General features: G+C 41.2%; 53 protein-coding genes (2 of these 53 cut by a window edge). 32 read left to right on the top strand and 21 right to left on the bottom strand.

Annotation, left to right across the window (positions count from 1 at the left end):
* The 14 genes from QM923_RS06730 to QM923_RS06795 form a co-directional block, all read left to right on the top strand.
* Positions 1-628, top strand: partial view of an ABC transporter ATP-binding protein gene (locus QM923_RS06730; protein ID WP_414291325.1) — the 3' end only. The gene continues 1,133 nt to the left of window position 1, outside the view; 628 of the gene's 1,761 nt are visible here — the last part of the coding sequence; its start codon lies beyond the left edge, outside the window; the stop codon is at positions 626-628.
* A gap of 112 nt (positions 629-740) precedes the next feature.
* The gene (locus tag QM923_RS06735) at positions 741-1,244 is read left to right on the top strand and encodes a phosphatase PAP2 family protein (RefSeq protein WP_414291326.1); all 504 of its coding nucleotides are present in this window, start codon (positions 741-743) and stop codon (positions 1,242-1,244) included.
* A gap of 118 nt (positions 1,245-1,362) precedes the next feature.
* Positions 1,363-1,809, top strand: coding sequence for a LytTR family DNA-binding domain-containing protein (locus QM923_RS06740; protein ID WP_006155797.1), 447 nt, complete (start codon positions 1,363-1,365; stop codon positions 1,807-1,809).
* A gap of 4 nt (positions 1,810-1,813) precedes the next feature.
* A complete protein-coding gene (locus QM923_RS06745; RefSeq protein WP_006149237.1) occupies positions 1,814-2,488 on the top strand; it encodes a LiaF transmembrane domain-containing protein in 675 nt (224 codons plus the stop codon).
* A gap of 107 nt (positions 2,489-2,595) precedes the next feature.
* Positions 2,596-2,784, top strand: a complete 189-nt coding sequence (rpmB, locus tag QM923_RS06750; RefSeq protein WP_001140948.1) for a 50S ribosomal protein L28 — start codon at positions 2,596-2,598, stop codon at positions 2,782-2,784.
* Between the two features lie 154 nt (positions 2,785-2,938).
* Positions 2,939-3,304: an Asp23/Gls24 family envelope stress response protein gene (locus QM923_RS06755; protein ID WP_414291327.1), complete on the top strand. Its 366-nt coding sequence runs from the start codon at positions 2,939-2,941 to the stop codon at positions 3,302-3,304.
* Positions 3,305-3,306: 2 nt separating this feature from the next.
* Complete coding sequence (locus tag QM923_RS06760) at positions 3,307-4,971, top strand: DAK2 domain-containing protein (protein ID WP_414268717.1); 1,665 nt, start codon at positions 3,307-3,309, stop codon at positions 4,969-4,971.
* 10 nt (positions 4,972-4,981) lie between these two features.
* Positions 4,982-5,527, top strand: a complete 546-nt coding sequence (locus tag QM923_RS06765; protein ID WP_247913146.1) for an SP0191 family lipoprotein — start codon at positions 4,982-4,984, stop codon at positions 5,525-5,527.
* Between the two features lie 166 nt (positions 5,528-5,693).
* Positions 5,694-5,885: a hypothetical protein gene (locus QM923_RS06770; RefSeq protein WP_000681201.1), complete on the top strand. Its 192-nt coding sequence runs from the start codon at positions 5,694-5,696 to the stop codon at positions 5,883-5,885.
* On the top strand, positions 5,882-6,076 hold the full coding sequence (locus tag QM923_RS06775; RefSeq protein ID WP_006146175.1) for a hypothetical protein: 195 nt from the start codon (positions 5,882-5,884) through the stop codon (positions 6,074-6,076). Before QM923_RS06770 ends, QM923_RS06775 begins: the two co-directional genes overlap by 4 nt.
* A complete protein-coding gene (locus tag QM923_RS06780; protein WP_414268718.1) occupies positions 6,063-6,947 on the top strand; it encodes an ABC transporter ATP-binding protein in 885 nt (294 codons plus the stop codon). The genes QM923_RS06775 and QM923_RS06780 overlap by 14 nt, the downstream gene beginning before the upstream one ends.
* Before the next feature lies 1 nt (position 6,948).
* Positions 6,949-7,686, top strand: coding sequence for an ABC transporter permease (locus tag QM923_RS06785; RefSeq protein ID WP_414268719.1), 738 nt, complete (start codon positions 6,949-6,951; stop codon positions 7,684-7,686).
* Complete coding sequence (locus tag QM923_RS06790; protein ID WP_414291328.1) at positions 7,686-8,783, top strand: sensor histidine kinase; 1,098 nt, start codon at positions 7,686-7,688, stop codon at positions 8,781-8,783. The genes QM923_RS06785 and QM923_RS06790 overlap by 1 nt, the downstream gene beginning before the upstream one ends.
* Positions 8,784-9,383: a response regulator transcription factor gene (locus tag QM923_RS06795; protein WP_036758105.1), complete on the top strand. Its 600-nt coding sequence runs from the start codon at positions 8,784-8,786 to the stop codon at positions 9,381-9,383.
* A gap of 60 nt (positions 9,384-9,443) precedes the next feature.
* On the opposite strand, the gene QM923_RS06800 is transcribed toward QM923_RS06795, so the two are convergent.
* The 7 genes from QM923_RS06800 to QM923_RS06830 form a co-directional block, all read right to left on the bottom strand.
* Positions 9,444-11,018 carry a hypothetical protein gene (locus QM923_RS06800; RefSeq protein ID WP_414291329.1) on the bottom strand — a complete coding sequence of 525 codons (1,575 nt, stop codon included), beginning with the start codon at positions 11,016-11,018 and terminating at the stop codon, positions 9,444-9,446.
* Positions 11,019-11,088: 70 nt separating this feature from the next.
* Positions 11,089-12,309: a DNA cytosine methyltransferase gene (gene dcm / locus QM923_RS06805; protein WP_414291330.1), complete on the bottom strand. Its 1,221-nt coding sequence runs from the start codon at positions 12,307-12,309 to the stop codon at positions 11,089-11,091.
* Positions 12,310-12,324: 15 nt separating this feature from the next.
* Complete coding sequence (locus QM923_RS06810; protein ID WP_414291331.1) at positions 12,325-13,725, bottom strand: hypothetical protein; 1,401 nt, start codon at positions 13,723-13,725, stop codon at positions 12,325-12,327.
* Entirely contained in the window at positions 13,725-16,376 is a 2,652-nt protein-coding gene (locus QM923_RS06815) for a valine--tRNA ligase (protein ID WP_414291332.1), read from the bottom strand. The genes QM923_RS06810 and QM923_RS06815 overlap by 1 nt, the downstream gene beginning before the upstream one ends.
* Positions 16,377-16,389: 13 nt before the next feature.
* Entirely contained in the window at positions 16,390-17,631 is a 1,242-nt protein-coding gene (locus QM923_RS06820) for a hypothetical protein (RefSeq protein WP_414291333.1), read from the bottom strand.
* Positions 17,628-18,191, bottom strand: a complete 564-nt coding sequence (locus QM923_RS06825; RefSeq protein ID WP_414291334.1) for a GNAT family N-acetyltransferase — start codon at positions 18,189-18,191, stop codon at positions 17,628-17,630. The genes QM923_RS06820 and QM923_RS06825 overlap by 4 nt, the downstream gene beginning before the upstream one ends.
* A 361-nt stretch (positions 18,192-18,552) precedes the next feature.
* Complete coding sequence (locus QM923_RS06830) at positions 18,553-18,948, bottom strand: helix-hairpin-helix domain-containing protein (protein ID WP_004250587.1); 396 nt, start codon at positions 18,946-18,948, stop codon at positions 18,553-18,555.
* A gap of 214 nt (positions 18,949-19,162) precedes the next feature.
* On the opposite strand from QM923_RS06830, the gene QM923_RS06835 reads away from it, so the two are divergent.
* The 5 genes from QM923_RS06835 to QM923_RS06855 all read left to right on the top strand — a co-directional run bounded on the left by QM923_RS06835 (position 19,163) and on the right by QM923_RS06855 (position 25,365).
* Entirely contained in the window at positions 19,163-19,915 is a 753-nt protein-coding gene (locus QM923_RS06835; RefSeq protein WP_223334059.1) for an isoprenyl transferase, read from the top strand.
* Positions 19,916-19,923: 8 nt separating this feature from the next.
* On the top strand, positions 19,924-20,727 hold the full coding sequence (locus tag QM923_RS06840) for a phosphatidate cytidylyltransferase (protein WP_414291335.1): 804 nt from the start codon (positions 19,924-19,926) through the stop codon (positions 20,725-20,727).
* A 21-nt stretch (positions 20,728-20,748) separates the two neighbouring features.
* Positions 20,749-22,005, top strand: coding sequence for an RIP metalloprotease RseP (rseP, locus tag QM923_RS06845; RefSeq protein ID WP_373075443.1), 1,257 nt, complete (start codon positions 20,749-20,751; stop codon positions 22,003-22,005).
* 16 nt (positions 22,006-22,021) lie between these two features.
* Positions 22,022-23,875: a proline--tRNA ligase gene (locus QM923_RS06850; protein ID WP_414291336.1), complete on the top strand. Its 1,854-nt coding sequence runs from the start codon at positions 22,022-22,024 to the stop codon at positions 23,873-23,875.
* Positions 23,876-23,985: 110 nt separating this feature from the next.
* Positions 23,986-25,365, top strand: coding sequence for a glycoside hydrolase family 1 protein (locus QM923_RS06855; protein ID WP_414291337.1), 1,380 nt, complete (start codon positions 23,986-23,988; stop codon positions 25,363-25,365).
* A gap of 77 nt (positions 25,366-25,442) precedes the next feature.
* Here the strand turns inward: QM923_RS06855 and QM923_RS06860 are convergent, their stop codons facing one another.
* From QM923_RS06860 to QM923_RS06910, 11 genes are all read right to left on the bottom strand, one after another.
* Positions 25,443-26,117: a rhomboid family intramembrane serine protease gene (locus QM923_RS06860; protein ID WP_414291338.1), complete on the bottom strand. Its 675-nt coding sequence runs from the start codon at positions 26,115-26,117 to the stop codon at positions 25,443-25,445.
* Positions 26,101-26,640, bottom strand: a complete 540-nt coding sequence (locus QM923_RS06865) for a 5-formyltetrahydrofolate cyclo-ligase (protein ID WP_414291339.1) — start codon at positions 26,638-26,640, stop codon at positions 26,101-26,103. The genes QM923_RS06860 and QM923_RS06865 overlap by 17 nt, the downstream gene beginning before the upstream one ends.
* Positions 26,641-26,643: 3 nt before the next feature.
* Positions 26,644-27,774: an N-acetyldiaminopimelate deacetylase gene (locus tag QM923_RS06870; protein WP_414291340.1), complete on the bottom strand. Its 1,131-nt coding sequence runs from the start codon at positions 27,772-27,774 to the stop codon at positions 26,644-26,646.
* Between the two features lie 61 nt (positions 27,775-27,835).
* Positions 27,836-28,534, bottom strand: coding sequence for a 2,3,4,5-tetrahydropyridine-2,6-dicarboxylate N-acetyltransferase (gene dapD, locus QM923_RS06875; protein ID WP_414291341.1), 699 nt, complete (start codon positions 28,532-28,534; stop codon positions 27,836-27,838).
* A gap of 63 nt (positions 28,535-28,597) precedes the next feature.
* A complete protein-coding gene (locus QM923_RS06880) occupies positions 28,598-29,530 on the bottom strand; it encodes a DMT family transporter (protein WP_414291342.1) in 933 nt (310 codons plus the stop codon).
* Positions 29,531-29,538: 8 nt separating this feature from the next.
* A complete protein-coding gene (pbp1b, locus tag QM923_RS06885; RefSeq protein ID WP_414291343.1) occupies positions 29,539-32,067 on the bottom strand; it encodes a penicillin-binding protein PBP1B in 2,529 nt (842 codons plus the stop codon).
* Between the two features lie 122 nt (positions 32,068-32,189).
* Positions 32,190-33,089: a UTP--glucose-1-phosphate uridylyltransferase GalU gene (galU, locus tag QM923_RS06890; RefSeq protein WP_414291344.1), complete on the bottom strand. Its 900-nt coding sequence runs from the start codon at positions 33,087-33,089 to the stop codon at positions 32,190-32,192.
* 21 nt (positions 33,090-33,110) lie between these two features.
* Positions 33,111-34,127, bottom strand: a complete 1,017-nt coding sequence (locus QM923_RS06895) for an NAD(P)H-dependent glycerol-3-phosphate dehydrogenase (RefSeq protein ID WP_414291345.1) — start codon at positions 34,125-34,127, stop codon at positions 33,111-33,113.
* Between the two features lie 144 nt (positions 34,128-34,271).
* Positions 34,272-35,930, bottom strand: a complete 1,659-nt coding sequence (locus QM923_RS06900; protein ID WP_414291346.1) for an ABC transporter permease — start codon at positions 35,928-35,930, stop codon at positions 34,272-34,274.
* The gene (locus QM923_RS06905; RefSeq protein ID WP_414291347.1) at positions 35,920-37,011 is read right to left on the bottom strand and encodes an ABC transporter ATP-binding protein; all 1,092 of its coding nucleotides are present in this window, start codon (positions 37,009-37,011) and stop codon (positions 35,920-35,922) included. The genes QM923_RS06900 and QM923_RS06905 overlap by 11 nt, the downstream gene beginning before the upstream one ends.
* 12 nt (positions 37,012-37,023) lie before the next feature.
* A complete protein-coding gene (locus tag QM923_RS06910; protein ID WP_254730035.1) occupies positions 37,024-38,064 on the bottom strand; it encodes an ABC transporter substrate-binding protein in 1,041 nt (346 codons plus the stop codon).
* Positions 38,065-38,384: 320 nt separating this feature from the next.
* Between QM923_RS06910 and leuS the strand changes: the two genes are divergently transcribed.
* From leuS to QM923_RS06965, 11 genes are all read left to right on the top strand, one after another.
* Positions 38,385-40,886: a leucine--tRNA ligase gene (gene leuS / locus QM923_RS06915; RefSeq protein WP_414291348.1), complete on the top strand. Its 2,502-nt coding sequence runs from the start codon at positions 38,385-38,387 to the stop codon at positions 40,884-40,886.
* A 49-nt stretch (positions 40,887-40,935) separates the two neighbouring features.
* Positions 40,936-41,997: a GTP pyrophosphokinase gene (locus QM923_RS06920; RefSeq protein ID WP_414291349.1), complete on the top strand. Its 1,062-nt coding sequence runs from the start codon at positions 40,936-40,938 to the stop codon at positions 41,995-41,997.
* A 238-nt stretch (positions 41,998-42,235) separates the two neighbouring features.
* Positions 42,236-42,928, top strand: coding sequence for a GNAT family N-acetyltransferase (locus QM923_RS06925; RefSeq protein ID WP_414291350.1), 693 nt, complete (start codon positions 42,236-42,238; stop codon positions 42,926-42,928).
* A 12-nt stretch (positions 42,929-42,940) separates the two neighbouring features.
* Entirely contained in the window at positions 42,941-43,363 is a 423-nt protein-coding gene (locus QM923_RS06930; protein ID WP_414291351.1) for a GNAT family N-acetyltransferase, read from the top strand.
* A gap of 276 nt (positions 43,364-43,639) precedes the next feature.
* Positions 43,640-44,503, top strand: a complete 864-nt coding sequence (locus QM923_RS06935) for an ABC transporter ATP-binding protein (protein WP_414291352.1) — start codon at positions 43,640-43,642, stop codon at positions 44,501-44,503.
* Positions 44,503-45,357, top strand: a complete 855-nt coding sequence (locus tag QM923_RS06940) for an ABC transporter permease (protein WP_060955162.1) — start codon at positions 44,503-44,505, stop codon at positions 45,355-45,357. The genes QM923_RS06935 and QM923_RS06940 overlap by 1 nt, the downstream gene beginning before the upstream one ends.
* Positions 45,358-45,522: 165 nt before the next feature.
* Complete coding sequence (ruvB, locus tag QM923_RS06945) at positions 45,523-46,521, top strand: Holliday junction branch migration DNA helicase RuvB (protein WP_414291353.1); 999 nt, start codon at positions 45,523-45,525, stop codon at positions 46,519-46,521.
* Positions 46,502-47,074, top strand: a complete 573-nt coding sequence (locus QM923_RS06950) for a nucleotidyltransferase family protein (protein ID WP_414262563.1) — start codon at positions 46,502-46,504, stop codon at positions 47,072-47,074. The genes ruvB and QM923_RS06950 overlap by 20 nt, the downstream gene beginning before the upstream one ends.
* A gap of 165 nt (positions 47,075-47,239) precedes the next feature.
* A complete protein-coding gene (locus tag QM923_RS06955; protein WP_414291354.1) occupies positions 47,240-47,962 on the top strand; it encodes a pseudouridine synthase in 723 nt (240 codons plus the stop codon).
* A gap of 107 nt (positions 47,963-48,069) precedes the next feature.
* Positions 48,070-49,404: an aminopeptidase C gene (gene pepC, locus QM923_RS06960; RefSeq protein ID WP_070800481.1), complete on the top strand. Its 1,335-nt coding sequence runs from the start codon at positions 48,070-48,072 to the stop codon at positions 49,402-49,404.
* A gap of 164 nt (positions 49,405-49,568) precedes the next feature.
* Positions 49,569-51,797 (top strand): HAD-IC family P-type ATPase, encoded by a 2,229-nt coding sequence (locus QM923_RS06965; protein WP_414291355.1) that lies wholly within the window; start codon positions 49,569-49,571, stop codon positions 51,795-51,797.
* 62 nt (positions 51,798-51,859) lie between these two features.
* On the opposite strand, the gene QM923_RS06970 is transcribed toward QM923_RS06965, so the two are convergent.
* The 3 genes from QM923_RS06970 to QM923_RS06980 are packed head-to-tail and all read right to left on the bottom strand — an operon-like array spanning position 51,860 to position 54,617.
* Positions 51,860-52,771, bottom strand: coding sequence for a PTS system mannose/fructose/sorbose family transporter subunit IID (locus QM923_RS06970; protein ID WP_006149277.1), 912 nt, complete (start codon positions 52,769-52,771; stop codon positions 51,860-51,862).
* Positions 52,772-52,785: 14 nt separating this feature from the next.
* Entirely contained in the window at positions 52,786-53,598 is an 813-nt protein-coding gene (locus tag QM923_RS06975; protein ID WP_004250648.1) for a PTS mannose/fructose/sorbose transporter subunit IIC, read from the bottom strand.
* 29 nt (positions 53,599-53,627) lie between these two features.
* Positions 53,628-54,617, bottom strand: a complete 990-nt coding sequence (locus tag QM923_RS06980; protein WP_414291356.1) for a PTS sugar transporter subunit IIB — start codon at positions 54,615-54,617, stop codon at positions 53,628-53,630.
* Between the two features lie 321 nt (positions 54,618-54,938).
* Here QM923_RS06980 and QM923_RS06985 point away from each other — a divergent pair, with 321 nt between their 5' ends.
* Together QM923_RS06985 and thrC are read left to right on the top strand one after the other, a co-directional pair.
* Positions 54,939-56,216 (top strand): gamma-glutamylcysteine synthetase, encoded by a 1,278-nt coding sequence (locus tag QM923_RS06985; protein ID WP_414291357.1) that lies wholly within the window; start codon positions 54,939-54,941, stop codon positions 56,214-56,216.
* A 74-nt stretch (positions 56,217-56,290) separates the two neighbouring features.
* Positions 56,291-57,671, top strand: the 5' portion of a protein-coding gene (gene thrC / locus QM923_RS06990) for a threonine synthase (protein ID WP_414291358.1). It continues 104 nt past the right edge of the window; 1,381 of the gene's 1,485 nt are visible here — the first part of the coding sequence; it begins with the start codon at positions 56,291-56,293; the stop codon falls past the right edge of the window.

Below are 57,671 nucleotides of genomic sequence, written 5' to 3' on the forward strand. Positions count from 1 at the left end.
AACTGGTGCTGGGAAGACGACTATTGTTAATCTCTTGATGAAGTTCTATGAGATTGATAAAGGAAGTATTCGCATTGATGGTGTGGATACCAAGGCTATGAAGCGCTCAGAAGTACACGATGCCTTTTCAATGGTCTTGCAGGATACCTGGCTCTTTGAAGGAACCATTCGTGACAATCTCATCTATAATCAAACAGGTATCAGTGATGAACGTGTGATTGAAGCTGCCAAAGCAGTAGGAATCCACCACTTTATCACAACCTTACCTGATGGATACGATACTGTTTTGGATGATACAGTGACCTTGTCAGTCGGGCAGAAACAACTCTTGACCATTGCTCGTGCTCTGCTCAAGGATGCTCCGCTCTTGATTCTGGACGAAGCAACATCCTCAGTCGATACTCGTACGGAGGAGTTGATTCAAAAGGCTATGGACCGTTTGATGGAGGGACGCACATCCTTTGTCATCGCCCACCGTTTGTCAACGATTCGCAATGCTGACTTGATTCTGGTCATGAAAGAAGGAAACATCATCGAGCAAGGCAATCATGAAGAGCTTATGGCTCAGGGTGGTTTCTATGCAGACCTCTACAATAGTCAATTTACAGAAGACCAAGCAGAAGAATAAATCTCAGAAGGCTTGACGGCCTTCTTTTTCTACTCTATACTAGAGTAGGAGATGCTAGCAGACTCGTTCTGTCAGACTTCTTGTGTAAAATCTAGAAACAACGAGAAAACAGATGAAAAACTATCAAGAGTGGTACGAGAAGAGGAAATCAAGTCTTCTTCGACATCCACAACTATTGCAATTGATGCGAGTCTTTAATCGCATGATGACAGTTCTGATGCCCTTAGCTTACTTGACCTTGTTGGGAACAAACTTTGTAAGTAAAGGGGTTGGTAAAGACCTTGCTGCTTATATTTTGGTGCCGGCTTTAGGCTTTGTCCTATTGACGCTAGTTCGTAAGTGGATCAATCAACCGCGTCCTTATGAGAATTGGGAAATTATTCCGCTACTAGACAAGGACAGTTCTGGGAATTCAATGCCTAGTCGCCATGTATTTTCAGCAACCATCATTTCCATGGCTTGCTTGCATGCAAATCTGCCTGTTGGGATGATTTTATTGGTTTTATCAGCTTTTCTCGGCCTTGTGCGAGTCTTGGGTGGCGTTCATTATCCCAAGGATGTTTTAGTTGGTTACGTCTGTGGTCTCCTCTTGGGAATTCTTTTCTTTATTTTGTAAGAAGCAAAGCAAGTGGGCTTGGCCTCGTAACCACTTACGGGTCAAAAGTGACCACTTGCTTTTTTGCCCTTGTAAAGTCTTCCAGCCTTTGGTATAGTAGATGCAGAAAGGAGATAGGATGAAGTTACGAATCGAGATTGATAGTGAATTAACTGAAACAGAGATTGTCATCAAGGCTGCAGCCCTAACAGATGAAATAGCCGATTTGCAACGACTCTTGCAAGAAACCAAGGCTCCTAGGTTGATCTTTTATAAGGGGACGGGTGAGTACTACTTAGACTTGGCAGAAATCCTCTTCTTTGAGACGGAAGGTAGCAAGATTTATGCCCACACCCAGAAAGAAGCCTACGAGGTTCGACTCAAGCTTTATGAGTTGGAGTCCATCCTGCCCCGCTATTTCAGTCGGGTATCCAAGTCGACCATAGCCAACCTTCGGCAGGTCTACTCGGTGGACAAGTCCTTCTCAGGGACAGGCACTATTTCCTTTTATCAAACCCACAAGGAGGTTCACGTGTCACGGCACTACCAATCCCTCCTAAAAGAAAATCTAAGAAACATGAGGTAAGAAGATGAAAAAGAAAGCATTTGGTATTGTGTTGCTAGTGTTGGCAGCTTTAGTATTGTTACAGGGGAATTTTGGTATTCCTTCACTTGAAGGGGAAATTTGGCCCTTGATCGGTATTGGATTTTTTGCCTATCAATCAGTTGAGGCAATCCTTCGTCGTCATTTCACTTCAGCCTCCGTTACAGCCCTAGTGGCCCTCATGATTGCGAATCATTTTTATGACATTTTACCGATTCCCAATCAATCACTGTTCTGGGCAAGTGTTCTCATCGTGCTTGGAGTAAGTATGCTAACTCATACTAACAGAACTTGGAATGGGAAAAAATGGTGGTATGACGGTGAAAAGACCATTCTGACAGATAAGGAAGTCGCTTTTGGGGCGGGTACATTTTACAAGCAAGACCAAGAATTGGTAGAAGACGAGTTTGAAGTCGGATTTGGGAATGCCAAAATCTATTATGACAATGCAGAGATGTTAGGAGATAGCGCAACCTTGAAGATAGAAGTCGGATTTGGGAATGCAGTTATCTATGTGCCCCAACACTGGAGAGTGGACCTGAAGGTGGAAACTTTTTGTGGTGCAGCCAAGGCAGATGCTCCTGTAGCCCCAACCAGCAAAACCTTGATTATCCGTGGGGACGTAGCTTTCGGGAAACTTGGTGTCGTCTACGTCAAATAAAAAAAAGTCTTCCAATTCCCTTGCCAAAAATAAGAAAGTGTGATAACATAGTACGGTATGTGGTGCTAGCACATCCGCTATATTAGATCTAATAGGAGGAAAACACAATGGCTAAAGTATGTTACTTTACAGGTCGTAAGACTGTATCAGGAAACAACCGTTCACACGCGATGAACCAAACTAAACGTGCCGTAAAACCAAACCTTCAAAAAGTTACTGTTCTTATCGATGGTAAACCTAAAAAAGTTTGGGCTTCAGCTCGTGCTTTGAAATCAGGAAAAGTAGAACGCGTTTAATAAACATGAAAAGACCTACAGGGTCTTTTTTGTTTTGCTCGACAGCTGGAATTATTTGAAAAATCAAGCAAATATCCGATGATACATCATTCTGCTTTTACAGTTGGGCTGAAATATGATAAAATAGAGTATCAACTAGTTGAGGTAAAAAAAGATGACTGTAAAAATTAATACAAAAGATGGTCAAATCGAACTAACAGATGATGTGATTGCTACTGTTGTAGGCGGAGCAGCAACTGAGATTTTTGGTGTGGTCGGTATGGCTAGTAAAAATGCCCTCAAAGATAATTTCCAAGCCCTTCTTGGTAAGGAAAACTATTCTAAAGGTGTAGTTGTTAAAGCGGCTGAAGATGGTAGCGTTGCAGTTGATGTATACACTGTCTTGAGCTACGGAACAAAAATCAGCGAAGTATCAAAAAACATCCAAGAGCGTGTACGTTTTAGTTTGGAAAATCAACTTGGAATTACTACTCAGACTGTGAATGTCTTCATTCAAAATATCAAAGTTGTAGGAGAATAATCGTGTCAAATATTACTACAAGCTTATTTCAAGAAATGGTACAGGCTGCTTCAACTCGTTTGAACAAGCAAGCCGAATATGTCAATTCATTGAACGTCTTCCCAGTTCCAGACGGAGATACAGGAACAAACATGGGAATGACGATCGAAAATGGTGCTAAAGAAGTAGCAGATAAACCAGCTTCAACAGTTGGTGAGGCTGCAAGTATCTTGGCTAAAGGTCTTTTGATGGGAGCGCGTGGAAACTCAGGAGTTATCACTTCTCAGCTTTTCCGCGGATTTTCACAAGCCATTAAGACAAAAGAAGAGCTAACAGGAAAAGACCTAGCTCTTGCTTTCCAATCAGGTGTTGAGGTTGCCTACAAGGCTGTTATGAAGCCTGTTGAAGGGACAATCTTGACAGTATCACGTGGTGCTGCCATCGGTGCTAAGAAAAAAGCAGAACAGACAGATGATGCCGTTGAAGTTATGCGTGCAGCCTTGGAAGGAGCTAAAGCAGCCCTCGCTAAAACTCCAGAAATGCTTCCAGTATTGAAAGAAGTTGGCGTTGTGGACTCAGGTGGTCAAGGGTTGGTCTTCATCTATGAAGGATTCCTTTCAGCTCTTACTGGTGAATACAGTGCGTCTGAAGACTTTGTAGCGACTCCAGCCAATATGGGTGAGATGATCAATGCAGAACACCACAAATCTGTAGCCGGACATGTAGCAACTGAAGACATTACCTTTGGTTACTGTACTGAAATCATGGTTGCCCTTAAACAAGGTCCAACTTATGCTAAAGAGTTTGACTACGAAGAATTCCGTAACTACTTGAACGAACTTGGGGATTCTCTACTTGTTGTCAATGATGACGAAATCGTTAAAGTTCACGTCCATACAGAAGATCCAGGACTTGTTATGCAAGAAGGTCTCAAGTATGGTAGCTTGGTCAAGGTTAAAGTCGATAACATGCGTAACCAACACGAAGCGCAAGTAGAAAAAGAAGCGCAAGTCAGCAAGCCAGCTGAAGAAAAAGAATATGCTCTTATCGCAGTAGTAGCTGGACAAGGCTTGGCAGACATCTTCCGTGCACAAGGTGTGGACTATGTCATCGAAGGTGGACAAACCATGAACCCTTCGACAGAAGACTTTGTCAAGGCTGTTGAGAAAGTCAATGCTCGCAACATCATCTTCTTGCCAAACAACAAAAATATCTTCATGGCAGCTCAATCTGCAGCTGAAGTATTGGAACAACCAGCTGTTGTAGTAGAAGCTCGTACAATTCCTCAAGGATTGACTAGCCTTCTAGCATTTGACCCAAGCAAGTCTATCGAAGAAAACCAAGAACGCATGACTGCGGCTCTTGGGGACGTTGTCAGCGGTAGTGTAACAACAGCCGTTCGTGACACGACTATCGATGGTCTAGAAATTCATGAAAATGACAATCTTGGTATGGTGGATGGTAAAATCCTCGTATCAAACCCTGACATGCACCAAACCTTGACTGAAACCTTGAAACACATGTTGGATGAAGACAGTGAAATCGTAACCTTCTATGTTGGAGAAGACGGAAGCGAAGAATTGGCAAATGAAATTGCTCAAGAAATCGCAGAAGAATTCGAAGATGTCGAAGTAGAAATCCACCACGGTCAACAACCAGTTTACCCATATCTTTTCAGTGTGGAATAGGAGATTCATATTGAAGAAGATTCTAGGATTAACACTTATTTCGGTAACTCTACTTGCAGGTTGCAGTAAGTTGCTACCTCACCGCTCAAGTGACAAGAGTAAAGCGAGTGATCCGTCTACAAGTCAAACGACAACCAATCAAGCAAAAGAAGAAAAAACAAAAGTTCTTAAAGGGAAAATGGATGAATTTGATGTCACCATGACCTTTGTTTATACGGATGTTGTTAAAAACTTCAAGATGGATATGCTTGGGAAAATAAATGAGGAGATTCCTGCTGGAGTTACTCCGGAAGAATTCCAAACAATCTTCCGTGAAGCTATGGAAGATAGTCCAGAGTATCTTGAAATAAAGGACGAGCCTGGTGTTAATGTAGAATATTTTATCACCGAGGACAAAAAGATGAGAGTCGTTATGGAACTCGATCTTGAAAAAGCAGACTTGAATAAAGTAAAAAATACATATTTCTTTAAACCACTTGCGGATAGTATAGAAGACTTTAAAAAGCCTAATACACTAATCGCTGCATTAAAATTACACGGATTTAAAGAAGAATAAAAAAAGAGGTCGGGAGTTTCCCGACCTCTTTTTGATTTTCAGAGAATTCGATTTTCATAGCGATTAGACTTTTTGTGACATTTGTCATATTTCCTCATGACAGAAGCTTCTAGTGATTCTACCTTCAAAGAATTATACTAGATGTATCAAATGGAGGAAGAAAAAAATGAAACATAAAGTAATTGTCGCAATGAGTTTAGTAGCAGCAGGAGTCATGACTTATCTCATGTTTTCAGGATTGGATGAAGGCTTCTATCATTTTCCTTGGGAACTATTTGCAGGATTTGGCATGATGTCTTGGTTGATCCGAGAAGGTTTGAAATTGGTCTCAGATGTGAAAAAGGAGTTTGAAAAATGAAAAAAGCGATTCTCTATCTTTTTATTGGACTATCACTAGTGGTATGGTTGGTAGAAATGTTTACAGGTTGGTTTGATCAAGCCTTCCTTCACCAATTCATCCGTGGTGCCTGGGGATTAGGATTTATGATTTTTATCGCCTTTCCGATGGGAAAGGAGTGGCTGAAAGGAGAATATCATGAACATGATTAAGGTAGAAAGCCTAAATAAAAACATCAAGGGCAAGGCTATTTTGAAGGATATTTCCTTTGAGGTAGCTGAAGGTGAATGCGTCGCCTTGATTGGTCCCAATGGTGCTGGGAAGACCACACTCTTGGACTGTTTGCTAGGAGATAAACTGGTCACCAGCGGTCAAGTATCCATCCAAGGCTTGCCAGTGACGAGTTCTAAGTTAGACTACACAAGATCCTACCTACCTCAAGAAAATGTCATCGTTCAGAAATTAAAGGTCAAAGAGTTGATTGCTTTCTTTCAAAGCATTTACCCAAATCCCTTGAGCAATCGGGAAATCGATCAACTATTGCAGTTTGACCAGCAACAAAAAGAACAATTTGCAGAAAAATTATCAGGTGGACAAAAGCGTCTCTTCTCTTTTGTCTTGACCTTGATTGGCCGACCAAAGCTAGTCTTTTTAGATGAGCCGACTGCTGCCATGGATACTTCAACCCGCCAACGCTTTTGGGAAATTGTTCAGGAGCTAAAAGCTAAGGGAGTTACCATTCTCTATTCGTCCCATTATATCGAAGAGGTGGAGCATACAGCGGACCGAATCTTGGTCTTGAATAAGGGAGAGTTGATTCGCGATACAACACCTCTAGCCATGCGCAGTGAGGAGATTGAAAAGCACTTTATCCTTCCTCTAGCATACATGGAAGTCATTGAGCAGTCTAACTTGGTTGAAAACTGGTCACAAAAACAAGATGCCCTGCAAGTAGTCACACGCGAAGCAGATGCTTTCTGGGAACTTTTAGTGCAAGCAGGATGTAGGATTCAAGAAATTGAAGTCAATAACCGTAGCTTGCTGGATACAATCTTTGAAGAAACACAAAAGGGAGATGACTAAGATGAAACGATGGATTTCACTAAATAAGATAGAATTTCTATTGACCAAACGTCAATTAGTCTATTATCTATTATCCGTAGGGATGCCGACGGCCTTCTATTTATTCTTTTCAGGTATGTACCAAGACACACCCGGTGGATCAGATAATTTTATGCGTGATTACCTCATCTCCATGACAGCCTTTTCCATGATGTCGACAGCTATGTTTTCATTTCCAGCTGTTTTACATACCGATAAAATCAACAACTGGCAGAAAACATTACGCCATACTCCAGTAAATATGGTAGAATATTATCTATCAAAGATAACAAGTATGATGGTTGATTATTTGGTCTCAATTCTGGTTGTTTTCTCAGTTGGGCACTTGATCAGAGGTGTGGATATGCCTCTAGGAAGCTGGATTGGGGCTGCGCTCTTGCTGATAGTAGGAAGTGTTGCCTTTGTAGCGCTTGGCTTGACCTTGACACTCTTGCCATCTAGTCAGCTGATGTCTGTCGTGGGCAATCTTCTCTATCTAGGCTTGGCTGTGTTAGGCGGACTCTGGATGCCCATCTCTTTATTTCCAGACTGGATGCAAGCAATCGGGAAGTGCCTACCAACTTATCAGTTGATGGAGTTGCTCAAGACCTTCTTAAACGAGGGTGGCATCAATCTATCAGCCACAGTTTATCTACTTGTTTTTTCAGCAGTTTTGTTTGGTTTGACCATTTACCTTCAAGGTCATAAGGAGAATGCTTAATGCTTGAAAGACTAAAAAGCATACACTATATGTTTTGGGCCAGTTTGATTTTTATGGTTTTCCCTATCCTCTCTGCAGTGATTGGGGAGATTCCTAGCTGGCATTTACTAGTTGATATTCTATTTGTGGTGGCTTACTTAGGCGTTTTAACCACCAAGAGTCAGCGATTATCCTGGCTCTTTTGGATTATCATGCTAGCCTATGTAGCTGGGAATACCGTCTTTATTTATGGGAACTATGTGTGGTTCTTCTTTTTCCTTGCCAATCTTTTGATTTATCATTTTAGAGTTCGTAGCCTACGTTCTCTTCATGTCTGGACTTTTCTCCTTGCTCAAGTTCTTGTTGTTGGACAACTTATGATGTTTCAGTCAGTCGAAACTGAGGTTGTAGCCTTTGAGCTTGGGATTCTTACTTTTGTGGATTTGATGACATTGGGCTTGGTTCGGATTCGCATTGTGGAGGATTTGAAAGAAGCGCAGGCTAAGCAAAATGCCCAGATAAATCTATTGCTTGCTGAAAATGAACGCAGTCGTATCGGTCAGGATTTGCATGATAGTCTGGGGCATACCTTTGCTATGCTAAGTGTCAAGACAGATTTAGCTTTGCAGTTATTTCAGATGCAGGCCTATCCACAGGTGGAAAAGGAATTAAAAGAAATTCACCAGATAAGTAAGGATTCCATGAATGAAGTGAGAACCATTGTGGAAAATCTCAAATCACGGACCCTAGCTTCAGAGCTCGAGACTGTCAAAAAGATGCTAGAGATTGCTGGGATTGAAGTTCAGGTTGACAATCAGTTGGACAAGGCTAGTTTGACCCAAGATGTGGAGTCGACAGCTGCTATGATTTTGTTAGAACTTGCGACCAATATCATCAAGCATGCCAGCGCTGAAAAAGCCTATCTAAAACTGGAACGTACAGATCAGGAATTGGTCCTGACAGTTAGAGATGACGGGAAAGGATTTGCAAATGTAAAAGGGAATGAACTTCATACAGTCCGTGACCGTGCAGCAGCCTTCTCAGGTCAAGTAGAGTTGGTCAGTTTGAAAGATCCCACAGAGGTGCGCGTGCATCTGCCTTATAAGGAGAGAAAGTAGATGAAAGTATTAGTCGCAGAAGATCAAAGTATGCTTAGAGATGCCATGTGTCAACTCTTGAGCTTTCAACCAGATGTGGAGGCTGTCTTGCAGGCGAAAAATGGAGCTGAAGCTATTGAGGTTTTGGGGAAAGAAGCAGTAGATATTGCCATCCTTGACGTCGAAATGCCAGTCAAGACAGGACTCGAAGCGCTCGAGTGGATCAAACAAGAAGTGCCTGAAACCAAGGTGGTTATCGTTACAACCTTTAAACGTCCAGGCTATTTTGAACGAGCGGTCAAAGCAGGAGTCGACGCCTATGTCTTGAAAGAGCGAAGCATCGCCGAACTCATGCAAACCCTGCATACGGTGTTAGAGGGACGCAAGGAATATTCTCCAGAGCTGATGGAAGTCATGATGACACATCCCAATCCCTTGACCGAGCAGGAAGTCGCTGTTTTGCATGGAGTAGCACAGGGGCTGTCCAACCAAGAAATTGCGGATAAGCTCTACCTCTCAAACGGCACCGTCCGTAATTACATGACCAATATCCTCTCCAAACTAAACGCAAGCAACCGAACCGAAGCAGCCAAAACTGCCGAAGAAGAAGGCTGGTTGTGAGGGGGAGAAAGAAAAAATCTCTTAGAAATAGATCTAAGAGATTTTTTGCACTATTCAAGTCTATTTTGCTACCCAGCCGATGGCATCACTAGGCGGATTTTCGGGATCAATCCAGACAAATTCAATTCCAATTTCGCCATTTTTAAACTTGGTCAAACGAATTCCGTTGATTTCCAGTTCATTTAGACGTTGACCTGTCAAGATTTCTCGTTCCTTCAACTGGAAAACACCACGCAAGATCCAATTTCCAAGAATTTCTTGCTTATCAGTTGACTGAATCGCCTTACCAGCTTCTTGGTTGATATAGGCATTGATGACATCACCAGAAGGTAAAAATCTTAGTTTAAAGGTTCTTTCCTCTTTGGATAGAGCTAGTTTTTTAGTACCAGATTCAAAGGTCCCAAATCCTGGTCCGAAGAAGTCAGGCCTTTCATCGTGGAAATTTTTGGAGTCAGGCAGAGGAATGTAAACCTCACTAACTGGACGATAGACGAGTTGTTCGATTTCTTTAATGAGCTTTTCATTGCCAGTCTCGTGGACAAAGTGAATCAAATCCTCACGAATCACCTTCATCTGAGCTTTTTCTTCCTTGCTAGTCCATTTTTTCAAGAGGATTTCTTCTAGGGAGAAGGTCACAAAAGCTAGTTCTTCTGAAGCCAGACTGTCCTTAAATTTATCCTGAATCTTTAAAATTCGTGGGAGACGATCTTTTTTGGCTAGTTTTGAACCACCGTTAAAGGCATTAAAACCAGAGTTTTCTTCTACATTTCCATGTTTGTCTGTGATTACCCAAGACACCGTTTCTAAGATATGGGATTGTTCCTTTTCAGCTGTTAGCAAATGAAGATTTTCAAAGAGAGAAAAAGGATCTTCGATGTAATGAACGTCCCAAGTATCTACCACAATATCTTTATTATTAAAAGTTATGTGGAGCTGGCTGTCAGCTGCTGTGTACTTGTAGTGGTGTTGCCCATCTGTAAATCGGAAATTAGTTGGATTGTTTTTGGTAGTTGATCCTTCAATGACCAGATTATCGATATCAACTGGTAAATAAGATGTTTCACCGACAAAAATCTTTGGATTTTCTCCCTTTGGTGTTGGCATTAGAACGTGATAAACAGCTTCAACATTGACTGAGTCAGAATTGAATCCCTTGATTTGCGCCTTAGAAGATTCGATTCTCTGATTCCTCAAAGTCGCAATCTTTCGAGCTAACTCTTCATAGCGTTGATAATTTTCCTTGTCTGCAGCCTCTTTATCAGCTGAAATATCCGCATGAAATTTGATGTCACCTAATAAGTCCGTCCAAGATTGAGAATCTTTCTTGAACTGAGCGATTTTTTGGTCTCCTGAATTAATCCCAAAAGACTTGATACCCACTAGGTATTTATGATTTTCATCCACAACGACGGAAGCATCATAGGAAGTATTGGCGATATCTTCCCCAACAGCATTAAAAGCCTTCTGGAAAACAGTCTCCTGGAATTTGGAGTTGACGATAGGAGCGACAGAATGTTCTGTTTGTTCCTCGTCTTCGGATTCTGCCTTTTGAGAGAAAGCTTGGCTCAAACTAGCGAAGTTAGTAATTAAGGTTTTGTATTTGTCTTTTTGTTCAGACTTTAGATGTTCCCACATAAGCACCCTCTTTTCTATTTTCAGTATATCAAAAGAAGATTAGTTTTTCACTAATCCTCTTATATATTCGTTAATTAATACTGTAAAATTCGAGTTTGCCTTGTTTTTTGACAAATCTCAAATACTCTTCATCTGACAGAACCGCTAAACCATCGTCATAAGCCTTGATTTTTTCAAGAGCCTGATCATAGCTATCTACAAAGTCTTTAACATAGGATTGTCCCTCAAATTGCCCATTCATCTTGGTGTAGATAATGGCAAATTTTCCAGAGCGGTCAAGCTGAGATTGTCCTCGGCTCTCATTTAAAGCCTTAGCAACTTTCTCTGCAATGCGTTTAATTACGGGAACAACGACACTGTTTCCAGCTTGCTTGTAGAGCTGACCGTTAGAAACCCCCTCTGGGATTTTAAAGGATTTAGGGTAGCCTTGTACATTGAAGGTTTCCTTCGGTGTCAGCTTACGAATCTCACCACTGTCCGTCAAAATCAATGGAACGTTATGTCCACCTGTTCCCATATTTGCTGTTAGGGTAGGTACGACGCCGTTTTTATTTTCACGGACATATTGACGGCGCCACTGATAGACCGTATCTTGACTAGTCACTTCAAACTTCAACTGGTCGTAGAAATTTTGCTTGCCTTTACGATAGTAGTAGACTTCGTCTAGCTTATCGCCAAAGCTAATCACATCCTGAAGGGTAGTAGTCAGTTTGATTTCCTCTGGGAATTCAAACAAGTCATAAGCTTCCTTGGTATCAAAACCAACAATGTAAATCCGCTCACGGTTTTGTGGGATATTTCCATAATCTTTTCCGTTGAGAACCTTCCACTTGATAAAGTAGTTGTTCTCGGTCAAGGCTTCACGAATGACCTTGAAGGTATTGCCATGGTCATGACCGACCATGTTTTTGACATTTTCGATGAAAATAGCTCGAGGTTTGCATCCCTCAATCATGCGAAGCAATTCGAAGAAAAGATCCCCACGATCATCATCAAAGCCCTTGCGATAACCTGCAATACTAAAGGCCTGACAAGGGAAACCTCCCATAATCACATCCACGCGCTCAGCTGGAATATCCTCTGGCTGAACATCGTGAATATCACGACCATCCAAATAGGTATCTGGATGGTTTAACTGATAAGTCTGACGCGCATACTTATCAAATTCATTGGCATACACCACTCTGAACTCGTTGGTCTGTTCAAATCCCAACTCAATTCCCCCAACACCTGAGAAGAAAGCTGCAATGTTGTATTTCTCAGGTCGGTTCGAACTTACAGAATTTGTCATGTAGTTACCTGCTTTCTAAAACAATTTTGATTCTTTTAATCCTATCCAATAATTGCCATGCATCATTGCATTTCTTATTCTTTCCATAATATAATTGGATCTCAAGTCATAGTGTGAGTGTAATTGAAGACGAATCTTATTGTTGTTATAGTAATCATATAAAGCCAAAGGATTTTGTATGTATATTCCTTTTATACTGATTTCAGGTATCTGAATTTTAGGTAAATCATCATCTTCTAATCGAGACGAGATATTAAACATTCTTAATAAATCGAAAGAATACCTAAAACACAAGAACTTATTTTCATCCTCAGTTAATTCGTCAATACTTTTAAAAATTTCATTGATTCTATTAATCCCTAACTTTCTATCCCTTAAATAGTCGATTAGTCTATCGTTTAATTGAATTAGATGGACTAAAAAATTAGAAAACTCCGTTTCAAAGTCAAATAAAAACTTTATTGATTCAAAAAAATGAATCGGATCATTAAGTTTATGATTTTTTTCTTGCAAGTAAAACAAACATTTTTGCTCAATCTCGTCATGCGAAATAGGAATTATTTTACGATTAAAAGAATTGTTATTCAAAAAATTATCTATAGTTGTCTTATCTCCAGATTGTAAAATACTAGTAAATCGATTCATGAAATGATCTTTTTGAAACCCTGAAAATTTAGTATTAACTTTATCTGAAAGAGTTACCTGATTAAAATTAATCAGCCCATTCTCTTGATTCAATTCAAACCAAGTATGTTTGTATGGAACTCCTGAAAAACTATAATTTGAAAAAAATTGCTGAATAAAAAGATGCAAAATTGGTTCAAAAACAAATCCAATTTCTTTAGTTTGTCCATTATCGTGATTATAAATAGAAAAATTACTTAGAAACCCCGTAGAGTCATTTGCATAAAAACCATATTGCATATGTGAAAAAGCATTTCTTACTATCTTGAATTGATCCCAAACTCGCCTGGTTTCCCCGTCTAGTGAGTAAAAAAATGAATTAAATTTATTAATGCGTATATTGAAAAGATTATTCAAATACTTCTTATAATTTTCTAAAAACTGACGTTCTCGTATGAAGAGTGTTGAGTCATTCAATCTGTCAAAAAATGGTTGAAAGGCAAATTTATCTTTCAAATAAACATTATAAACCTTCTCATTATTGAAAGTTAACAATACTGCATCTAGGAATATTCTAAATCTATTTAAATCAATAATACTTAAACTATCAAATTGACCTTGTTTTAATTTGTTAATCAATTTATCTATTACAATCCCATCATGATATATTTCCTGATAATAATCAATCATTTTGAAATTATTATTCAAATAATCATCGTTTGAGTCTTTTGATTCTAATATATTCAATGGTTGATTAAACCACGATTTATATTTCCCGTAATCTTCAGCCACTATTTCACCAACTTCTTCATATCATCAATACGTGCTACTGTCGCGTCGTATTTAGCTTGGTAGTCGGCTTGTTTGTCGCGTTCTTTTTGGACGACTTCTGGTTTGGCATTGGCTACGAAGCGTTCGTTAGAGAGTTTCTTACCAACCATATCCAGTTCTTTTTGCCATTTAGCGAGTTCCTTGTCGAGTCGAGCCAGTTCTTCTTCGACATTGAGGAGGTCAGCCAGTGGCAAGTAGATTTCTGCTCCTGTGATGACGCTTGACATGGCGAGTTCAGGTGCAGGGATGGTTGACGCGATTTCCAAGTGTTCTGGATTTGTGAAGCGCTTGATGTAGTTGACATTGCTGTTAAAGAAGGCTTCCAAGTCGCTATCGCTTGTCTTAACAAGAATGGTGATTGGCTTGCTTGGTGCTACGTTTACTTCCGCACGCGCATTACGAACGGCACGGATCAAGTCTTTGAGGCTTTCCACACCAGTGTGGGCCGCAAGGTCTTCAAAGGCTGGGTTGACAGTAGGGTATTCTGCTGTAACGATAGAGCCTTCTGAGATTTGTCCGAAAATTTCCTCTGTCACGAATGGCATGATTGGGTGAAGGAGACGAAGGATCTTGTCCAAAGTGTAAAGGAGAACAGAACGTGTGATGACTTTCTCTTCTTCGTTATCGCTATAAAGGACTTCCTTGGTCAACTCAACGTACCAGTCCGCAAACTCATCCCAGATGAAGTTGTAGAGGATGTGTCCAGCTACACCAAACTCAAACTTGTCAAAGTTGGCAGTTGCTTTTCCGATGGTTTCGTTGAGGTTGTGGAGGATCCAGCGGTCAGTGACATTTCCAGCTTCCTTGTTAACAACTTTTTCGACATTAGCAGTTGCTTGTTCGAGAGTCAATCCTTCATTGTTCATGAGGATGTAGCGAGAGATGTTCCAGATCTTGTTAATGAAGTTCCATGAAGCATCCATTTTCTCGTAAGAGAAGCGCACGTCTTGCCCTGGTGCAGAACCGTTTGAAAGGAACCAACGAAGGGCATCGGCACCGTATTTCTCGATGACATCCATTGGGTCGATACCGTTACCGAGTGATTTAGACATCTTGCGTCCTTGCTCGTCACGAATGAGACCGTGGATAAGGACGTTTTGGAATGGCTGACGGCCAGTGAATTCCAAGGATTGGAAGATCATACGAGACACCCAGAAGAAGATGATGTCATAACCAGTCACCAAGGTTGAAGTTGGGAAGTAACGTTTGAAGTCTTCTGAGTCGACATCAGGCCAGCCCATGGTTGAGAATGGCCAAAGGGCAGAACTGAACCACGTATCCAAGACGTCTTCGTCCTGAGTCCATCCGTCACCTTCTGGAGCTTCTTCACCGACGTACATTTCTCCCTCGGCATTGTACCAAGCAGGGATTTGGTGTCCCCACCAGAGCTGACGTGAAATTACCCAGTCGTGGACATTTTCCATCCATTGGAGGAAGGTATCGTTGAAACGAGGTGGGTAGAATTCTACCTTATCATCTGTGTCTTGGTTGGCAATGGCATTCTTAGCCAATTGGTCCATCTTGACGAACCATTGCGTTGACAAGCGTGGTTCAACCACAACGCCTGTACGTTCTGAGTGACCAACACTGTGGACACGTTTTTCGATTTTAACAAGGGCACCGATTTCTTCTAACTTGGCAACGACTGCCTTACGAGCTTCAAAACGGTCCATGCTTGCAAATTCAAAGGCCAAGTCATTCATAGTTCCGTCGTCGTTCATAACGTTGACTTGTGGCAAGTTGTGGCGTTGACCAACCAAGAAGTCGTTTGGATCGTGGGCAGGCGTGATTTTCACGACACCAGTACCAAACTCAGGATCCGCGTGTTCGTCCGCAACGATTGGGATCAATTTATTCGCGATAGGAAGAACGACGTTTTTACCGATCAAGTCCTTGTAGCGTGGGTCTTCTGGATTGACCGCAACCGCAACGTCCCCAAACATAGTCTCTGGACGAGTGGTCGCAACTTCAAGGGCGCGAGATCCGTCTTCAAGCATGTAATTCATGTGGTAGAAGGCACCTTCAACGTCCTTGTGGATTACCTCGATATCAGAAAGGGCTGTGCGAGCTGCTGGGTCCCAGTTGATGATAAATTCACCACGGTAGATCCAACCTTTCTTGTAAAGGTCCACAAAGACCTTGCGAACCGCTTTTGATAAACCTTCGTCAAGAGTGAAACGCTCACGAGAGTAGTCTACAGAGAGCCCCATCTTGCCCCATTGTTCCTTGATGGTAGTGGCATATTCGTCTTTCCATTCCCAGACTTTCTCGAGGAATTTTTCACGACCGAGGTCATAACGGCTAATGCCCTCACCACGCAAGCGCTCCTCAACCTTAGCCTGAGTTGCAATCCCTGCGTGGTCCATCCCTGGAAGCCAAAGGGTGTCAAAACCTTGCATGCGTTTTTGACGGATGATGATATCTTGCAAAGTTGTATCCCAAGCGTGACCAAGGTGGAGTTTTCCAGTTACGTTTGGTGGTGGAATGACGATAGAGTATGGCTTAGCCTTTTTATCGCCTGAAGGCTTGAAAACATCCTCGTCAAGCCATTTTTGGTAACGACCAGCCTCAACCTCGGCTGGATTGTATTTAGGTGAAAGTTCTTTAGACATGTGTGTTCTCCTTTTATTCTGTTAAATAATAATATTTACCGTCTTTTGATATTATTTTAGTTTCTTTTTCGAGTAAATTCTCAGTTGTATTTTTTATCTCAAGTGAATTGTCTAATTGTTTATAAATTTGTGTAATTACAGAATCAGGTATTTCATTATATTTCCAATCATTGAAAATCATTCCAGGAATTTCGAATACTAATGCTTCAATACCTTGTTTAGCATATCTCTTATTATCCAAATCAAGTGCAAATGTTTTAATGCTCTCATCATGCCATTGATTTATTAAATTTCTAGCATCAGTAGATTGTTCAATATAAATGTTATATAAAGAATAACAATGATCAGAAGATACGGTACCCTTGTTTAATAGATAAACCAATCGTCCAATTTCTTCTAAAATTGAGAGCAAGTATTGTTGAAAGCTAATCAGTCTATCAAGATCATCAATACTTTCTTGATATTTATTGAATTCAGAGTTGTGACCTTTAGATACGATATTTTCTATTGTTAAATTGACTTGTTGTAGCAATTCAACTGCATCATCCCTATATCGATTCAAGTCATCTAAAGAACGTTTTCTCAATTCGTCATTCTCAATGATTTCGATATTAAATTTGGAAATGTTACCAACTTTTCCTATTAAAGCCATTATTCTAGATTTAAATTCAGTCTGTTGAAAATCATATATTTTATCTATTCCTTCCTGCATTTCGGCCATTTTAGTATCAATTTGAGCCATATAATATTGACCTACAACCATAGAAGAAATATTCATTACTTCAGCTACTGTATTTGAGATAGTGTTAACATCCACTGGGATAAGATTAGCTTGGCCAGCAAGTTTATTATTTATTTTGTAACCGCCGCGAAAAGCTCCCTGTAATTCTTTCGAATCGTAAAGTTTTGCTCCATTTGGGATAATAACTTGATAGATATTACCTTCTTTAACTAGATTTTTGAGAGGATTATTGAAATTTTGAACGATTTGAGGTACAAGAGAATCTAATTTCGCTACAACATTTTGATCTAAAATCTCATGAATAGGTTTTTCATCAAGATTAATATCTGTAGGTAAGGACTCTATTTTAGGCATTAGAGCTAAAAATTCCTCGTTTATTGTTGATACTTCATAATTAGTCTGTGTAATAATTTCGTTAGAATAACAAATATCCGACTTTTTCTTTTTATTTTTTTCTTTTTTATAAACGAAAAAAATTAGAAGTATAAGTAATAAGATAACAATCCATTTCATTTCTTCACCTCCCACTCACTCTTCAGCAAGCCATATATCAAACTGTCACAACGATTGCCTTGGGCATCTTTGCGGTCTCTTATGCGTGCTTCAAGGGTGAAACCAAGCTTCTCAGCAACACGTTGACTTTGGACATTGTAGCCAAAGCAGACCAGTTCAATCTTGTGAAGCTCCAGTTCTTTAAAAGCCAGGTCAATCAAGGTACGTGCTGCTTCTGGCACATAACCTCGCCCCCAATAGTCTGGATGCAAGGTATAGCCAATCTCCAGTACATCGTCTTCGTGGCGATGGTTGAAATCAACAGATCCTATAACTTTATCAGTCCCTTTGACCACAATGCCGTAGCCAGCTGGGAGATTGTCCTTTTGATTGCGTTCAGGAAGGATATGCTCCAGATAGTAAATTTCATCTGCCAAGGTCTTGACGGGCGGAAAGCCCGCTGGATAAGAGACTTCTGGCAGACTAGCGTAGGCATGAATATCCTCAGCATCAGCTACTGTACGAACTCGTAAGACAAGTCGGTCAGTCTCTATTCGTTCTGGCAACTCTGTTCTTGTCATCTTCCTCCCTCGCTTTCTACAAAAATCGCCCCTGTCATTAATCTGACAGGGACGAATGTGTTTATCCGCGGTACCACCCAATTTCGGGCATATGCCCGCATCTTTAATCTTCTTGTTTCACTTTTATGACGTCGTTAGCTCGTCTTGGCGTACTTGAGTAAAGCCTGCAAATCACTGCCTAGTCCTAAAAGGAAACAAAAAGATTTATATTTCAATTTTTAATTTCAACTCACTAGCAACCAGTTTTGACACATTTGTGGACTTCTCAGCTCCGCCACTTTCTGTAAAATGTGGGACTCAAAACACCTCTAATGGCTTTATTTTAACAAGTTTTTGACGGAAATGCAAGGGACAAGAAAGATTACTTGAACTTGATGCCGTTTTCTTTTAATTTCTTGATCGTAGCTGGACCGATTCCTTTTAAGGCAAGGAGTTCTTTTTCTGTCCAGTTTTTGAAGTCAGCAGCAGACTTAATCCCTTCATCGTAGAAAGTTTTAGCACGGTCAAGTGGAAGTCCGCCTAGGTCAGCTGCGAAATCTTCAACAGAAGTTGTAAGCTTGTGGGCTTGCTCTTTAGTTGCTTCTACAGCTTTTTCTACTTGCTTAGAGACAGCTTTTCCTGCCTCACTTGCTGCTTTTTCAGCATGCTTCACAACTTTTTTTGTTTCTTCGACAACCTTGTTTACAGCATTTGAAAGTGCACCTGAGCGACGAAGACTGTTTCTTAATTGTTTTTTACGTTGTAGTTTTTTTGACATGATAAGATCCTTTCAATAAAAAACCCCTGTGATTGAACAAGGACTAATCTTTATGTTTTTATTGTATCAACTTTCTTTGGGAAATGCAAGGCTTCTTAGTTTAGAAAGATAGGAGTCCTATAGGGAATTCCGCCTTAGAATAAGAGAATATGATAGAAGAAAAGCGAAAAATATGGTATAATGAAACGATAGATTTTTGAATAGGAATACAATCATGTTTGGATTTTTAAAAAAAGATAAAGTAACAGAAACACCAGCAGTGGTGCCAGCCCATATCGGAGTTATCATGGATGGCAATGGTCGCTGGGCTAAAAAACGGATGCAACCGCGTGTCTTTGGGCATAAGGCTGGGATGGATGCTCTGAGAACGGTAGCCATTGCTGCTAGTGATATGGGTGTCAAGGCTATGACTGTTTATGCCTTCTCTACTGAAAATTGGACACGTCCAGACCAGGAAGTCAAGTTTATCATGAACTTGCCTGTTGAATTTTATGATAAGTATGTCCCCGAATTGCACCAAAAGAACATGAAGATCCAAATGATTGGGGAAACCGATCGCTTGCCAAAACAAACTTTTGAAGCTTTGAAAAAGGCGGAAGAGTTGACCAAGTTAAACACAGGTTTGATTCTTAACTTTGCCCTTAACTACGGTGGACGAGCTGAGATTACACAAGCGGTCAAATTGATTGCACAGGATGTTTTGGATGCTAAGGTGAATCCAGGCGATATTACAGAAGAGTTGATTGGGGAATACCTCTTTACAGGGCATTTGCCTAAGGTCTTGCGTGATCCGGACTTAATCATTCGAACGAGTGGGGAGCTTCGCTTGAGCAATTTCTTGCCTTGGCAAGCAGCTTATAGTGAACTTTATTTCACAGATGTTTTGTGGCCTGACTTTGATGAGGAAGCTTTGAAAGAAGCTATTGCAGAGTATAATCGCCGCAATCGTCGATTTGGAGGAGTTTAGGAAAAGTTATGAAAAAGGATTTATTAAAGAGAACTATATTTGCCGCTCTTGCCTTAGCAATCTTTATCCCGCTCTTGGTGATTGGTGGGCTTTGGTTACAGATTGCTATGGGACTTCTAGCTATGCTAGGGGTTCATGAGTTGCTTCAGATGAAAGGGTTAAACACCATGACCCCTGAGGGATTGCTTATCTTATTAGCGACTTTTGCACTGATAATCCCCCTAGAAAACTACTTGACATTTTTACCTGTAGATGGGAATGTTGTCGCATACGGTGTTGTGATTTTTATCATGTTGGGTTGCACTGTTTTTAGCAAGAATTACACCATTGAAGATGCTGTATACCCAATCGCTATGAGTTTCTATATTGGTTTTGGATTCAATGCTTTAGTGGATGCTCGAATCGCAGGTTTGGATAAAGCCCTCTTGGCCCTCTGTATCGTATGGGCAACTGATAGTGGTGCTTACCTAGTGGGTATGAATTTTGGTAAGAGAAGATTGGCTCCAAGAGTCTCTCCGAACAAATCCATCGAGGGAGCCTTTGGTGGAATTTTAGCTGCCATGCTTGTCACTCTTATCTTTATGTTAGTGGATAGTACGGTTGCCCTTCCTTACGGCATTTACAAAATGATGCTCTTTGCTATTTTCTTTAGTATTGCAGGGCAATTGGGTGACTTGATTGAGAGTGCCATGAAACGCCATTTTGGTGTCAAGGATTCGGGGAAATTTATCCCAGGACATGGTGGGGTGCTGGATCGCTTTGACTCTATGTTGGCTGTTTTCCCTATTATGCACCTCTTTGGCTTATTTTAAGGAAAGGTGAACAGATATTAAATGTTAGGATTATTAACCTTTATCCTTGTTTTTGGAATTATCGTGGTGGTTCACGAGTTCGGCCATTTCTACTTTGCTAAGAAGTCTGGAATTCTGGTTCGTGAATTTGCCATTGGTATGGGGCCGAAGATTTTTGCCCATATCGGGAAAGACGGGACTGCTTACACGATTCGTCTCCTACCGCTTGGTGGTTATGTCCGCATGGCAGGTTGGGGTGAGGATACCACAGAAATTAAGACAGGAACTCCTGTTAGTTTGACTTTGGCTGAAGATGGTAAGGTGAAGCGCATCAATCTTTCTGGTAAGAAGGTCGACCAAACGGCTCTTCCGATGCAGGTCACTCAGTTTGACTTTGAGGATAAACTCTTTATCACAGGTCTGGTTTTGGAAGAGGAAAAAACTTTCTCTGTAGACCATGATGCAACGATTGTAGAAGCTGATGGGACGGAAGTTCGTATCGCTCCGCTAGATGTTCAATATCAGAATGCGACTGTCTGGGGCAAGTTGATTACCAACTTTGCAGGTCCTATGAATAACTTTATTCTAGGAGTTATCGTCTTTTGGATTTTAATTTTCATGCAGGGTGGCGTTCGTGATACGCAAAGCAATAACTTTAGTATCATCCCTGATAGCGCGATTGCTAAGGCCGGTGTTGAAAATACAGCACAAATCACTAAAGTCGGTTCACACGAAATTAGTAACTGGCAAGATTTGATTCAGGCTGTTGAAGCAGAGACCAAAGACAAAACAGCACCGGTATTGGATGTAACAGTCTCTGAAAATGGAACTGAAAAACAAGTCAGTGTGACCCCTGAGGAAAACCAAGGTCGCTATATTCTAGGTGTTCAACCGAGACTCAAATCAGATATCTGGTCTATGTTTGTAGGTGGATTTACTAGTGCGGCTGACTCGGCCTTGCGCATTCTCAATGCCTTGAAGAGCTTGATTTTTCAGCCTGACTTGAATAAATTGGGTGGACCTGTTGCTATCTTTAAGGCAAGTAGTGATGCTGCTAAAAATGGTCTTGAGAATGTCTTGTTCTTCTTGGCTATGATTTCCATCAATATCGGGATTTTTAACTTGATTCCTATCCCGGCACTAGACGGTGGAAAAATCGTGCTCAACATCATCGAAGCCATTCGCCGTAAACCGCTGAAACAAGAAATTGAAACCTATGTTACTCTAGTTGGAGTTGTGATTATGGTTGTCTTGATGATCGCCGTGACTTGGAACGACATCATGCGTACCTTCTTTTAAGAATTAGAGGAAAAATATGAAACAAAGTAAAATGCTAATCCCAACGCTTCGCGAAATGCCAAGCGATGCTCAAGTTATCAGCCACGCCCTTATGTTGCGTGCTGGTTATGTTCGTCAAGTATCTGCAGGAGTCTATTCTTACCTGCCACTTGCTAACCGTGTTATTGAAAAAGCTAAGAAGATCATGCGTCAGGAATTTGACAAGATTGGTGCGGTTGAGATGTTGGCTCCAGCCCTTCTCAGTGCTGACCTTTGGCGTGAATCTGGCCGTTATGAAACCTACGGTGAGGACTTGTACAAATTGAAAAATCGTGAGAAGTCAGACTTTATCTTGGGTCCAACTCACGAAGAAACGTTCACAGCGATTGTCCGTGATTCTGTCAAGTCTTACAAGCAATTGCCTTTGAACTTGTACCAAATTCAGCCTAAGTATCGTGATGAAAAACGTCCACGTAATGGACTTCTTCGGACCCGTGAGTTCATCATGAAAGATGGCTATAGCTTCCACGCTAACTACGATAGCTTGGATGTAACCTATGATGAGTACAAGGCGGCTTACGAGCGTATCTTTACTCGTAGTGGCTTGGACTTCAAAGCTATCATCGGTGACGGTGGAGCCATGGGTGGTAAGGATAGCCAAGAATTTATGGCCATCACACCTGCTCGTACAGACCTTGACCGTTGGGTTGTTTTAGACAAGTCTGTCGCATCATTTGATGAGATTCCTGTAGATGTACAGAAAAAAATCAAGGCAGAATTGCTCAAATGGATGGTTTCTGGTGAAGATACCATTGCCTACTCAAGTGAGTCAAGCTATGCAGCTAACTTGGAAATGGCAACTAACGCCTACAAACCAAGCAACCGTGTTGTGACTGAAGATCAAGTAGCTCGTGTGGAAACACCAGGTGTCAAATCGATTGATGAAGTAGCTGCTTTCTTGAATGTCTCAGAAGAGCAAACAATCAAGACCTTGGTTTATATCGCAGACGAGGAGCCAGTTGTTGCCCTACTCGTTGGCAATGACCAACTCAATGAAGTCAAATTGAAAAACTACCTTGGCGCAGACTTCTTAGAACCTGCAACCGAGGCGGAAGTGAAAGAATTATTGGGAGCGGACTTTGGTTCACTTGGGCCAGTCAATCTTCCAGAAAATGTTAAAATCATCGCTGATCGCAAGATCCAAGATAGCCGCAATGCTGTTGCTGGTGCCAACGAAGATGGTTACCACTTGACTGGTGTCAACCCAGGTCGTGACTTCACTGCTGAGTATGTCGATATCCGTGAAGTTCGTGAGGGTGAAATCTCTCCAGATGGACAAGGTGTTCTCAATTTTGCCCGTGGTATCGAAATTGGTCATATTTTCAAACTGGGAACTCGCTACTCAGCAAGTATGGGAGCAGATGTCTTGGACGAAAACGGTCGTGCAGTTCCAATCATCATGGGCTGCTACGGTATCGGTGTCAGCCGTCTCCTTTCAGCAGTCATGGAACAACACGCTCGCCTCTTTGTAAATAAAACTCCAAAAGGTGAATACCGTTACGCTTGGGGAATCAACTTCCCTAAAGAATTGGCACCATTTGATGTACATTTGATTCCAGTTAATGTCAAGGATGAAGACTCTCTTGCATTGACAAATCGTATCGAAGAAGCTTTGGTAAATAAAGGCTACGAAGTCTTGACGGATGACCGTAACGAACGTGTCGGTGTTAAATTTAGCGATAGCGACTTGATTGGTCTTCCAATCCGTATCACTGTCGGTAAAAAAGCAGCTGACGGGATTGTAGAAGTCAAGATCAAGGCGACAGGAGATACTATCGAAGTTCACGCAGATAGCTTGCTTGAAACCCTTGAAATCCTAACAAATAAATAAAATCTATAATCAGAAGAAAAACAAGACAAAAATGTAACTAGTTTTTGCCTTGTTTTTTCTTTATAATGAGATAAAATAAAGATAAAAAGAGTAAATAAAGAGGTAGAGCTATGCTAATATTTCCAAAGGATTTTGTCTGGGGTTCCTCAACTTCTGGGCCACAGACAGAAGGGCGAGTTCCTGGTGACGGAAAGGGCGATAATCTCTGGGATTATTGGTTTCAAGTGGAACCAAATCGCTACTACAATGGGATTGGACCAGACAAGACATCGACCTTCTATGAAAACTGGGAAAAGGATATCGAACTTTTGTTAGAAACAGGTCATACAGCCTTTCGGACCTCTATCCAGTGGTCTCGTATTTTCCCACAGGGTCGTGGAGAAGTCAATCCTCAGGGTGTGGCTTTCTATCGCCAGGTCTTTGAAGCCATCAAGGCTAAGGGTATTCGTCTTTTAGTCAATCTCTATCACTTTGACCTGCCTTTTGCCCTTCAAGAAGATGGAGATGGTTGGGAAAATAAGGCAACCATTAAAGCTTATGAAGACTATGCGCGTTTCTGTTTTGAAACTTATGGAGACTTGGTAGACCAATGGATTACCTTCAATGAGCCTATCGTTCCTGTAGAGTTTGGCTATTTCTATGATGCCCATTATCCTCATAAGGTAGATGCCAAAGCAGCGGTTCAGGTAGCCTATAACACTCAACTGGCCAGCACTCTTGCGGTGAAGGCCTGCCATGAGGTTTTACCTGATTCTAAGATCGGAATTGTCCTCAACTTGACACCAGCCTATCCACGTAGTCAGCATCCTGCGGATGTCAAAGCTGCACGCATTGCTGATCTATTCCAAGCTCAATCTTTCCTAGATCCTTCTGTCTTGGGAACTTATCCAGAAGAATTGGTGGAAATTTTAGCTGAGCATAATTTGCTGCCAGATTCTACAGCTGAGGAGTTGGAACTTATTCGTGAGCACACAGTAGATTTCCTTGGAGTCAACTACTACCAACCTTTGCGTGTCATGGCGCCGCGTTTTGCTAAGCATCCTGATAGCCCGCTCTTGCCAGAACATTTCTATGAACCTTATATCATGCCTGGTCGTAGGATCAATCCGCACCGTGGTTGGGAAATCTACGAGCAAGGAATTTATGACATTTCCCAAAACATCAAGGAAAACTATGGCAATATCGAGTGGATGTTGACAGAGAATGGGATGGGCGTTGAAGGTGAAGATAAATTCCGCGAAAATGGTATAATTCAGGATGATTACCGTATTGACTTTGTCAAAGGTCACCTTCGTGAACTTCATCGCGCCATTGAAGACGGTGCTAACTGTAAAGGCTACTTGATCTGGACCTTTATCGACTGCTGGTCATGGCTCAACAGCTATAAAAACCGCTATGGTTTGGTCGAGCTTGACTTAGAAACACAAGAACGCCGTCTGAAAAAATCAGGCCACTGGTTCAAAGAACTCAGTGACAATAATGGATTTTAAGCTACTTTTCAAATAGATTCAAAAAAACCATTGGAAATAAAGTTCTCTGAGAGAGTTTCCAATGGTTTTTCTTGTTCTTAGAATAGTCCGATAAAAAGTAGTAGAGCTGATAAAGCAATAAAGGCTAGGGTTGCTAGACCACGTTGGCCTGGGCTGTAAATCTTTCGTTCTCCTCGGACTGGGAAGACGATAGCCAGTAATGCACCTCCGACAGCACCCCCGACATGCCCAGCAAGGCTAATACCAGGCATTAAAATACTACCTACTAGATTGATGACTAAGAGGGAGAGATAGGATTGACCAAGCTGTTGGAGGTAGGGATTGCGTGAAGCATACCGAAGTACGACAATAGATGCGAACATTCCGTAGAGGGCAGTTGAAGCACCTGCGGTAATGGCATCAGGGCTAAAAACTAGGACAAAGAGATTCCCCATCATACCTGATAAGAGGTAGATAAAGAAAAACTGCTTGGAACCAAAGATTTGCTCCATCTGACGTCCCAAAAAGTAGAGGGATAGCATATTGACTAAAAAATGCTCTAAGCCAATATGAACAAAGGTTGCTGAGAATAAACGCCATATCTGTTCAGGCATGGCTTTAATAGCAGGGGGATACACAGCTCCGAATTTATACAAGGTGGCTGCGCTGGTATAGTTGAAACCACTGGTTAGAAACATGAGTATAAAAACCAGGGTTGTCACGAGTAGAAAGAAGCTCGTGACAGGATAACGACGATCAAAAATCTCTTTCATAGATAATTACCTCCTTAACGGGAATATCGTAGTGCTCAGGATGGAAGTTCTGAATCTGACAAGGATAAAGCGTACTGATGGTGTTACTAGAATAATTGCTCAAATATCTGTCATAGTAGCCACCACCATACCCAATCCGATAGCCAGAAGAATTGAAAGCCAAACCAGGAACATGAATCAGGTCAATCTGAGAGGGTTCAAGGATTGTGAAGTCTCCTTGAGGTTCAAGAAGTCCAAAAGAATTTCTTTCGAGTTTCTCTGGTTCATATAGAACAAAGTCCATTTTCCCATGTGGATAGGTTTTGGGAATGAGGAGTGTCTTCCCATCTTTTTGAGCTTGTTCAATGAGTCTAGCTGTCTGAAATTCATGAGGAAAAGACAGGTAAGTGGCGATGGTTTTTGCTTCCTTGTAGAAGGGATGTAGAAGTAGTTGCTCAGTCAACCAAGCGTCCATGACTTCCTTTTCTACGGCTGATAGAGATTTGAGTTCTTGCAAGACCTGCTTGCGTAGGGCTTTTTTCATTGTTTACTCCGCAGCTTTCTTGGCTAAGAAGCATGATACAGCCTCGACACCGACAGCCAGAGCTTCTTCCTTAGGACTCATCTGTGGATGGTGAAGAGCATAGGAACTATCAATTCCAAGCCAGAACATGACTCCAGGAATCTTTGATAGAAGATAACCAAAGTCCTCCCCTGTCATGGCAGGTTCAATATCGATTAGTTCAATTCCCTCTTTTTCATCAAAGAAGGTCATCAATTCCTGGGCTAATTCAGGGTTGTTTTCGACAGGTAGGTAACCTCCCTGCTTGAGTTCAACTTCCACATCCATATCAAAAGCAGTAGCGACACCTTCAGCGATGGCTTTGACACGTTTCTGAACCAAGAGACTCATACTGTGTGTAAGAGCTCGGATGGTTCCATGCAAGAAAGCTGTATCAGCGATGACATTATTGGTTGTTCCAGCTTGAAAGACACCGAAAGTGACGACAGCTCCCTCGATAGGATCGACATTACGGCTAACGACCGACTGAACTTGAGTGACAAAATAGCTAGCTGCAACCAGAGCATCGTTTGCTTGATGTGGAAAGGCAGCGTGACCACCTTTACCCTTGAAACGAATCTTGACTTCGCAAGTTCCTGCAAAGAGTGTATGAGTATTGGTCGCAATCTGACCAACCTTTAGGTCTGGACGGACATGAAGTCCATAAAATTGATCAGGCAACCAGTCGCCAAAGGCCCCATCTTCATACATGAGCATGCCACCTGCTTCGTTTTCCTCGGCAGGTTGGAAGAGAAAGAGGAGGTTGTTTTTTGGTTGCTTTTCTAGAGCACGTTCGAGACTTCCTAGGGCAATGGTCATGTGAAAATCATGTCCACAAGCATGCATACGGTCTGGGTGCTGAGAGGCAAAGGCAAGACCTGTTTGTTCAACGATAGGGAGTCCGTCGATATCTGTCCGCCAACCAATGGTACGTTCTGGCTGACTTCCCTGTAAATACACTAAAATACCTGTTCGCCAAGTGCGAATCTGAACAAAATCCTTACCAGCTGTTAATTTCTCAATGACATTGAGCAAATAAGCTTGAGTCTTGAATTCTTCTAAACCAATCTCAGGAATTTGGTGAAGATCGCGTCGAGTTTGAATCAAATCTAACATAGTTAATTTCCTTCTATTGATACGATAAAGAGGCTGGAAAGGGTTCCGCCTCTGTTACTAATTACAAGGTACGAAGCGCATCCTCTAGCGCTGTTTTTTGTTGAGTTTGGCTATCGATTTCTTTGATAACACGAGCTGGAACACCTGCCACCACAACATTTTCTGGAACATCTTGAGTGACGATGGCACCTGCTGCAACAACAGATCCGCTACCGATTTGAACACCTTCGATAACCACAGCGTTAGCACCGATGAGTACATTATCACCGACACGGACAGGCTCTGCACTAGCTGGTTCGATAACACCTGCAAGAACAGCACCAGCACCTACGTGACTATTTTTACCGACAATAGCACGTCCACCTAGAATAGCACCCATGTCAATCATAGTTCCAGCACCGATTTCAGCACCAATATTGATAACAGCTCCCATCATGATAACAGCGGTGTCGCCAATCTCAACCTGGTCACGGATGATAGCCCCTGGTTCGATACGAGCATTGATGTCGCGTTTATCAAGGAGAGGTACAGCTGAGTTGCGAGCGTCTTGCTCAACAACATAATCTTTATTTTCTGTTAGTCCTTTAAGAAGAGGTGCGATATCCTTCCAGTCTCCAAAAAGAACATTTCCAAGTTTGGTAACAGAAGCAGGGATAGCTCCGGCAAGTTGCCCCTCAAAGGTTACTTTTACACTTGTTTTTTTCTCAGCATTTGCGATAAATTGGATAATTTCTTGTGCATTCATTTTTGTAGCAGTCATAGATGTCTCCTCACTCTTTGTAATGCTTACTATTCTACCAAAAAAGGCTTCAAAATTGAAGCCTTAAGTGTTAAAAGAAGATTCTTTCAGTTTGTCCTTTGATTCTTCGATGGATAAGAAGATCATGGGAATAATAATCAAAATCATAGCTAATAGCAGGTAGCCGTCCAAGACCAAACCTAGAAATAGAACGCTTAGAATAGCAGAGGATAGAGGTTCGCTTGCACTGACGACCGATACCACCAATGGGGATACCAGCGAGACAGCTTTCATGGATAGGAAGAAGGCAAAAGCTGTCCCCAAAAAGGCAATGGTCAAACAAATCAAAATACTCAACCAATCAAGCTGAAAGCTAATTCTATAAACAGGGTAGAGAAAATTACTAAAGAGTCCAGCTAGCATCATTCCCCAACCAACAGTTGGCACAAAACCGTATTTTCGAGCGAACGGTTGGGGCAAAATGACATTAAACATGACGCCCAGCGCACTGAGAAGACCTGTCAGCAATGCGATGGGAGTGATGGATAGCTTAGACAAATCGCCTTTGGTAGCCATCAAAAAGACCCCAAACATTGCAGTCAAAACATAGAAAATTGCTTTTTTAGAAGCTTTTTTCTTGTAGATGATACGGTTGTAGATGAGAATGAAGACAGGACTGATAAATTGTAGGATGGTTGCAGTTGTTGCATTAGAGTATTCTACACAGAGATAGAAGAAATACTGAACGGAGAAGATTCCTAAGATGGCATAAGCCAGAAAAGGCAGGTAGTTTTTGCGCTTTCTCCAGACATCGAATAGCTGTGAGCGAAACTTAAAGCTAGACAAGATGAGCACGAAACCACCTGCAAGGCTTAGTCGCATGGAAGTAATCCAGCCGGATGATACTTGATAATGCGTAAAGAAGAATTCTCCTAAAATGCCACAGATACCCCATATTAGTCCAGATAGGAGGGAGTAGATGGTCCCCTTAAAAATATTTTTTTGATAGTGATTCATATAAAAGGTTAGCGTTGTAGTCTGTTGGAAGAAGAGTTGTTGCTACCGCTAGTATTGTTGTTATTATTACTGTTGCTACTATTATTGTTATTACTTCGATTATTGTTGTTATTGCTATTGTTGTTTGAATTATTATTGTTGGAATTAGAAGATTTTGGTAAACTTCCCAAAATAGTATTCCAAGCATTTTGGTAGTCAGCATCGCTTCCACCAATAGCAAATCTGTAGGTAGTAGTCGGAGCACCAGTTTGGTTTGCCCAGTAGCTAGTTACCATTTCTCCAGTCACATTAATCTCTTTACCGTTGATGGTAACCTTACCTGGTTTCTGACCAGTCGATCTAAGAACTTGAGAAGAAGTGACGCTGGAGTCAAGACTAAAGCGTTCAGAACCCCAAACAGAAGGAGAAGCTTGCTGAATAGCATTTACCAGATAAGCCATATATTTAGCATTGCGGTAGTGACCAGCTCCCTTTCCAAGAGGTCGGTTGTCATCGTGACCGAGCCAGCCCCCAAGTGTCAATCTTGGAGTTGAAAGCATGAGCCACATGTCACCATCTTCATTGGTTGTACCAGTTTTACCAATCCAGTCAGCACCCGCTAAACTTGGATTGATTGCAGCAAGGTCGCTCTGGAAGCTTGAAGTGACTCGTGACGAAATAACATCTCTCAACAAGCTCTGCATAATGGTTGCAGTCGCTTTAGAGTATACCTGAACAGGTTCGTCTTTGTGCTCATAGATAACCTCACCACTAGTTTTTTCGATTTTCGAAATCATGAATTTTTTATGATAAACACCGTTGTTGGCTAAGGTTTGGTATCCGTTTGTATGTTGAGCTACAGTAACTTCGATTCCTCCACCCATAGGCAAACTTTCAATGTCGTATTCCGGGATTTCATAGCCCATTTTTTCCATGTAAGAGCGAACATCAACACCCTTTTCACGGAGTGTGCGGTAAGTCCAGTAGGCTGGGATGTTCCACGAATAATTGAGGGCTTCTTTCAAGCTCATCATGCCTGTACCAGGACTATTGACATACATGATTGGGTTTCCGTTTGAGAAGTTAGTTGGATAGTTAGATAGGACACTTGCACTTCCCATCAAACCTTGGTCAATGGCAATACTGTAGGCTAGGATTGGTTTAGTAGTTGAAGCAGGAGAACGTTTGGTATTAAAAGCGTGGTTGTTTTGGTTACTTTGGTAATCGCGGCCACCGACAAATCCTAAGATAGCTCCCGTTTGATTATCCATCAAAACATTTCCGACTTCAGGTTGACCGGTATTATCGTCGACTAGATAGCCATAGTTTGCGACTGCATCTTGCATGGCAGTATGGATAGCTTTGTCGATTGTAGTTGTGATACGGTAACCACCATTTTGAATCTCTTTTTCAGCTAATTCACGATAGGATTTTTGGATAGACTCGTTTTTGAGTTCTTGGGCAGAGACGTTGTCTTTTTGTACCAAGTAGTCATACATGAGATTAGTTGCTTCATCGAGAGCAGTAAAGTAGAGATAGCCCCTAGAAGTTACGTTTACACTTTCAGCTGGTAAGAAATCTTGTTTGATGTCGTATGCTTTATAGGTTTCGTAGTCTTCTTGACTGAGGACTCCAGTTCTGTACATATTGTAAAGAACATCTTGAGAGCGTTTGATACCAAGTGCCATATCTTCTTCACTCTTCATTTCTCCCGTAGATTCATAAGGTGAGTAAGAGATAGGACTTTGTGGCAAGCCTGCTATGAAGGCTGCTTGAGGTATCGTTAGCTGATAGGCATCAACACCGAAAATACCCTTGGCTGCTTGTTGAGCTCCTGCGATATTTTGCCCTTTATTGTTACGACCAAATGGAGCGACATTGAGATAGGTTGTCAAGATTTCGTCCTTGCTCATTGCTCTCTCTAAGGCCAAGGCATCCACGATTTCAGTAGCTTTACGGGTTAGTGTAGGAGCATCACCAACCACTTGTTGCTTGATGAGCTGCTGTGTTAGTGTAGAACCTCCACTAGAAGAACCAAGTCCGATAAAGTTTCCTAGACTGGCACGAATAACCGCTTTAGGAACGACTCCATTGTGTTCTGCGAAATGTTCATCCTCGGTCGCAACGATAGCTTGTTTGAGATTGTCTGAAATAGCATCTGATGCGACAGAAGTCCGAAGGAGGTCACTTTCGATAGCGCCAATCATGGAACCGTCAGCATAGCGAATCTCAGAGATGGATGAAATATCGTTCACTTGTTTGACTAAATCTTCTGTTTGAGGGACGGTCACTTTGTCAAATAGAGATACAGCATAACCGAAAACAACCCCAGTACCTAAAAGTCCACCAAGGAAGGCGATGATGAATAGGGTATTAAAGGTTGCCTTGATTCCCAGTAAGATATTGGCAAAGATAGTCCAAATATTCGTTTTGGTTTGCTTTTTCTTTTTAGAATTCTTAGGACCTTTTTTTCCTAGATGTATATTTTTTAGTTTTGTTTTAAGGGACTCCAGTAAGGCCAGTCCTTTTTCTTTCATAGATAATAATTTATTCTTCATTTCTTTCCTCACTCCTTATTATTATACCATAAAAGCAATGATTGCAAGAAATTAGGCTTGGACTAGCTTTGGAGGTGTTTAGGCAACAAAAAAACCAGGTATTTTCAACCTGGTTTAAGGGCTTATTTTTCTCCTGAGAGTTCTTTCCCAAGGTTAATCAAATAATTTTTCAAGTCATCTTTGACTTGAGGATGTCTAAGTGCGTAGTCGATTGAAGTTTTCATAAAGCCAAACTTGTCTCCAACATCATAACGAGCCCCCTTGAATTCACGAGCAAATACACGTTGAGTTTTGTTGAGGGTATCAATAGCGTCTGTTAGCTGGATTTCATTTCCGGCACCAGGTTTTTGATTTTCAAGAATACCAAAAATTTCTGGTGTGAGGAGGTAACGACCGATGATGGCTAAATCACTTGGTGCATCTTCAGGTGCGGGTTTTTCAACGAAGGTTTCAACGCTATAAAGTCCATCTTTTCCTTCACCTTGAGGTGCGATAACACCATAAGAAGAGACTTCTTCGTGTGGTACAGGCATCACGGCGATAGTAGAAGCGTGAGTCTCTTCGTAATCATTCATAAGTTGCTTGGTCAATGGGACAGCATTGTCATCAGTGATATCCATGAGGTCATCTCCGAGCATGACCACAAAAGGTTCATTCCCAACGAATGCTTTGGCTTGTAAAACGGCATCTCCGAGTCCACGTGGGTGTGTTTGACGGATGAAGTGAAGGCGCATGCCAGTCGTTTCATCAACTAATTTTAAGAGATCTGTTTTTCCTTTTTCCTTAAGGTTATATTCTAGTTCAAAGTTTGAGTCAAAATGGTCTTCGATAGAACGTTTTGACTTCCCTGTTACAACAAGAATGTCCTCAATTCCAGACTTGAGAGCTTCTTCAACGATGAATTGAATGGTTGGCTTATCCACGATTGGCAACATTTCTTTGGCCAAGGCTTTGGTTGCCGGGAGGAAACGAGTTCCAAGTCCCGCAGCAGGGATAACAGCTTTTCTAACTTTTTGCTTCATGAGCATCCTTTCTAACGGTGATTATGACCACTCGTTTTCTGCCTTGAACTCGTTACTCATGAGTTCAGAAACAGCATCCTTAATATTAACATTTTCATAAATAACTTGGTAAATAGCCTGGGTAATAGGCATATAGACTCCAAGCTCTTGCGCCAATTCGTAAGCAGCTTTGGTTGTTGAAATTCCTTCAATGACCATTCCCATATTTGCTTCGATATCTGCCAAGGCTTCACCACGCCCAAGAGCATCACCTGCTCGCCAGTTACGTGAGTGGATAGAAGTTCCGGTAACGATTAAATCCCCAACTCCAGAAAGACCACTGTAAGTTAATGGATTTGCTCCAAGCTTGACTCCTAGACGAGTAATTTCTGCAAGCCCGCGCGTGATAATGGCAGCCTTAGCGTTATCACCAAATCCAAGTCCATGAAGGGCACCTGCACCAACAGCGATGATATTTTTAAGAGCACCAGCTGTTTCCACTCCAATCACATCTGTATTGGTATAAAGACGGAAGTAGTGGTTGCTAAAGAGTGCTTGAACATACTGAGCTGTTTCTAAATCTTTAGAAGCAGCAGTAATCAAGGTGATATCACGGACGATTGTTTCTTCTGCGTGGCTAGGACCAGATACAACCACAATTTCACTGCGGAACTCTTCAGGGATTTCTTCTTCAAGAATGGTTGAAAGACGTTTGTGACTATTTGGCTCGAGACCTTTTGAAGCATGCATAATAACCACTTTATGGTCCAAAACAGCAGCCACTTGTTGAGCTACCAATCTTGTTACCTTAGTTGGGACTACGAACAAAACAGCGTCAGCGCCCTTCAAGACTTCTGCTAAATCATGGTAGGCAACAATCTTTTCGTCTAAAACAGTATCCTTAAAATAGCGTTTGTTGGTATGTTGTGTATTGATTTCGTCAATTTGGTCAGGAATATTTCCCCAGATACGTACTTCGTGTCCATTGTCATTTAAAACTTGTGACAGAGCAGTACCCCAAGAACCAGGCCCTAAAACAGCGATGGTTTGTTTGTTCATTTTCCCCTCCTTCTGAGAAAGCACTTTCCTATATTCTACCATAAAAAGCACTAACTTGCATCTATATTATTTATGAAGAGCAAACTGAGTAAGAGAGGATAAAAAAACAGCCAATAAGTCATTTGGCTGTCTTTAGGAGAAAAACTAGAGCGTAATACTGTTGTTCTTAGAAATCTTCATAAACAATAACAAGGAAGTAACTGTCAAGACAGTAAGGATAGTAGATAGGGCTGCTGCCACACCATAATTTCCACGAAGTACTTCAGTGTAGATAGCTACGGTCATTGTTCTAGTTTTAACATTGTATAAGAGAATCGAAGTAGAAAGTTCTGAAATCATTGTTACCCATGATAGGATTGCTCCTGAGATGATACCTGAAAGCATCATTGGGGTAGTGATTTTAGTAAAGGTATTGAGACGGCTACTTCCCAAACTTTCGGCAGCTTCTTCGATACTAGGAGCAATTTGTTGCAAACTAGCAACTGAAGAGCGAATAGTATAAGGAAGTCTTCTGACAGATAGGGACATAATCAAGATGAAGGCTGTTCCTGTGATCATAAGGAAGCCACTTCCGAAGATACCTGTATTGAATGAAGAGATAAAGGCAATACCGAGAACTGTTCCTGGCACGATATAAGGTACCATACTAAGACTATCAATTAGATTCGTAAATAGGTTGCGTTTACGAACTGCAAGGTATGAGATGAAGGTTGCAAAGACAACAACGAGAATCAAGGCAAGTAGAGGGATTCGAATGGTATTGAAAATAGCAGATCCCATACGGTTAAAGGCTGTCTTATAACTATTTAATGAGTATCCTTTAACAAATACCATACCGGATGTCTTGAGGAATGATGTATAAATCAAGTAAACTTGAGGTAATACAGAGAATAAGATAATGCCATAAACAGTCACATAAATAGCAGCCATCTTTCCTTTTGTCGTTTTCTTAGGTTCAATGGGATGAAGCGAGTTCATACTGAAGCTAAAACGATTTGAAATGTATTTTTGGATGAGGAAGATGGCAAGGGCGATTGTAATAGCCATGATTGCTAGAGCAGATGCGAAAGCTGAGTTGCCTCCAACCTCACTGATAAACTGAGTATAGATTAATACCGGGAAGGTACGATATCCCTCACCAATCAGCATCGGAGTACCGAAGTCTGAGAAAGCTCTCATAAAGACTAGGAGTGCTGCTGCTAGTAAAGTTGGGACCAAGAGAGGTAAAATGACTTTTACAATACGTCTAAAGCCGAAAGATCCCATACTTTCCGCAGCTTCCAAGAGGGAATTGTCAATACTCTTCATAGTTCCAGCTACATAAAGGAAGACGAGAGGGAAAAGTTGAAGAGTGAAGACAAGTACAATACCTTTAAAGCCGTAAATATCAAAACCTGGCAAATGTAGTGTGTTGGTTAGAAATTTTGTGATAACTCCGTTTCTACCAAGAAGTAGAATCCAAGAATAGGCACCTACAAAGGGAGCTGACATGGATGCGATGATAATCAAAATTTGTAAAAATTTCTTTCCCTTGAAGTCATACATTGAAAAAAGATAAGCTAGCAAGGTACCAACAACGACAGAAGTGATTGTGGCAGTTACAGAAACCTTAAAACTATTAATGAGTGTCTCAGAATAATAAGATTTGCTAAAGAATGTTACAAAATTTTCTAAAGAGAAACTACCTTCATGTATCAACGCTTGCTTTAGTACAGTCACAATTGGGTAGACTAAGAAAACTAAGTATGTAAGGAAAATGAAGAAGGAAGATGCAGTCCAGATATTTAGTTTTTTACCTTTCATAACCAACTCCTGTAATAAGATTTTGGGAACCATCTGCAGAAAAAACATTTAACTTTTGAGTATTGATTCGTAGACGAATTCGATCCCCTTTTTGAAGATCTTCTTCAAAAGTTGATTCTTCGCTCACCTGTATTTTTGAAGAAAATACAGTCTCTACGAAATATTCAGTGGTGAGTCCAAGATAAACACTATCTGAAATGATTCCTTCAATATCACCAGATTCATCTTTGATAAACTCTTCGGGACGGATACTTACAAGAATATCCTGTTCCTTAGCCTGATCAAGAGTTGGCATAGGGAGGGCATAGCCATCTGAAAAGACGATATAAGCACCGTCGCTCCGTTTTGTTAGTTTGGCTGGGATGAGATTTGTGCGTCCAATAAAGGTTGCCACAAACTCATTAGCTGGTTTATGATAGAGTTCCTTTGGTCGTCCGACTTGTTGGATGATTCCGTCTTTCATAACAGCAATCTGGTCTGAAATAGCCATCGCTTCTTCTTGGTCGTGGGTCACATATACAGTTGTAATTCCCACTTCGTGTTGAATTTCTCGAATAACTTGGCGCATATCTAAGCGAAGTTTCGCATCCAGGTTACTAAGTGGCTCGTCCATGAGGAGAACACTTGGATTAACAGCTAAGGCACGTGCTAAGGCGACACGTTGTTGTTGTCCACCACTGAGCTTATCGGGCTTTCGATCTGCGTATTGATCAATTTGCATTAGTTCCAGATATTTATTAGTTTGTTGAACTAATTCATCTTTTGGAACCTTTTTTTGTTTAAGACCAAAAGCAACATTATCTCGGACAGTCAAATGTGGAAAAATAGCGTAGTTTTGGAAAACCATGCCGATGTTGCGTTTGCTGGGTTCTATATTATTGATTTTAGTATCATCGAAGTAAAATTCTCCGCCTTCAATACTGTTGAAGCCTGCAATCATTCGAAGAAGGGTCGTTTTTCCACAACCTGAAGGTCCAAGAATGGTGAAAAGACTTCCTTTTGGAATCGTAACATTTAAATTCTCAATGACAGGAATGTCGTGGTAGATTTTTTTTGCGTTAATAATTTTGATCTCACTCATAGTGAACCTCTTTTACTGTTTCGATTGAATATTAGTGAAAATATCATTGTACTTTTTAAGAATAGCTGATTTATTTTGGATGACGTACTCGGAATCTTCAGTGGCGATATTGATTTCTGTCATTGATTTCATATTTTTATTGGTTTTAGCATTTTTTCGAATGGGTCTGATGGTTGTTTCAGTTCCTAGTTTATCCTGAATGTCTTGGGAAAGAAGGAAATCGATAAATTTTTTAGCGTTTTCCATGTGTTTGGCATTTTTGATAATAGCTGCGTTACCAGGCAAAAAGACTGTTCCTTCTTTTGGATAAATGACTTTTACATCAACGCCATCGTTTAAGAGTTTCAAGGCAGGATCTTCATAGGTAAGTCCTACAGCCATTTCTCCGTCAGCGACAGATTTGTAGACATTTGAAGAACTAGAAGCAATTTTCCCGTCTACTAAGCTAAATAGATTTTTCACATAGGTCCAAGCTTGCTCATTTTCATAGCCACCTTGATCCACAAGCATGTTTGTTAATTGAGCAAAGGCGCTAGAAGAATTACTTGGATCAGCAGTTGCGATTTTTCCTTTTAATTTAGGATTGAGTAGATCATTGTAGCCTTCAATTTTAATATCTTTTGTAAGAGCTGAATTGGCAATGATGACACTGACATCAAGTGTATAAGGCGTGTAGAATCCAGTTTTATTTTGATATTCAGGGATTATCTGGTCGTTCTCTTGAGAAATATAAGGTTCAAAAAGATTTTCGTTAGAAGAGAAGAGGGCGTAGGAGCCTCCGAAAATGACATCGGCTACAGGGGATTCTTTTTCAGCCTCAGCTTTTTTGAACAATTCACCAGTGCTGGCTTGTACTAAGTCAACCTTAATACCATATTTTTCTTCGAAGGCTGGGATTGTTTCTTCGATAAGGTCTTCAGGGTTAGGCGAGTAGATAACCAAGGTGTTATCTGAATCTTTTTCAGAGCTAGTTTCCGCTTCTGTTGTTGAAGAACATCCTGATAAAGTAAGAAATATCCATCCACAAGAGAGAAAGAATAGTAGTTTTTTCATAAAAGTCTCCTTTTTTTACGAACGTTTTTACTCTACGACTTGCTTAATGTTTATAATTTGCAGAGTTCTATAGGATATAATAAAAACCTTAAAGAAAACTAAAACGGGGAATATGAGTCAAAGGCGTTAGGGGAAAAAGATGGAAGAGATAAATAATCGATATAAGTTAATTTCAAGTGTTAGCTAATTTTTTATACTGCTAAATAAGCTGGATTTGCGATTCAGTCTTTCTTTCCATCCAAGCCCAAAAGAACATTTCTCGTCTTTCAAATTCCCTCAAAAATGGTATAATAGTAACATCACAAAATTGGAGAGAGACCATGAGTTTTTACAATCACAAAGAAATCGAGCCTAAGTGGCAGAAACACTGGGCTGACAATCACACCTTTAAGACAGGAACAGATGCCTCAAAACCTAAGTTTTATGCATTGGACATGTTCCCTTATCCATCTGGAGCAGGTCTTCACGTAGGACACCCAGAAGGCTATACAGCGACCGATATCCTCAGCCGTTTCAAACGTGCGCAAGGCTACAATGTCCTTCACCCAATGGGGTGGGATGCTTTTGGTTTGCCTGCGGAGCAATACGCTATGGATACAGGGAATGACCCAGCTGAATTCACAGCGGAAAACATTGCCAACTTCAAACGCCAAATCAATGCGCTTGGATTCTCTTACGACTGGGACCGTGAAGTCAATACGACAGATCCGAACTACTACAAGTGGACGCAGTGGATCTTCACTAAGCTTTATGAAAAAGGCTTGGCCTATGAAGCGGAAGTGCCAGTAAACTGGGTTGAAGAATTGGGAACAGCTATCGCCAACGAAGAAGTTCTTCCTGACGGAACTTCTGAGCGTGGAGGTTATCCAGTTGTCCGCAAACCAATGCGCCAATGGATGCTTAAAATTACTGCCTATGCAGAGCGCTTGCTCAATGATTTGGATGATCTGGACTGGCCAGAGTCTATCAAGGACATGCAACGCAACTGGATTGGGAAATCAACTGGTGCCAATGTCACTTTCAAGGTGAAAGGAACTGACAAGGAATTCACCGTCTTTACGACACGTCCAGATACTCTTTTTGGTGCAACTTTCACTGTCTTGGCTCCTGAGCATGACTTGGTAGATGCTATCACAACACCTGAACAAGCTGAGGCTGTAGCTGATTACAAACACCAAGCTAGCCTCAAATCAGACTTGGCTCGTACAGACCTTGCCAAGGAAAAAACAGGGGTTTGGACTGGTGCTTATGCGATCAACCCTGTAAACGGCAAAGAAATTCCAATCTGGATTGCCGACTATGTTCTTTCTAGCTACGGAACAGGTGCTGTTATGGCTGTACCTGCCCACGACCAACGTGACTGGGAATTTGCCAAACAGTTTGGTCTTCCAATCGTAGAAGTGCTGGAAGGTGGAAACGTTGAAGAGGCTGCTTACACAGAAGATGGCCTTCACGTCAACTCAGACTTCTTGAACGGTCTTAACAAAGAAGAAGCGATTGCCAAAATTGTGACTTGGTTGGAAGAAAAAGGATGTGGTCAAGAGAAAGTTACTTACCGTCTCCGCGACTGGCTCTTTAGTCGTCAACGTTACTGGGGTGAACCAATCCCAATCATTCATTGGGAAGATGGCACTTCAACAGCCGTTCCAGAAAGTGACCTCCCACTTGTCTTGCCAGTCACCAAGGATATCCGCCCTTCAGGTACTGGGGAAAGCCCACTAGCTAACTTGACAGACTGGCTGGAAGTGACTCGTGAAGATGGTGTCAAAGGTCGTCGTGAGACGAATACGATGCCACAATGGGCAGGTTCAAGCTGGTACTACCTCCGCTATATCGATCCACATAACACAGAAAAATTGGCTGATGAGGACCTCCTCAAACAATGGTTGCCAGTGGATATCTATGTTGGTGGTGCAGAACATGCCGTACTTCACTTGCTTTACGCTCGTTTCTGGCACAAATTCCTCTATGATATCGGTGTTGTTCCAACCAAAGAACCATTCCAAAAACTCTTTAACCAAGGAATGATCTTGGGAACAAGCTACCGTGACCATCGCGGTGCTCTTGTAGCAACTGACAAGGTTGAAAAACGTGACGGTTTCTTCTTCCATGTGGAAACAGGAGAAGAATTGGAGCAAGCACCAGCCAAGATGTCTAAATCCCTCAAGAACGTGGTCAACCCAGACGATGTGGTGGAACAATACGGTGCCGATACCCTTCGTGTCTATGAAATGTTCATGGGACCACTCGATGCTTCGATCGCTTGGTCTGAAGAAGGTCTGGAAGGAAGCCGTAAATTCCTTGACCGTGTGTACCGTTTGATCACAAGTAAAGAAATCGTTGCGGAAAACAATGGTGCTCTAGACAAGGTTTATAACGAAACCGTTAAAGCTGTCACAGAGCAAATCGAGTCCATGAAATTCAACACAGCCATTGCCCAACTCATGGTCTTTGTCAATGCAGCTAACAAGGAAGACAAACTCTATGTGGATTACGCCAAAGGCTTTATCCAATTGATTGCTCCATTTGCCCCTCACTTGGCAGAAGAACTCTGGCAAACAGTGGCAGCAACAGGCGAGTCTATCTCTTACGTAGCTTGGCCAACATGGGACGAAAGCAAATTGGTTGAAGACGAAGTCGAAATCGTTGTTCAAATCAAAGGAAAAGTCCGTGCTAAACTCATGGTCGCAAAAGACCTATCACGCGAAGAATTGCAAGAAATCGCTCTAGCGGATGAAAAAGTTAAAGCAGAAATTGGCGGTAAGGAAATCGTGAAAGTGATTAGTGTACCTAACAAGCTTGTAAATATTGTTGTGAAATAATTGTAAATTTAAAATAGAAACAGTTTTTGTTTTCTTTTTAGGAGGATTAATGATAAGTCAAAGTCATAAGGAGATTGTTGAAGGATATTCCGTTTCACGAGGGAGTTATGAAGACTGCTTAAATTATGTAGAGAATACTGTAAAGGATATTATTAAAAGTGAATCCATTAACGTTCATGAAATAATTGGGAGAGTAAAAACAGTAGAGTCTCTTCAAGGAAAAGTAAAGAGGAAAAATTATTCTAATTTAGCAGAGATTACTGATTTATGCGGTATTCGTATCATAACGTACTTTAGTGATGATGTCGATAGAATAGCTGAACTAATCAGTCAAGAGTTCGAGGTTGATGTAGAGAATACTATTGATAAACGTAAAAGTGAGGATCCAACAAAATTTGGCTATGTTTCACTTCATTATGTGGTAAGTTTAAAAGAGGAGAACTCTTCCTCTATTTTATATAGAAGATTTGAAAACATAAAGTTGGAGATACAAATTAGGACAGTTATGCAACATGCTTGGGCTGAAATTGAACATGATTTGGGATATAAAAGTAAGGAAGATATACCCGATCAATACAGGAGACAATTCTCTAGATTAGCAGGACTAATTGAATTGGCTGATGAAAATTTTCTGCAGTTAAAAAATAATATTAATAACTATGAGAAGGAGGTAAGAGAAAAATTACCTACTTCAAAAGAAGAATTACCAATAGATAGTAGTACACTTATGACTTATGTAACGAAAGATCCAAATTACATTAAGTTACTGGATGAGAGTAAACCGTTAGATGTGCCCATAGATTTTAATATTAACAGTTCTTATCTATCCACTGTAGTCCAGAGAGCAAAAAGATTGGGTTTAAAGACTATAGGAGATATAGATGAATTGCTAGAAAAATATAAAGATATCTTTCTAAGAGTATGGGAAATTGAGATGGATATTGTACATTATACGGATATATCGGCATTGGCTCCATTATTGCACATCACTAGTGTGTTAGAATCAGTTGAGGGAATAGATGTTTCTGATGAGGAATTTATAAAAATCTCTGATAAGCAATTTTCAGAAGAATTTGGAATATCGTACCCAACTGATGTTTATAAGAGTTAAAGGTAATTTGTTAAATATGAAAAGTTTGGTTTTCTATTTGACTAAGTTGGATAATTCGTGGTGTTGCTCTTTCTAAAGTAAAAGTGATTAGTGTACCTAACAAGCTTGTAAATATCGTAACGAAATAAATTTAAAAGTCCTTCAGAGTAGAATCTGGAGGATTTTTTGTAGATTACCTGTGAGATGTGATATACTATTCACATCTTTAAACTTATAAGTGTGAGACAAGGAGAAAACTATGCCAGTAAATGAATACGGTCAGATGATTGGTGAACCTGTAGATGATACACCTGGAGTTTTGCCTTCACTTGTTCGGATAGAAGGGCGATATACGATTATAGAAGCTCTATCGGTGGAAAAGCATGCAGAGGATTTATTAGCTGTTTATGGCTCAGATAGCCCTCGTGACATGTGGACCTATCTCTTTCAACCACCAGTAGAGAATCTCGAAGAATTAATCGTAGCTTTAAAGCAGATGATTGAGCGCAAGGATCGCTTTTACTACGCGATTATCGATAAAGTGACTGGAAAGGCGTTGGGGACTTTTTCGCTCATGCGCATTGACCAAGCCAATCGCACCATTGAAGTTGGCGCGGTGACCTTTTCTCCGGCTCTCAAACAGACCAGGATGGGAACAGAAGCTCACTATTTGCTAGCTCGTTATGTTTTTGAAGAACTCAACTATCGCCGCTATGAGTGGAAGTGTGACGCCCTCAATCTTCCATCTAGAAAAGCAGCAGAACGTTTGGGATTTTTCTATGAAGGAACCTTCCGCCAAGCTGTTATCTATAAAGGGCGTACTAGGGATACGGATTGGTTGTCTATGATCGATAAGGATTGGCCAAAGGTTAAAGCACGTTTTAAAGCGTGGTTAAAATCTGAGAATTTTGATGAAGAAGGCCATCAGTTGAAATCTCTTAGAGAATGTTAGAAAGGTTCTACTATGATAAAATTTACAAACGAAACATCTGTTTCAATTGATGATGTTTTGCATCTCTATCAGGCAGTTGGTTGGACAAACTATACCAATCAGCCACAGATGTTGGAACAGGCCTTGTCTCATTCGCTAGCGACTTATCTTGCTCGTGATGGTGAGGAAATCGTTGGTTTAGTGCGTCTGGTTGGAGACGGTTTTTCATCCGTTTTTGTCCAGGATTTGATTGTTTTGCCTAGCTATCAGCGCCAAGGAATTGGTAGTAACTTGATGAAAGAAGCCTTAGCTGACTATAAGGATGCCTACCAAATACAACTAGCGACTGAACAGACAGAAAAAACCTTGGGTTTTTACCGTTCTCTGGGGTTTGAAACCTTATCTACTTATGATTGTACAGGAATGATTTGGGTGGAACAAAAAAAATTAAAATAATTCTTTTATCTTAAGTTAACTTTAAGTTTACTCATGTATCATGTAATCGTTAAGTAAAGACCTCCTAACTTTATTTAATAGAAATCCTAAACTTTTCTTTTTCATAATAATCTCCCTAAAGAAGCCACCAAATCAGGTGGCTTTTTTTATGTTCAAATGCAGAAGTTTTAAGGTAGAATTGACCACATAATCATCCATTTCGACCACATAGCACCAAACTATATTTTTTCTTTTTCCTTTTTGTTAAACTGAAGGTGTAAAAAGGAGGAAGGAAATATGATTTTACAAGCAAAAGGCCTTACTAAGAACTATGGAGACCATACAGCAGTAAAAGATATAAATTTAGAGTTTAAAAAAGGAAGTTTTAACGCAATCTTAGGACCTAATGGGGCTGGCAAATCGACCACGATTTCAATGTTAATCGGACTTAAAAGAGCAACTAATGGTCAAATCATCTATGCGCCCAATACTAGGATTGGAGTTGTTTTTCAAGCAAGTGTATTGGATGAAAAGTTGACGGTCAAAGAAAACCTAGCCATTCGTGCCCAGCAGTATAAGGGGATTAAGGGTGGTCGTGTGGAAGATTTAATCAATCAACTAGGGTTGACTGCTTTTCAGAAACAACTTTATGGAACTTTATCAGGAGGACAGAAACGTCGAGTTGACATTGCTAGGGCTCTCCTATCCAATCCCGATATTTTATTTCTAGATGAGCCTACGACTGGACTAGATATTCAGACTCGCAAATCCATTTGGGATTTATTGTATCGTCTACAAAGAGATGAAGGGATGACTATTATCTTAACGACTCATTATCTGGATGAAGCAGATGAGGCAGATCAACTTTATATTATAGATCATGGAGAGGTTATTGCCCAAGGTTCTGCTACTGAGATTAAAAGTGAGTACGCTTCCAATCTTTTAAAAATTTGTTTTAAAGACAAGCAGGTGGAGAAATTCTTACCTAAAAATATGCCTGTGGAAAAGGAAAATGAGTTTGAGTATAGTCTTTATCCTAAGAGCCAATTGGAAGCTATTGATTATTTGACCCAAGTTCGTGAGAAGATTGCTAGTTTTGAATTTCGTCCAGGAACTATGGATGATGCCTTCATAGCCCTTACAGGAAGAGAGGTGCGCTAATGTTAGCCTTATTAAAACGTGATTTTTTATTGTATTTTCGTAATCGTTCAGGAGTCTTTTTCTCATTACTGGGAGCTTTGATTTCCTTTCTACTCTATATCATTTTTTTGCAGAAAAATTTGATGGATGCCTGGTCCCAACTTCCTGATAATAAGAGCCTTTTAAATAACTGGCTGATGGGTGGAACCTTGGCTGTGACTGGGATTACAACCAGTTTTACAGCTTTGACCCAGATGGTACAAGACCGTGAAAATCAAGTGGATCAGGATCTCTTTTTGACAGATTTAGGGAGCTGGGGCTTGCAACTGTCTTATCTTATTAGTAGCCTTATCATTTCCTTTGTTATGCAAGCCTTTATGCTTATTGTTATGAGCCTTTATTTTCAAGAAATTCCAGCTATGAGTAAGCTATTTGAAATAAGTTTAATCATGCTGCTAAGTAGTCTCCTTTCAACATTGGTAAATGTACTCTTGATTTATCATTTCCAGTCAGTAGATAGTCTGGGTAAATTGGCTACCATTGTAGGTACAGCTTCAGGATTTTTAGTAGGAACTTATGTACCAATGGGAATTCTTCCTAACTTCGCTCAAGTTCTCATGAAGTGCACACCGGCTACCTATCTTGCTTCTCTCTATAGACAGGTCTTAATGAAGGAGCAATTAGAAACTACATTTATGGGGAATAGTAGCTTATTAGAAGAGTTTCAAGAAAAATTAGGAATCCGGCTTAATTGGCAGAACCTTTTAACAAAGGAAGAAACATACTTAATAGTGGTGAGTATCTGTCTCCTAACTTTTCTGCTTTGGCTGGTAGTAGTTAAAATCTCTAGCAAAAAAATAAAAATTATAGGTTAAGTTAACTTTAAGTTTACTCATGTATCATGTAACCATTAAGTAAAGACCTCCTAACTTTATTTAATAGAAATCCTAACTTTTCTTTTTCATAATAATCTCCCTAAAGAAGCCACCAAATCAGGTGGCTTTTTTGTTTGTGGGCTGGATTTTTGCTATAATAGGAACATGAGTAGAATTTTAGATAATGAAATCATGGGTGATGAGGAGTTGGTAGAGCGTACCCTCCGTCCCCAATATTTACGTGAATATATCGGTCAGGACAAGGTCAAGGATCAGCTTCAAATCTTTATCGAGGCAGCAAAAATGCGTGATGAGGCGCTGGATCATGTTCTTTTATTTGGCCCTCCAGGTCTCGGGAAAACAACCATGGCTTTTGTCATTGCCAATGAATTGGGAGTTAATCTCAAGCAGACGTCTGGTCCCGTTATCGAAAAAGCCGGTGATTTGGTAGCAATTTTGAATGACTTGGAGCCAGGAGATGTTCTTTTTATTGACGAGATTCATCGCTTACCCATGTCTGTAGAAGAGGTCCTTTACAGTGCTATGGAAGACTTCTACATTGACATCATGATTGGTGCAGGAGAAGCTAGCCGTAGTGTCCATCTGGAATTGCCACCATTTACCTTGATTGGGGCAACGACACGAGCAGGGATGCTGTCCAATCCTCTTCGTGCCCGTTTTGGGATTACAGGTCACATGGAATATTACGAACATGCTGACTTGACAGAGATTGTCGAGCGGACGGCAGATATCTTTGAGATGGAAATCACCCATGAGGCTGCTTCAGAGTTAGCTTTACGCAGTCGTGGAACTCCTCGTATCGCCAATCGACTCCTCAAGCGCGTGCGTGACTTTGCCCAAATTATGGGCGATGGCTTGATTGATGATGTCATTACGGATAAGGCCTTGACCATGCTGGATGTAGACCATGAAGGATTGGACTATGTGGACCAGAAAATCCTTCGCACCATGATTGAGATGTACGGTGGGGGTCCTGTCGGTCTAGGAACTCTTTCGGTCAATATCGCCGAAGAGCGTGAAACGGTAGAAGATATGTATGAACCTTACCTAATCCAGAAAGGCTTTATCATGCGAACTCGTTCAGGACGGGTCGCGACAGCCAAGGCTTATGATCATTTGGGGTATGAATATATTGAAAAATGAGACTGAAATTTTAGACTCTTTTAGGGAAAATTCTGAAATGATGGCTATTTTGACCATCATCCGTGACTTGGAGTTAAAAGATTCCTGGTTAGCAGCTGGTTCGGTTCGAAATTTTATCTGGAATCTCTTGTCAGATAAACCAGCCTTTGACCGTGAAACGGATGTGGACGTCATTTTCTTTGACCCAGAGGTGAGTTATGAAGAAACGCTGGCAATAGAAAACAAGTTGAGAGAGGATTTCCCCCAGTATCAGTGGGAGTTGAAAAATCAAGTCTATATGCATCAGCATAGTCCCCATACGGAACCGTATGTGAATTCCTGTGACGCTATGAGTAAATATCCCGAACGTTGCACGGCGATAGGACTTCGCTTGCATGCTGACGCAACTCTAGAGCTCTTTGCTCCTTATGGTTTAGAGGATATTTTGAACTTTCAGGTTTCTCCAACTCCTCATTTCTTAGAAAATCAAGACCGAATGAAGCTTTATCAACTGCGTTTATCTAAGAAAAATTGGCGAGAAAAATGGAAAAATCTCACATTTAAAAATACTTAAGGAAACTTTAAGATAGGAGCTGTATACTTATCTCATAAGTTAAGAAGACCTTAACTTATACTCCTAAAACTTTTTCATAATAATCTCCCTATAAAAAAATTAAGTCGCCCAATCAGGTGGCTTTTTTTGTTCTAAGTCTATGCTTTTTCATGATATAATAGCCCTATGAGATTAGATAAATTTTTAGTAGCCTGTGCTGTTGGGAGTCGGACTGAGGTTAAAAACTTTCTCAAGTCAGGGCGCGTGACGGTCAATGGCAAGAAAGAAAAATCTGCAAAGCTACAAATTGATGAAGAGACAGACGAGATTTGCTTTGACGGGCAAAAGCTAGACTACGAGGAGTTTGTTTACTATATGATGAACAAGCCCCAGGGAGTTATCTCAGCGACTGAAGATCCTAAACATAAGACTGTTTTGGACTTGTTAGATAACTATGCACGTGCCAAGGAAGTTTTCCCAGTAGGGCGCTTGGATATCGATACGCATGGACTCTTGCTCTTGACCAATGATGGCAAACTGGCTCATGCCCTTCTTTCACCTAAACGCCATGTGGATAAAACCTATCTTGCGCAGGTCAAGGGAATCATGACAGATACAGATGTTGAGACATTTGCCAAGGGAATTCCACTCAAGGACTTTACCTGTCAGCCTGCCAAGCTGGAGCTTGTGTCTATTGATACGGAAAAGGAAGAAAGCCTGGTCCGAGTGACCATTGCAGAAGGGAAATTCCACCAGGTCAAACGGATGGTGACCTACTGTGGTAAGGAAGTTGTGGACTTGCAACGTTTAACCATGGGAACTTTGACCTTGGATGAGAATTTGAAACGTGGAGAATGGCGTCGTTTAACCAAGGAAGAACTAGAAGGCATGCTTGAAAGTGTTCAATAAACTGAATAATCGGAAAAGGTAGGGGGAATATCCCTACCTTTTTCAGTTTTTGGTTGCTTCCTTTGTGAAAAGCGTTATAATAGACAGTAAGAAAAAAGGAGGATTTTATGAACGCGATTCAAGAATCATTTACAGATAAATTATTTGCCAACTATGAAGCAAATGTAAAATACCAAGCTATCGAAAATGCAGCTAGCCACAATGGAATTTTTGCAGCCCTAGAGCGTCGCCAAAGCCATGTAGACAACACACCTGTTTTCTCACTTGACTTGACTAAGGACAAGGTCACTAACCAGAAAGCATCTGGTCGTTGCTGGATGTTTGCGGCACTTAATACTTTCCGCCACAAACTCATCTCTCAATACAAACTGGAAAACTTTGAGTTATCACAAGCCCACACTTTCTTCTGGGACAAGTACGAGAAATCCAACTGGTTCTTGGAGCAAGTCATTGCGACTGCAGACCAAGAATTGACGAGCCGCAAGGTTAGCTTCCTACTCCAAACCCCTCAACAAGACGGTGGTCAATGGGATATGGTCGTGGCCCTCTTTGAGAAATACGGTGTCGTTCCTAAGTCAGTTTACCCTGAGTCTGTTTCATCTAGTAGCAGCCGTGAGCTCAATGCCATCCTCAATAAATTGCTCCGTCAAGATGCCCAAATCTTGCGTGACTTGCTTGCTTCTGGTGCGGACCAAGCGACTGTTCAAGCTAAGAAAGAAGACCTCTTGCAAGAGATCTTTAACTTCCTTGCTATGTCACTAGGACTTCCACCACGTAAATTTGACTTTGCTTATCGCGATAAGGATAACAATTACCAAAGCGAAAAGGGGATTACACCACAAGAATTTTACAAGAAATATATCGACCTTCCTCTAGAAGATTATGTTTCTGTTATCAATGCTCCGACTGCTGACAAACCATACGGCAAATCTTACACAGTTGAGATGTTGGGAAATGTGGTTGGTAGCCGTGCAGTTCGCTACATCAACGTTCCAATGGAACGCTTGAAAGAATTGGCGATTGCCCAAATGCAAACAGGAGAAACTGTTTGGTTTGGTTCAGATGTCGGCCAACTTAGCAACCGCAAAGCTGGAATCCTTGCGACAGATGTTTATGACTTTGAATCAAGCATGGATATCCAACTCACTCAAGACAAGGCTGGACGTTTGGACTACAGCGAAAGTTTGATGACTCACGCCATGGTCTTGACAGGTGTGGATTTGGATGAAAATGGCAAGTCAACCAAGTGGAAGGTTGAAAACTCATGGGGAGACAAGGTCGGTGCAGATGGTTACTTTGTCGCCTCAGACGCTTGGATGGACGAATATACTTACCAAATCGTTGTCCGTAAAGAATTGCTGACAGCAGAAGAACAAGCTGCCTATGAAGTAGAACCAATCGTACTTGCACCATGGGATCCAATGGGAGCCTTGGCAGAATAAAGCATAGAGAAAAGAGGTTAGGAAAATCCTAGCCTCTTTTTAAGTCCTTCTTAAAGTGGCGATAGATGATGCCTGCCAAGGGAGTTCTCCTTATTTTGAGTCTTTAAGTGACAGAGAGAAAGATATGTGTTACTATAGTAGTACAAAAGGATATCGGAGTAGAAATGAAGTATTTAAGTAGCCAAGACATCAAGGATCGTCAACGAAATATCAGCGATATTAAACCCTATAAAACAACCAAGGAAATCGTCGTTTCAAATATCTTTACCTTCTTTAATGCCATGAACTTGGCTCTGGCAGTTCTGGTAGCCACAACCTTGCGATTTGAAAATATGCTCTTTTTAGGTGTGATTGCTATCAATACAGCCATTGGAATTTTCCAAGAAGTGCGTTCAAAAAATGCTCTGGAAAAGCTAAGTTTGCTTGGTAAAAGTAAGTATAGAGTCAACCGAGATGGTCAAATGATTGAGATTGATTCGGAGGACATCGTTCTGGGTGAGTATCTGCATCTCAATCTGGGTGATCAGGTGCCTGTCGATGCAGAAGTGCTTGAAGGGAATATTGAAGTGGATGAGTCCTTGCTGACAGGTGAGAGTGATTCGGTCTTTAAAACTGTTGGTGACCAGCTGATGAGCGGAAGCAATGTCGTCAGCGGTACTTGTCTGGTCACGGCGACAGCTGTGGGGCCCGATAGTTATATCAACAAGCTCGCAAAATCCAGCAAGGAATTCAAAAAATATCCTTCTCAACTGCGCGATTACATGGATAAGATTTTAAAAATCGTCTCGATCTTGCTGGTGCCAGTTGCCATTCTGCTCTATATCAGAGGTTTTAGTCTAGGACGGTCTTATGTTGAAATTGTATTGGGAAGTTCAGGTGCCTTGGTCGGCATGATTCCGGAGGGGTTGATTCTCCTTGTCAGTGTCTCCCTAGCAGTAGCGGCCATGAAACTGGCCAAAAAGAAGGTTCTGGTGCAGGAACTATACTGTGTGGAAACCTTGGCGCGAGTAGATGTTCTTTGTTTCGATAAGACAGGAACTATCACGACTGGTAATATGAAGGTCCAAGAAATGGATGCTAATGTAGCAGAGAAACTGTCTTCTTATCTAGCCTATTTTGACGATGAAAATGCAACTTCCCGAGCTCTGAAGACTTACTTAACCTGTGAGAAAAAGTGGGAAGTTCAAGAAGTCGGTGCATTTTCAAGTAAAAACAAGTATTCCTTTGTCCAAGTAAAAGAGGGTGGGACCTATTTCTTCGGTGCTTATGAATTTCTAGGCTTTACCCAGCCGATGGATGCCTACTATGAACATCTAAAACAGCAAGGTTTTCGAATCTTGACACTCGCTCATAGCAAGGAACAGATCACGAGTCCAGCCAATCTGGAACTGCTAGGGCATGTCGTTCTGTCAGATGAGATTAAGGACAATACCAAGGAAACCTTTGACTATTTCGAATCTCAAGGTGTTGAAGTGAAGATTATCAGTGGTGATAATCATGTAGCTGTATATGGGGTGGCTCGTAAGGCAGGTTTTAAGGAAGAAGCCCGTGCGATTGATATGACCAAGGTGAGTGAACAAGATTTTGAAAGAGTGGTCTTGGAACACGAAATCTTTGGACGTGTGACACCTGAACAGAAGCAAAAGATGGTATCTATTTTGCAAAATGCTGGTAAAACAGTTGCAATGAGTGGTGACGGGGTCAATGATGTTCTAGCTCTTAAGAAAGCAGATATTAGTTTTGCCATGAAGGGGGCTACGAGTGCAGCCAAAAGTGTGTCCAATATTGTTTTTCTCACTGATGACTTTGCAGTATTCTATGATATCTTGATGGAAGGTCGCCGGGTCATCAATAACATCCAAAAGGTAGCCTCTCTCTTTCTAACAAAGACCTTCTTCTCCATCGTGTTTGCGATTTTGAGTGTGATATTTGGTTTGGAATTCGCCTTTATCCCCATTCAGTTTACAATCATTTCAGCCATTACGATTGGGATTCCATCTTTCTTCCTAACTTTTGAGTCCAATAAAGAAAAGGTTAGCACTCACTTTATGAGAGATATCCTAACCAACGCGGCGATTGGTGGAGGCATTCTGATTGCTAGTGTTCTCCTGACGAACTTCTTTATCACTGTCCCAGGTCAGGTCAAATTTATTTGCTTCCTACTGGCTTTAATCAATGGTTTGTGTCTAGTTGCCAAGGTCAGTCTGCCATTTAATCGATACAAACTAGTCTTGCTCACGTTTTTGAGCCTTGCAGCCTTTGTAGGAGTGCTTGCCAACACCTTTATCTTGCAAGGAACTTTTGTACCTCTAGAAACCAGTCAAGTCGTCTATGTAGCCATCCTAGCAGTGGTGATTGGAGGCTTGCATTATCTGACTAGAAGAAAAAATTGATACACAAAAAGAATCAGGTAATAAACCTGATTCTTTTTTATCTATATTCTCAATTGCTTGGATTACATGATACCGAAGAAACGAGCTGCGATACCAACTGCAAAGAGGGCAAGAATGATTGTGATTGGAGATACTTTTTTCTTAAGCAACCACATGCAAAGGAAAGTAAGGAGAAGTCCCATCAATCCTGGAATCAATGAGTTCAACTGACCTTGAAGCGTTTGTGGTTGAACGCTATCCAAGCTCATACCACTAAGTGCTTGACCAAGAATACCCTTCAATTCTCCACCTGTAACAGCACCTTCTGGGAAGTTGATGTAGGCACCTTCTGATAATTGTTTACCTGGAAGGTTGATAGTGAAGTTGATGGATACCCAACGTTGTACAAGAACGGCAAGGATGAACATACCAAGGATTGAAGCTCCTTTAGTGATGTCTTTCAAGATACCACCTGACATGTCTTTAGTGATTTCAGATCCAGCCTTGTAACCAAACTCTTGTGTGTACCATAGGAAAGACATACGGATTGCATTCCATCCAAAGAAGAAGAGAAGTGGTCCAACGATATTACCAGTTGCAGCAAGTGATGCACCAAGGGCACCAAGGATCGGACGAACTGTAAACCAGAAGACTGGGTCACCGATACCAGCAAGAGGTCCCATCATACCGATCTTAACACCTTGGATAGCAGCGTCATCGATTTCAGTACCGTTAGCACGTTCTTCTTCAAGTGCAAGAGTAACCCCCATGATTGGAGCAGCTACGTATGGGTGAGTGTTGAAGAATTCAAGGTGACGCTCAAGAGCAGCTGCTTGATCTTCTTTTTTAGTGTAAAGTTTCTTGATAGCTGGGATCAAAGAGTAAGCCCAACCCAAGTTTTGCATACGTTCGTAGTTCCAAGAACCTTGAAGGAATTGTGAACGCCACCAAACTTTTTGGCGATCTGATTTTGATAATTGAATTTTTTCAGCCATGATTGTTCCCCTTTCTAGTAGTCTTCTAGGATATCACCGATTGGATCGTTAGAAGTTGCAGCTCCTCCGCCACCGTTTCCACCTTGTTTAGAAAGGTTGAGGTAGATGAAGGCAAGGGCAACACCGATGACACCAAGGGCAATCAAAGTCAATTGAGAAATTGCTGCAAGAGCAAAACCGATAGCGAAGAATGGCCATACTTCACGAGTAGCCATCATGTTGATAACCAAAGCGTAACCAACGGCAACGACCATGGCACCACCGACAGCCATACCACCGTTCAACCAGTCTGGCATCAATTTAAGAGCATCTTGAACAGCAGAAGCAGGGATAGCAATAAGGAAGGCTGCAGGAATCGCGATACGAAGACCTTGAAGAACAAGGGCAAAGTAGTGAGCGCGTTCAACAGCTGCAATGTTTCCTTCTTTAGCAGCAGCGTCAGCAGTGTGAACCAAACCAACTGAGATTGTACGAACAATCATAGTCAAGAAAAGTCCAGCTACGGCAAGAGGGATTGCAGTTGCAGTTGCGACTGCGATCCCTTCAGTAGTAAAGTTACCACCTTTAATCATGATGATTGCAGCAGCAACAGAAGCAAGAGCAGCGTCAGGAGCTACGGCAGCTCCGATGTTAGCCCAACCAAGGGCAATCATTTGAAGTGATCCACCAAGCATAACCCCAGCTTCGAGGTTACCAGTTACAAGCCCGATAAGGGTACATGCTACGATTGGTTGATGGAATTGGAATTGGTCGAGGATACCTTCAAGACCTGCGAAGAAGGCAACAACTACAACCAAGATAGCAGAAATGATTGAAATATCTGACATGGTTTTATTCCTTTTCTATTTAATGTAAATTATTGAACGTTAGCTTTGCTAATCAAGTCAAACAAATCTTTTTTCGTGTCGTTTGGTACTTTACGTACGTCAAATTCAACACCAAGGTCACGCATTTTTTCAAATGTAGCAACGTCTTCTTTGTCCATTGACAATACGTTGTTGACCATTGTTTTACCAGTTGAGTGAGCCATAGATCCTACGTTAAGAGTTTTGATTGGTACACCGCCTTCGATAGCACGGAGGGCATCTTGAGGTGTTTCAAACAAGATAAGGGCGTGTGTGTTACCAAAACGAGGGTCTTTTGCAACCTCAATCAATTTTTGGATTGGAACAACGTTAGCCTTCACTCCGTTTGGAGCTGCTTGTTTGATCAATTCTTTACGAAGGTCATCTTTAGCAACATTATCTGAAGCAACGATGATACGATCTGCTTTTGAATCTGGAGTCCAAGCAGTGGCAACCTGACCGTGAAGGAGACGTGTGTCAAGACGTGCAAGGTTGATTTTCAATTTACCGTCTCCGATAACAGTTCCTTCTGGAATAGCAGCTTGGGCAACTGGAGCAGCTGCAGCACTTGCAACTTCCTCAGCTGGATTGAGCTCTTCTGGAAGAGCCTTGATGCCATCCTTGGATTCTTTAATGATGTTTGCAGCAACTTTAGCCACTCCAGCATTAGCGTCCATCAGGCGTTCGGTGTAGGCTTGGATTAACATCGGCAAGTTAAGTCCTGTGATAATGGCAAATTTACGCTCAGGATTTTCTCCCATCACGCGACTAGCTTGGTTAAATGGAGACCCACTCCAAAGGTCAGCCAAGACTAGAACCTCATCTTCTGCGTCAAATGCAGCCACAGCATTATTGAACTTCGCGTATAAATCATCTGGACCTTCGTTTGGCATAAAGGTTACAACTTGAACCTTTTCTTGTTCACCAAAGATCATAGATCCTGACTGATGAATACCAGCGGCAAATTCACCGTGGCTCGCAATAATGATTCCGATACTCATTATTGTCATTCCTCCTTATAAAATGTTTGGCTCGTAGTTTAAGAAAACTTTAAGACTATTTAAGTATAAATCGTTTTCATAAAAAAATCAACTACTTATACTAAACTTTCAAAAATTTGTGAAAATGTTTACTTTTGAAACGTTGATATATCAATGTATTTAAATATAACATGAAAATAATAGTATAAAAATTAGTATAAAAGTTTTAAGTGTCTTATTAAAATTAGGAAAGACATTTTTCAAGACGCTTCTGATTCAGTTTTTGATATAATAGATAGTAATTTATTTTTCTGGTTAGAGAATTTAGAGTGAGAGGTGTTTATGTCCCCTTCAATCCAGTTATTAAAAGACCGCTATTTAAAAAATATCAAAAAAAATCCAGATCTCTACATCGGTATTGAGTTGGAGTTTCCTATCGTTCATACGAAAGGCCAACCTACAGATATTGAAGTCAGCAAGGATTTGTTGCGCTTTTTGGTGGATGCTCTCAGTCTGGAAGTTGAAAAGGTAGACCAGGAGGGCAATCCGATTCAACTTGTAGAACCGATGAGTCAAGATCGGATTCTGTTTGAGGTTTCTTACACGACCTTGGAATTTGCCTTTGGTAGGGCTCAGAATATCCAAGAGGCTGAAGGACGTTTTCAGGCCTATATGAAGGTAATCCAAGAAAAGCTAGGCGAAAAGGAACATGCTATCCAGGGTTGGGGGATTCACCCAAACTGGAATCAAAATGACAATAGACCTGTGGCTTATCCACGCTATCAGATGCTGATGGATTATCTGAGTATGGGGAGTCACCAAGAAAGTGCGCATTTACATGACTTTCCGCAATACGGAGCCTTCATCTGCGGGAGTCAAGTCCAGTTGGATGTTTCGACCGATAACTACCTACGTGTCATCAATGCTTTCACACAGATAGAGGCAGCCAAAGCTTACCTGTTTGCCAATTCTGAGTTTTCTGGAGCAGACTGGGGCACCCAGATTTCACGAGATATTTTTTGGGAAGAATCCATGCATGGGATCTATCCAGAGAATGTTGGTGTTAATACCAGACTCTTTAAAGATGAAGATGATTTCTTTGATTATTTAGACCATTCTGCGATTTTCACAGCAGAACGAGATGGAGAAACCTATTATTTTTCTCCGATTCAAGCTAGAGATTACCTAGCTACTGATGAGATTCATGCTTATACTATAAATGGGAAAGAGACTCTGTTTGCTCCTCTAGAAAAGGATTTCCAAGCGCACCGTAGCTACCAATTCCAAGATTTAACAACTCGAGGAACGGTCGAATTTCGTAGTGTTTGTACACAACCGCTAGACCGCACCTTTGCTTCGGCAGCCTTTCATCTAGGTTTGTTGGTCAATCTAGACAAGCTTGAAACTTACCTAGAAACAGCACCTTTCTTTGAGAGATTTGGTCGTGACTACAAGTCTTTGAGAAGACAGTTTTCTAAGAAGCAACTCACAGATGAAGAAACAGTTGGGATAGTACAGTTCTCCAAAGACTTGCTAGCGATAGCAGAGAAAGGACTTGAGATGAGAGGTCAGAGCGAAATGACTTATTTAGTGCCTTTGAAAGAAGAATTGGGCCTATAAATTTCTTATAAAGGAAGAATTTTCTGAAAAATCATGTTATAATGAGTAAGACTATAGATAAAGGATAGAGATTTATGACATTAGTTTATCAATCAACGCGTGATTCGAAAAACACAGTAACAGCCAGTCAGGCGATTTTGCAAGGTTTGGCAACAGATGGAGGCTTGTTCACTCCCGTTAGCTATCCAAAGGTGGACTTGGATTTTGACACATTAAAAGACGCTTCTTACCAAGAAGTAGCTAAGCTTGTCTTGTCAGCCTTCTTGGATGACTTTACAGCAGAAGAGTTGGACTACTGTATCACCAACGCCTATGACAGCAAGTTTGATACACCAGCTATTGCCCCTCTTGTCAAACTCGATGGCCAATACAACTTGGAACTTTTCCACGGTTCAACCATTGCCTTCAAGGATATGGCCTTGTCTATCTTGCCGTACTTTATGACAACAGCTGCCAAGAAGCACGGTTTGGAGAACAAGATTGTCATCTTGACAGCGACATCTGGAGATACTGGGAAGGCTGCCATGGCAGGATTCGCAGATGTACCAGGTACTGAAATTATCGTCTTTTATCCAAAAGACGGTGTCAGCAAGGTGCAAGAGTTACAAATGACTACTCAAACTGGGGACAATACTCATGTTATCGCTATTGATGGAAACTTTGATGATGCTCAGACAAACGTGAAACATATGTTCAATGATGCGGCTCTTCGTGAGAAATTGGCAGCCAACAAGCTCCAGTTCTCATCAGCTAACTCTATGAATATTGGTCGTTTGGTCCCACAGATTGTCTATTATGTTTATGCCTACGCTCAGCTTGTTAAAACTGGCGAAATTAAGGCTGGTGATAAGGTTAACTTCACCGTACCGACAGGAAACTTTGGCAATATCTTGGCTGCCTTTTACGCCAAACAAATCGGCCTACCAGTTGGCAAGCTGATCTGTGCTTCAAATGACAACAATGTCTTGACAGATTTCTTTAAAACTCGTGTTTATGACAAGAAGCGTGAGTTTAAGGTAACCACTAGCCCATCTATGGATATCTTAGTGTCTTCAAACTTGGAGCGCTTGATTTTCCATCTTTTGGGAAATGATGCGGTTAAGACATCTGAACTCATGAATGCTTTGAACACTCAAGGTCAGTATGAGTTGACTGATTTTGATACAGAGATTCTGGATCTCTTTGCAGCAGAGTATGCTACGGAAGCAGAAACAGCAGCAGAAATCAAGCGTGTTTATGAGGCAAATGCTTATATTGAAGACCCTCATACAGCAGTTGCTTCGGCCGTATATAAAAAATACCAAGCGGGGACAGGGGATGTGGCTAAGACCGTGATTGCTTCAACAGCTAGTCCATATAAATTCCCAGTAGTTGCAGTAGAAGCTGTAACAGGGAAATCAAGCTTGACCGACTTTGAAGCCTTGGCTCAGTTGCACGAAATTTCAGGAGTGGCAG

Source organism: Streptococcus infantis (assembly GCF_047463275.1).
Lineage (GTDB): Bacteria > Bacillota > Bacilli > Lactobacillales > Streptococcaceae > Streptococcus > Streptococcus infantis_AF.

Bases quoted from the DNA above. Each gene is read 5' to 3' on its own strand.
- QM923_RS06830 (WP_004250587.1), bottom strand. From the start codon at position 18,948: ATGTCAAAAAAACTACAACGTAAAAAACAATTAAGAAACAGTCTTCGT.
- QM923_RS06985 (WP_414291357.1), top strand. From the start codon at position 54,939: ATGTCCCCTTCAATCCAGTTATTAAAAGACCGCTATTTAAAAAATATC.
- QM923_RS06735 (WP_414291326.1), top strand. From the start codon at position 741: ATGAAAAACTATCAAGAGTGGTACGAGAAGAGGAAATCAAGTCTTCTT.
- QM923_RS06980 (WP_414291356.1), bottom strand. From the start codon at position 54,617: ATGAGTATCGGAATCATTATTGCGAGCCACGGTGAATTTGCCGCTGGT.
- QM923_RS06840 (WP_414291335.1), top strand. From the start codon at position 19,924: ATGAAAAAGGATTTATTAAAGAGAACTATATTTGCCGCTCTTGCCTTA.
- QM923_RS06790 (WP_414291328.1), top strand. From the start codon at position 7,686: ATGCTTGAAAGACTAAAAAGCATACACTATATGTTTTGGGCCAGTTTG.
- leuS (WP_414291348.1), top strand. From the start codon at position 38,385: ATGAGTTTTTACAATCACAAAGAAATCGAGCCTAAGTGGCAGAAACAC.
- QM923_RS06955 (WP_414291354.1), top strand. From the start codon at position 47,240: ATGAGATTAGATAAATTTTTAGTAGCCTGTGCTGTTGGGAGTCGGACT.
- QM923_RS06895 (WP_414291345.1), bottom strand. From the start codon at position 34,127: ATGAACAAACAAACCATCGCTGTTTTAGGGCCTGGTTCTTGGGGTACT.
- QM923_RS06855 (WP_414291337.1), top strand. From the start codon at position 23,986: ATGCTAATATTTCCAAAGGATTTTGTCTGGGGTTCCTCAACTTCTGGG.
- QM923_RS06900 (WP_414291346.1), bottom strand. From the start codon at position 35,930: ATGAAAGGTAAAAAACTAAATATCTGGACTGCATCTTCCTTCTTCATT.
- QM923_RS06870 (WP_414291340.1), bottom strand. From the start codon at position 27,774: ATGTTAGATTTGATTCAAACTCGACGCGATCTTCACCAAATTCCTGAG.
- QM923_RS06775 (WP_006146175.1), top strand. From the start codon at position 5,882: ATGAAAAAAGCGATTCTCTATCTTTTTATTGGACTATCACTAGTGGTA.
- QM923_RS06880 (WP_414291342.1), bottom strand. From the start codon at position 29,530: ATGAATCACTATCAAAAAAATATTTTTAAGGGGACCATCTACTCCCTC.
- QM923_RS06820 (WP_414291333.1), bottom strand. From the start codon at position 17,631: ATGAAATGGATTGTTATCTTATTACTTATACTTCTAATTTTTTTCGTT.
- QM923_RS06825 (WP_414291334.1), bottom strand. From the start codon at position 18,191: ATGACAAGAACAGAGTTGCCAGAACGAATAGAGACTGACCGACTTGTC.
- QM923_RS06950 (WP_414262563.1), top strand. From the start codon at position 46,502: ATGAATATATTGAAAAATGAGACTGAAATTTTAGACTCTTTTAGGGAA.
- rseP (WP_373075443.1), top strand. From the start codon at position 20,749: ATGTTAGGATTATTAACCTTTATCCTTGTTTTTGGAATTATCGTGGTG.
- QM923_RS06850 (WP_414291336.1), top strand. From the start codon at position 22,022: ATGAAACAAAGTAAAATGCTAATCCCAACGCTTCGCGAAATGCCAAGC.
- QM923_RS06940 (WP_060955162.1), top strand. From the start codon at position 44,503: ATGTTAGCCTTATTAAAACGTGATTTTTTATTGTATTTTCGTAATCGT.
- rpmB (WP_001140948.1), top strand. From the start codon at position 2,596: ATGGCTAAAGTATGTTACTTTACAGGTCGTAAGACTGTATCAGGAAAC.
- QM923_RS06780 (WP_414268718.1), top strand. From the start codon at position 6,063: ATGAACATGATTAAGGTAGAAAGCCTAAATAAAAACATCAAGGGCAAG.
- QM923_RS06905 (WP_414291347.1), bottom strand. From the start codon at position 37,011: ATGAGTGAGATCAAAATTATTAACGCAAAAAAAATCTACCACGACATT.
- QM923_RS06865 (WP_414291339.1), bottom strand. From the start codon at position 26,640: ATGAAAAAAGCCCTACGCAAGCAGGTCTTGCAAGAACTCAAATCTCTA.
- QM923_RS06740 (WP_006155797.1), top strand. From the start codon at position 1,363: ATGAAGTTACGAATCGAGATTGATAGTGAATTAACTGAAACAGAGATT.
- ruvB (WP_414291353.1), top strand. From the start codon at position 45,523: ATGAGTAGAATTTTAGATAATGAAATCATGGGTGATGAGGAGTTGGTA.
- QM923_RS06925 (WP_414291350.1), top strand. From the start codon at position 42,236: ATGCCAGTAAATGAATACGGTCAGATGATTGGTGAACCTGTAGATGAT.
- dapD (WP_414291341.1), bottom strand. From the start codon at position 28,534: ATGACTGCTACAAAAATGAATGCACAAGAAATTATCCAATTTATCGCA.
- QM923_RS06965 (WP_414291355.1), top strand. From the start codon at position 49,569: ATGAAGTATTTAAGTAGCCAAGACATCAAGGATCGTCAACGAAATATC.
- QM923_RS06795 (WP_036758105.1), top strand. From the start codon at position 8,784: ATGAAAGTATTAGTCGCAGAAGATCAAAGTATGCTTAGAGATGCCATG.
- QM923_RS06910 (WP_254730035.1), bottom strand. From the start codon at position 38,064: ATGAAAAAACTACTATTCTTTCTCTCTTGTGGATGGATATTTCTTACT.
- QM923_RS06975 (WP_004250648.1), bottom strand. From the start codon at position 53,598: ATGTCAGATATTTCAATCATTTCTGCTATCTTGGTTGTAGTTGTTGCC.
- QM923_RS06930 (WP_414291351.1), top strand. From the start codon at position 42,941: ATGATAAAATTTACAAACGAAACATCTGTTTCAATTGATGATGTTTTG.
- QM923_RS06815 (WP_414291332.1), bottom strand. From the start codon at position 16,376: ATGTCTAAAGAACTTTCACCTAAATACAATCCAGCCGAGGTTGAGGCT.
- QM923_RS06935 (WP_414291352.1), top strand. From the start codon at position 43,640: ATGATTTTACAAGCAAAAGGCCTTACTAAGAACTATGGAGACCATACA.
- QM923_RS06755 (WP_414291327.1), top strand. From the start codon at position 2,939: ATGACTGTAAAAATTAATACAAAAGATGGTCAAATCGAACTAACAGAT.
- QM923_RS06860 (WP_414291338.1), bottom strand. From the start codon at position 26,117: ATGAAAGAGATTTTTGATCGTCGTTATCCTGTCACGAGCTTCTTTCTA.
- pbp1b (WP_414291343.1), bottom strand. From the start codon at position 32,067: ATGAAGAATAAATTATTATCTATGAAAGAAAAAGGACTGGCCTTACTG.
- QM923_RS06835 (WP_223334059.1), top strand. From the start codon at position 19,163: ATGTTTGGATTTTTAAAAAAAGATAAAGTAACAGAAACACCAGCAGTG.
- QM923_RS06745 (WP_006149237.1), top strand. From the start codon at position 1,814: ATGAAAAAGAAAGCATTTGGTATTGTGTTGCTAGTGTTGGCAGCTTTA.
- QM923_RS06920 (WP_414291349.1), top strand. From the start codon at position 40,936: ATGATAAGTCAAAGTCATAAGGAGATTGTTGAAGGATATTCCGTTTCA.
- QM923_RS06770 (WP_000681201.1), top strand. From the start codon at position 5,694: ATGAAACATAAAGTAATTGTCGCAATGAGTTTAGTAGCAGCAGGAGTC.
- QM923_RS06970 (WP_006149277.1), bottom strand. From the start codon at position 52,771: ATGGCTGAAAAAATTCAATTATCAAAATCAGATCGCCAAAAAGTTTGG.
- pepC (WP_070800481.1), top strand. From the start codon at position 48,070: ATGAACGCGATTCAAGAATCATTTACAGATAAATTATTTGCCAACTAT.
- dcm (WP_414291330.1), bottom strand. From the start codon at position 12,309: ATGACAAATTCTGTAAGTTCGAACCGACCTGAGAAATACAACATTGCA.
- QM923_RS06785 (WP_414268719.1), top strand. From the start codon at position 6,949: ATGAAACGATGGATTTCACTAAATAAGATAGAATTTCTATTGACCAAA.
- galU (WP_414291344.1), bottom strand. From the start codon at position 33,089: ATGAAGCAAAAAGTTAGAAAAGCTGTTATCCCTGCTGCGGGACTTGGA.
- QM923_RS06800 (WP_414291329.1), bottom strand. From the start codon at position 11,018: ATGTGGGAACATCTAAAGTCTGAACAAAAAGACAAATACAAAACCTTA.